This window comes from Acinetobacter sp. UBA2581 (genome assembly GCF_002339435.1).
Taxonomy (GTDB): Bacteria; Pseudomonadota; Gammaproteobacteria; order Pseudomonadales; family Moraxellaceae; genus Acinetobacter; species Acinetobacter variabilis.
In genome coordinates this window covers 1-41363 of the sequence record NZ_DDLD01000062.1, presented here as the reverse complement: position 1 = coordinate 41363, position 41363 = coordinate 1, and the positions used below count along the sequence as shown (strand labels likewise).

The window sequence follows — 41363 nt, the reverse complement described above, 5'->3', positions numbered from 1 at the left end:
GACCTCATTCGAGTCTAGACATGAGAAGCACTGCTTCGCAAGGCTAAATGAGTTTTACTATGATCAGCTACCCCAACAAAACAAGGTGGCTTAACTAGAGCGGAATATCACTTATAAATACGCTTTTAGTTGTTCAAACAAGTGGGACCACCTCTAACCACCATTTGATATTTCTGATCTAGATATGGTTGATGTAATATGGCCATCTGGCCGTTGCTTTGAAAAGATCAGTGGACTATTAGTTGCAGATCAAGAGCATGAGCAATAAACACTCTGCGCGGTCTAACTCAGGCGTTAGATGACAGGCAGTAAACAAACCAAAATGGTAAATATATGATTTCTTTTAAACTTCTGGAGGCCGCATTACTAGCCACTAACGACGGTGTCGTCATCACAGAGTCCGGGGGAGGGGGGGCAGATAGGCCAATCATTTACGTCAATCCCGCTTTTGAGACACTAACTGGTTACACGCTCGACGAGATATTAGGTAGAGACTGTCGTTTTTTAAATATAAGCAACCATGAACAAGAGTCATTAAATACTATTCGTCAGGCACTACGAGCAAATCAATCGTGTCGTGTTGTTTTACACAATCGCAAAAAAAATGGAGAGCCCTTTTGGAACGAGCTAAGCCTCTCACCTGTTTTTGATGAAAACCATGCTGTTACTCACTTTATCGGAATTCAAAAAGATGTAACTGAACGTGTCCGTCACGAGCAACATATCGAGCGTCAGAATCAACTTCTCATAGAGAAAAATAAACAACTTGAAGAACTTATTGTTCGTGACCCACTGACACAGCTACACAACAGACGGTATTTTGAAGAGCATCTGAATCGCTCATGGTCAGTGCATGAAAGATTAAAAGCAAAAATTGCCGTCGCGTTTATTGACATCGACTGTTTCAAACTTTATAACGATCATTATGGCCATCTTGAAGGTGATACAGCATTGAGATTAGTTGCACAAAAAATTAGCAGCTTTTTCTCCCGTGATTCCGACATTGTTGCGCGTTATGGCGGAGAAGAATTTGTAATTGTATCATCTTTACAAAACGACGCGCCGCCATTTATTGAACGGGCTGAAAAAATGCGCCAAGCTATTTATGATTTGGCAATTAAACATGAGAAATCAAAAGTTTCAGAGTGTGTAACAGTTAGTCTTGGTGTTTGCACAGGCGTTCCTCCAGCACGCTCGACTCCATCTTTGTTTACTAGAAAAGCCGATGCCGCTATGTATCAGGCCAAACATCTTGGTGGCAACAATACAGTTCATACTGAGTTTTAGATGTCATCTAACAAGGCGTTGCACCGGAACTGGCTTCGCCAGTCCGGTGAACTTGAGCGTTAGGTTGCCATGAAGTTTCTTGTCGTCATCGTTATAGCAATCCTCGCTGGATGCTCACGTTATGACTCGCCATCGCCCTGCTCGCCTCCTTCCAAAAGCGAGACCGCTTTCCAATCGGCTACAAACGTCCTGGCCGAGCCATTGCCAGGGAGAAAGGTGAAGATCTCGGTCACTGCAAGGGACGAGAGTCTGTACATCGTCAACTGCAATGAACATGTCGTTGTTTCGTTGCGTGCGGTCGGCGCGCCGCACATTTCTTGGGGCGGCGTGTCGAATGGTTGCTTATCCCAAAGCATCATCATTCCAGCCAAAGCGACACTTAGCTTTGTCGTGGAACTTAGTGATGGCTCTCCGGAATTAGACACGACCGTGCGGTACACAGCACTGGTCGGAGGAGTCCATCAAAGCGCTGACATCCGCTCACCACAAGTTCCCGTAGAGCGCATGACCAGCAATTCTTTCAAGATCATTCCATGAGTGGCAACCTAACTCAGGCGTTAGGCAGCATGACGAACATCCTCGATACTCTTTACAAAATCTGCCTGCACCCCAGACCAGATGACGAGCTCATTAACCGATTTTCGAAAGTGATCGATGTCTATTCAATTGCAGAAAAATCAGAACTTGTTGACTCTCTTGCCAGGTTTATCGCGGAAAAATTCTTATCTGGTGAAGGGTCGTTCGAAGAAACAGACGTGGCTATAAACAATCTTGCTGGCTATGCAATCTGCAACAACCGAATCCCCGAGTTTATGTGGGGGGTGTACATGGCGTTTGATGATGCTGAACTTCGATCAGACGGTCAACAGCGCTTACCTTCCAATCTCCGCCATGCGCTAGGGCCTGCTGCCTAACTCAGGTGTTATGCAACCAAAGGAAACAAAAAATGGCATTTACCAGAATAGCCCCTCTTATAAGAATATTTGATGAAAACAAAGCCAAAGAATTTTATGTTGAATTTTTGGGGTTCAATATCGACTTTGAACATCGGGACTCCGATGACGCGCCTCTTTACATGCAGGTATCAAAAGGACAATGTATTTTGCTGCTAACAGAACACCATGGGGAATGTAGTCCGGGCTGTGCCATCAACATTGAAACAGATGAGCTAGAATCTTACTGCAAGGAACTAAATCAAAAGAATTATAAGTTTGCCAAGCCAGGCATCCAAGATATGCCTTGGGGCAGCAAGAATATGTCCATCGCCGATCCATTCGGTAACAATATTACTTTCACGAATGCCATCAGTACCTAACATTCGTCCCCAAAAAAAGCACCCCTTCCACTCCATTAGTACGCCACCTGAGTTAGTCGAACTCAGGTTAAATTAAGGCTTACAGGATGAATTCAGAAGGTGTGTTCAGCGGACGCTTACGATGATTCCGTGAAAAAGGTGGTATATTTAGCAATTATGGCAGCAAGCAAAAAATGGACGATGCCTATTCAGAATTGGAAAGCTGCCATGAATCGCTTTAGTATCATGTTTGAAGAGCGTGTAACCAAGTATTTTTAAAACTGTATTTACACAGAATTATTTACACCCTCTTAAGTGGTCTAATTAACAGAACCACATTAAAACCAACTTTTAGAACAAGATTTCTTTCAATATATCGGGCTGAGTTTGGAGCTCATGAATGATGGTTTCAGCAATGTATCCACCACTGTAAGGCATCTTATACCCAAACTTTTCCATCTCTTTAGAAGGATATTTTGCTTTCAGTATCTGATTAAGATTATTAAGTTCGAGCTGTAATTTTTCTATTTTTTTCGCAATTGATGCTGGCTTTCTTCGCACGCCATCAGACTGAGCTTTAGCGTACAACTGCTTACTCTCCTGTTCTAATTCACTGAGCATTTTTTGCTTAAGCACAAGTTCAGACTGAAGCCACTCAATATCGTAAACCTCAAAAGCTTTGACCAGATCATCAAGCACAAAATGAACAGCTTGATTTAGATTCTTCCATTTACCATGACGTGCCACTTGTTCCCTTAAAATACGATATATAATTTCACGTCTTGGGTATAACTGCTTGTCGTAACGAGCTTTGACTGCAATGATTGCCTTTGCACTTTTGGCAAGTGTACTGTTCTGAATAAACTCCACCCCACCAAGCATTTGCACATAAGCAATTAAAATATCTGAATAATGCCTTTGGAAAATTTTGGCAGGCAAGTTATTCACCTCAGGTCTTAATGTATTTATCTGCATTAAAAGCTGTGCAATCTGGAATGGCTTGAAAGGGATTGAAACCACATCCCCCATCATTTCTAAATGAAAAGCTGACTGCTCACTCAATGGAAAATCATTCTGCTGCATTCTTTTTATGATTTTTTCTTTTTGATCAATATATGATTGATTCTCCGTTTCTATTAATTCATTATCCAATTCACACTGATAGTAGTAACAAAAGTTTAACCATATATCCTGCTCAAACTGCTCTAACCTTGATAATTTTTTATCAATCATAATTTATTAAAATACAGATAATTGCATAGCATAATACTACTATATTTCCAGATATGCGTACTGCTCTATTTTAAACATTTTCTAAATTTTATAGTTACCCCATCAATGAACTGATCTAATAGTTTTAACATTATAGGTTGATTTCCAGCCAATATTTAAGGTTAAAAAATTAGTTCTTTTTTCTAATTGCGATAATCACAAAAGGATCAAAGATATGGGCTACTTAACATCTAAAGAAATTCGCCACAAACTCAAAAATTGCTCTGCATCGACTTTATGGCGTTACCAACAACCTAATCAAAAAATGTTCGAGCAACCAATGCCTCAACCTATTAAGAAATGCGCTGGCTCTACTAGCCTTTGGGATGAAGAAACGTTTAACGAATGGCTAATCAAATATTTCAATAACAACCAAATGAGTAATCTGTCTATCTAGACAGATTACTTAATTTTTTCCACCATTTTTTATAAGCCTTCGACATCTCTTTTTGATAATCATAATAGTCATATGTCCCCTGTTCCCCAGGCATCACATGACCAACCATCAGTTCCGCAACATCCCTACTTGTAAACGCACTGAAATTTGTCCTTGCTGTACGCCGCAAATCATGCATAGACCAATGATCCATTTCAATTTTATAATTCTTCCTTGCAAATTGCATGAAGTTATAAGGGGTATCTGTTGGCCCACTACGCCCCATTGGCTCTTTGCCATTTTCATGTGGGAAAATGTATTCAGAATTACTCAAATCCATTGCAGACTGAAGCCACGGTTTGATCTCATCAATAATAGGTCGAACAATGTCACCTTTACTTTCTCCTGTCTTATGATTTTCATACGGTACTGTCCATGTATTTTTACTAAAATCAAAATCTGATTTCCGTGCAAGCCTCAACTCACTATATCGATTACCATAAAACAAACATAACTTGAGAAATAAAACATTCCTTAATGATGTTCTAGACTCATCACAAATTTTAAAAATTAAAGACAACTCATCATCTTGTAATACTCGAACAGTTTTATTTTTCTTAATATTTAAGTCACGCTTTCCAGTGATATGTCTTATGGGATTTCGCTCAATTAATTTTCGATTAATCCCCCAATCCAAACACTGCTTTGTATTCGTAAGAATGCGATCAGTTATCGATGGCGACTGTTTAAATTGCTCTTCTAGTAAATCTAACCACATATGTAATGTAATTTGCTCAGCAGGTATGCTACCTAACTTTGGGAAAACATAAAGTTCAAATGATCTCAAATATTGATCTGCATTTTTTTTGTTTGGAATACTATATTTCGTATGCCACTCACGAAATAACGCTTCAAAAGTTACAGCCTCTGTGATCTTGTGAAGTTCTACTTTTTTATGAATACGTGGGTCATGTCCCTTTTCTAAAATTGCTTTCATTTTCTGCAATTCAATACGAGCTTCTTTAAGGCTCATATTTGGATAGGTTCCCAAGTCTAAACGAGCTTGCTTATCGTTATATCGAAAACGCATCTGGAAAGTGAGCTTTCCTTTTTGAGAAACACGAACGCTCAATCCATCTTGATCAGGCTCCGTATGTATTGCTGAACGTTCACGATCTAGATTCTTCTTAAGCCACGTATCTGTTAAAGGCATTTTACTCCACCTGTGTACATATTTTTTTCAAATAGAAAATTCTAGAAAATATGTACACACATATGTACACAAACATACTGACTAGACTTGAAATCTATTGAACGGGGTTGAAAGACATATCAGACAAAGAATAACAATATTTTTATATTTTTACAGTACTTACAATGGTTTTATTATTATATTTGAAATAGGTTAAATGGGCTTGAAATGGTGTCAAATATTTGGGTGGGAAATAATGGCGAATGTACGTCGCTGAGCGACCTGCGCCGCTAACTCATCTTTAAAACTCATGGAAAATACCTACTGCAGAACCGCAGTGCTCAAGATCAAATACGATCAATATGAAAAAATTGACGATATTGTAGCAGATTTCTAGAGCCAATAAGCAGCCCTATAAACTGGAGAAATCGTAGTTTCCCATTCTCTTTTCCGGTTGAACTGATATTTTTTTGACTCGTTTATTTAGCAGATTGAATTCACTACTCAATCTAAAAATTATAAATCGATAACCACATAAATTTTATAATTTACAATTGATTAGTTTAATAAAAAAAAATTCTAAATAGTGATTTAATGAATTTAAGAAACAAAGGTCCTAGCTTCAAGTTGCTCAACATCCATCGGTTTACCCAGCAGATAGCCCTGCATCTGCTGACAGCCCAAACGGGTCAAAATTTCCGCTTGCTGCACAGTTTCAATTCCTTCAGCCGTTACTTTCAGGCCGAGTTTAATGGCCAGCTGAATAATACTTTCCAGAATCATTTCTTCCTTGGAACCTGCACTCAGACCCTGAATAAATTCCTTGTCAATTTTTAACTCATCGACAGGCAGGTTTTTTAAATACAGAAAGCTGGAATGCCCAGTACCAAAATCATCAATCGCTAGCTGGATGCCCATTTGACGCAACTGCTGCAAAGCCCGGATACTCGAATCAATATGATGCATGGCAGTCGATTCAGTAATCTCAATCATCAAATGTTGAGGATCAATTTTATATTGATTCAGAAGTTGCTCCAGCGTACTGATCAGATGCTTATGCTCAAACTGAATTGCAGATAAATTGACTCCGATCGGGAAAAAATCAGCATGATCAGCTTCCCAAAGCTGAATCTGTTTACAGGCCTGCTCCAAAGCCCAGTAGCCCATCGGAATAATCAGACCGGTTTTTTCTGCTCCGGGAATAAACATGTTCGGACCCAACAAACCATGCAATGGGTGCTTCCAGCGGATTAGCGCTTCTACACCACAGATCTGCTCATCATGGGTAAATTTTGGCTGATAAACCAAGATAAATTGCTGCTCTTCTACTGCTTTATACAGATCATTGATCAGTTTGCTCTGGCTTTTGCTTTCATGCTGATCGGTCGAGAAATTAAAAACAGAATAGGTATTCCGTCCCTGATACTTGGAAGTCAACATGGCAGCATCTGCATTGATCAGCAGATCCTGCAGATTCTGACCATGCTTCGGATACATGGTGATCCCGATACTGCCCGAGATATTAATGGTCTTGCCACTGATCTGGAAACTTTCCTGAATCAGTTCCAGAATCTTTTCTGATATTTTCGAGGCCTGTTCTACTGAAGTATTTTCTAGCACCAGCAGAAATTCATCACCACCGATGCACAGCAGTTTGGAATCATCTCCCAGAATTTGATGAATACGATAAGCCAGCTGAATCAGTAGCTGGTCTCCAACGTGATGGCCAAATACATCATTCACGGCTTTAAAGCGATCTAGGTCAATGTATAGAAAAGCGATTTCATGCTGGGCATCTTGCTGCCGGTCAGAAAATAGCAATTGTGCATATTTGACCAGATATAATCGGTTTGGCAGTTTGGTGAGATTATCCTGAATCGCCTGATTCGCCAGCTCTTTATTGGCCAGCATCAGCTGACGGTTACGTGATTCAAAGCGTAACTCCAGCATGGCTACACCAAATGCAGTCACCAGTACCAGACAACTAATCAGGATGACTGAAAATAACAAGTCATAATGGGAATGACTGATCTGGCTCAATGGATGGGCATCTTCATAAAAACTGAGTGCCGCCATACCCGTATAATGCATCCCGACAATGGTCAACGTAAGCATACTCGCGACCACGAGCTTCATCCGGATCGTACTTTGTACTGCCTGTCGATATTTGAATGCCACCCAGAAGCTGAGTCCCGCTCCACTCGTTGCAATCAGGATCGAACAGATCATTAATAAAGGGTGATAGGTAGTCACATGATTTTTAACATTCAGGCCCAGCATCCCCACATAGTACATTCCTGACATGCCTAGCCCCATCAGAACAGCACCTAGAATCAGACGGGCACAAGGCAAGGTTTTACGGGTGGTGAGCCAGATGGCAAAGGTTGCTCCTACAAACCCAATCATATAAGAACTTAAGGTGAGTGCAGTATCGATATCATAAGCATCAGGAAAATGAGCTGCCGTCATGCCGACATAATGCATTCCCCAGATCGCCAGTCCCAGCAAGCCACCGCTAAACAGTAAAATAAGGGTTTTCAACCTTAGCGACACATTACGAAATAGAATCTGCTCAAGCGTAAGCGTCAAATAGCAGGCAATAAATGCCACAGCCATCGATCCAATAAGCAGACTGACATCATGATGAGCATGAATCATATAAAATGTTCCATCTGGGCGATCATTTTTATTTTATTGCGCAGCTGTATTCGCACGATTCCCCGCTAAATTTACGCCCTATAAAAAATAAAATACTCTTTTCAGAGTTCATCCCGGCTGCTTCAAACTTGAAGCTATATACAAAATTTATTGCAATATTTTTATCTCTTCAGTAGCTGGAGTGGAGTTTAAAATTGCCCTGAATCGATAAAATAAAAAATTCAGCTTATATATTAGAAGTCTTTGAGATTTTATCAATTGATTAACTTTAATATTCCAGCTTTTTTATTCGACATAAATCACAAATTTTTCTTTTTTATTTAGTTACATAGCACTTTATATTTAATTGATATTGCATTTTATTTGCACAAAAAAACAGCCTATCGAGATAGGCTGTTTTTAGAAATCATATTATTTTATGTGAAAGTTACTGTTTAGACTGTGCTTGAGCATAGTCAGCCAAGACATGCGCGGCTTCCAGTACAAAAGCTTCTTCTTCCGGTAATGCTGGACGCTCTTTGGCTTTCATTTTTGCTCGAGCTTCAACCATGGCATCCAGAGAAGCCTGATAACTTTCCCAGTTCGGATAAGGTTTCAGGCCGGTTGCAGCACGGCGGGCATTTTCAGCTTCTAAAGCTTTACGCTCGATATCCAGCAACTCAGCTTTACGCTGTTCCAGATCCAGAACTACACGTTTTTGGTCTTCGACTTTTTTCATGGCCGCTGTACGCTGTTCCAGATACTTGAATTGAGGGTTCTGAGCGACACGCTGTTGAGATAACTTGGCCAGTTCCGGTACATATTTCTGTACCACACCTTCACGTTTAAATGGTGCAGTTGGAATCGTATCCCACTCTAGGGCATTTTTAGCCTTACGTTCACCAAATTCTTCGTTATAGATATCGACCAGTTTGATATCCGGAATCACGCCCTTATTTTGGGTACTACCACCGGTCACACGGTAGAATTTACGCTGAGTCAGCGTTGCTTGACCATGCGCCAAGCTATCCAGCTGAACCTGTGCAGTTCCTTTACCTGTTGTGGTACTACCAATCACGATGCCGCGTTCATAATCCTGAATTGCTGCTGAATAAATTTCACTTGCAGATGCAGAAGCCAGGTTCACCATTACTGCCAATGGGCCAGCATAGGTTTGTGCGCCGCCATCATCATCTTCAAAGACGCTGACATTACCGTTACCATCACGAATCTGAACTACAGGACCCGATTTGATGACCTGTCCCAGCATGCGTGCCACTTCTTCAAGTGAACCACCCGGGTTATTGCGTAAGTCCACAATAATACCGGCAACATTCTTCGCAGCCAGTTCTTTCAAAGCTTTATTGGTATCTTCTGATACTGAACGATAGTCGGTACCCGCACGACGGGCACGATAGTTCAGATAGAAAGATGGAATTTCAATCACACCGTACTGATATTTTTTACCATCACGCTGGATTTCAACGGTACGGGTTCTAACCCCGGCATCTTCTTCCTGAATCACATCACGTACAAGACTGACATTACGCGCCTGTCCCATGGTCGCACCCGGGCCTAATAACTTCAGCGTTACTTTGGTGCCGCGCTTACCACGAATCAGGCCAACAATTTCATTGCTCGGCCAGCCGATTACATCGACCATCTGTTCGCCGTCTTGAGCAACGCCAACAATACGGTCACCTGATTTTACCTGTCCTGATTTGCTGGCAGGCCCACCTTCTACAATGGTTTCAATCTTGGTGTAATCTTCATTACCACGTTCCGGACGAATCGACACCCCAATCCCTTCCAGCTGCAATGTAGTCTGACGGTTCAGCTCCATCGCATCTACAGGCGGGAAATAATTACTGTGCGGATCATAAGTCAGCATCATCGCGTTGAGGGTTTTGTCCAGTACATCATCGCTCTTGATCCGGCTAAGACGTTCTAACTGACGGGTATAACGCTTAGTCAGAGTTTGAGCAGGTGTTAAATCTTCCGGCCCAGTCAGATCCTGGCCATTTGCCAGTTCTGGATTGGCTTTGAGTGCATTCTGCTTAGCTTGCTCTTCTTCCTTACTGATCGTCAGGTTAATCAGCTGAGAAAGCAGCATTTTTGACCAGTGAGCACGTTGTTCAGCCTGAGTTTTAAAGAATGGCGCTTTTTCGCGATCCGTTTCGATATATACATTCTTCTGATTCAGGTTTTGCGGTTTTTTCAGTTCTTCCAGCATAAAGGTATAGAACTGGGCTAAACGCTCACGATACTGTGCATGAATTTCATAAGGGCCAGACAAATTACCAGCTTTCAGATTGGCACCGAAAGTAGCGCCATAGCGTTTTTTATAATCTTCTATTTCAGATGCCAGAAAAAGACTGTGATCTGCATCCAGACTGTCAATATAAAAATCAAAGATACGCTGTGAAGTCTGAGCATCCAGACGCATATTCAAATAATGTTGGCGATCAACGAGAGTTGCCAGTTGTCGGGATACCAATGCCTGTTCTTGAGAAGGTTGAAGCACTGCTTTGCTGACTACTTCTTTACCATCAGCTGCAATTGCATCATTCACCACATGGGTAAAAAATAATCCGCCTGTCGCAATCGCAACTGCACAAGCTATTGTTTGAAATTTCATAAATAATTCGTACTTCCTTGGCCTCAAGACCAATTTGACCGTGTTGCTTTTCGAGCAGAACTTAAAGTATTCAGCATCTTAAACAACTTAATATGTTTATGTCGTGTAGTTTTATCATATTCTGTGCTGACAAAGTGTAGCAAATCATTGCAGAATTCAGGTATTGTTTTCCCCGAAAATTCTAAAATGGATTCCGCATATGATTGGCGCATTGATGCTCGACATCGCAGGCACTACCCTTACTCAAGAAGATATTGAACTCTTGGGTGCACCACAAGTCGGTGGTGTGATTTTATTCGGTCGCAATATTGAATCTCCTGCCCAAGTCCGTGCCTTGACTGATCATATGCGCCAGGTTCGTCCAGATATTCTGATTGCAGTGGATCAGGAAGGTGGCCGTGTACAGCGCCTGAAACAGGGCTTTACCCTGCTGCCTGCTACGGGTAAATTTGGTGAGCTTTACCAGACTGATCGTGAAAAAGCACTGGAACTGGCCGAGAAATGTGGCTGGTTAATGGCCACCGAAGTACTGGCTGTCGGAATTGACTTTAGTTTTGCGCCTGTGCTGGATCTGAATTATATTAGTGATGTGATTGGCGACCGTAGCTTTGCTAAAAATATTCAGGATATTATTCCACTGGCTGGTGCTTTCCTGAAAGGTATGAAACGTGCTGGTATGGCTTCGACTGGCAAACATTTCCCGGGACATGGTTCGGTTAAGGCCGATTCGCATGTGGCCGCTGCCATTGATATGCGCAGCTATGAAGAAATCCAGCAAAAGGATATGCAGACTTTTATCCAGTTACAATCACAACTCGATGCGCTTATGCCTGCCCATGTTATCTATAGTCAGGTTGATCCAAATCCAGCCGGTTTCTCAGAATTCTGGATTCAGAAAGTGTTACGTCAAGAACTTGGCTTCGACGGCGTACTGTTCTCGGATGATTTAAGCATGCAGGCTGCCTGTGTGGCTGGCGGTGCTGATGCCCGGATTCAGGCGGCATTAAAAGCAGGTTGTGATATGGGATTGGTCTGTAATGATCGCGCAGCACAGTGTATTGCACTTGAGGGCATTCAGGATCTGCTATTGCCCAATCAGCACCGCCTGGAACGCATGCGCGGAAAAATTCCAGAGATTCGGATCGGCACTGAACTGGATCTTGGAGATGAATGGCGCCAGATCCGTGATGAAATCAGCCAGTTTAAAGATCAGGTTCTGTAATTTTTTAATGATCTGAATACGACAAAGGAACACGACAAGGTGTTCCTTTTTTATTATCATGTTGAAAAGACTGCTATATTAATGAGCAGCATTGAATTAAAACAACAATAAGGTCAGGACGACATGACAGAATCTCTTTCACAACATCGCCATATTTCTTTTACTGCACACTATACTGGCTATATCTGGTACAAAATGGGGATTTCACATCCGGTATTTGCTACCTCTAAAGGTAAATTCCTTGCCAAACTGGTTCATCCACTGGAGTCATGGGCTGAACGTCATGTAGGCGGCAGTATGCGCACCACCCTGAAACAGCGTCATCAAATGATTGACGAACACCTAGGTCAGTTAATTAGTGAATATCCTCAATTACAGGTACTGGAAATTGCCAGTGGCTTATCCCCACGCAGCTGGAATTTTAGACAGAAATTTCCCGGGATTAATTATCGGGAGCTGGATCTGCCCGATATGGCTAGGATCAAAACCAATGCTTTGCAGCAGATTGATCAGGATGCCCCGGAAGTATTGAGTGCCGATATTTTTAGTGCAGAACTGGCGAATATTTTTAAAGTCTTTGACCCGCAGCAACCTCTCGTTATTATTAGTGAAGGCCTGATCAATTACTTTGATCAAAAAATGCTGTTTACTTTACTCAAAGGCATTACCGAATATGGTCAAGACTTTAGTGAAGTGCATTATCTCAGTGATATTTATCCTGAACCGGTCAAAAATAAACTGGCGAGCTTTATCTGGGCCTGCAGCCGTCTGCTGAAATTCATGTCACGCAGTGCGTTTACCTTTCATTTTAAATCACCTCAAGAACTACAGCAGTTTTTTCAGCAAGCTGGGTTTATGCAGGTGGAGGTCGAACAACCAAAACGTTATTTTGCAGAGCCTCGACAGCAGAATCCTCATTATGAACAGGATGAACATCTAGGCGATTTGGTCTGGATGATTCATGCAGTGAAAAAAAACAGCGTTTAATTACGCTGTTTTTTTATGAATTCTATTGTTTAGATGACTGCATCGAATACTTCAGCCTGTTGAAGGGCTTTCTCTTTCTGGACAAAGCGTAGTAAACGCTCTGCCACATCAAAACTGCCATGCTTGAACAAAGCACGTAACTGAGTATCATCATGTTCGAAGATCAAACATTCGATCTTGAATTCGCCTTCTTCATCTTCCAGATACAAAGCCAGATCACGTGGATATGCGGCTGCCAGATCGGTTAATCCAGGTTCCAATTCCAGCAATACCCCAAAGAAATTCATATCAATAATTTCTGCCTTGAGTACCAGATCAGAATGACGATGACTTAAATAACGCTGTGGATCCTGAACCGTAATCCGCTCTTCACCGCGCCGTTCGATCTGCTGCATCTGTTCACGGGTGAACGGGATAATACCTTCGAGCTGATCAACCGGTTCATCACGCAAGAAAGTTGCAAACAAATGCATGGTTTCTTTACGGCGCTGTAACTGAGGCACATGATCTGCAGAAGCAATCTGCACATACTGCATGTTTGGACATTGCAGGGCAAAATTGGCATTCTCATGTGGCAAGGTAAAGCTGTCATATTGCCCACAAGCCACCAAAACTTTGCATTGAGGAATCGGTACATTGGTCAGTCTTAAAAGACGGTTACAGTTGATATCATAGCGGTCCTGCTCAGTGGCAGTAAACTCGGACATCTGCTTAAAGAACAACCGTTTTGCTGTTGGCGACATACGGGTTTCTTTTAAACGTGCATGATTGACCAGATACAGAATCACCGCTTGGCCGAATTCATCCATGCGCTGTTCTTTCATTAAATGCAGAGATTCTTCCAGCAGCATGCGCCAGCTTTTACGGGTCTTTTGCATCACACCCATTAAAATCATACGGTCTACCAGTTCAGGGCGCTGATCCGCCAGACAGGAAGCCACCACTGAACCCAGAGACATTCCCAGAATAGCCACCTTAGGCAATTGCATCTGATCCAGCCATTGGCCTAGCATCGCGGCCAGATCTTCGAGTTCAAGTGTTCCTGCAGATAAGCCGGTATCAACGTTAGTAATTTGCTGGTTGGCCCCCATGGAAGGTAAATCAATTAAAATAATAGGTCCCGCATCAAATAACTGTTCTACACAATATTTGTAAGAATTAAAGTTCTGAAAAGCTCCCCCAATAATCACCATTGGGCGCATATGCAAAGTATCAGGACGCGCAATGGCCATATACTCGATTTTCCAGCCATCGATCCATGTCGTACGTGCTGGTTGCTTGAAACTGTGCTTATCATAAAGATCAAAAAAACCATAATGGCTATGTTGGTCCAATGCCTGGGCATCCATCTGGATAATGGAATTCATATTCCTTTCCTCCGTCCTTGCCTTATTTTTATTGTGCAAGTCATTATTTACAGATCTTATGCTTCAGGATTATTCCGATTATCCTGAACACGCATCCTGCGCTGTAGTAATTATATCAATGACATCTATGTCGCTACATTTCATTCTATACAGAGCGGCTTTTCACAAGCAACTGATTCGACAACCACTTATCTGCTTTTAAAGATAAAACAATTTCAAAATGTTTAGAAACAGTGAAAAGCTTATGATTTTTAAGTGATGGGCTTCATTGTCCGGCATCAGACTGTTAATATCAAAGTGAAATTTCTAAGTGATTGAACCGCTATGCAAGAGTCTATTGAACAATACATGCAAACGGTAGGACAGCAGGCACGCCAGGCTTCTCGCATTTTGGCTCGTGCGTCTACCCAAACTAAAAACAGCGCATTGTCAGCAATTTATACCGCTTTAGAAAACAGTCAGGCCGCTATTCTGGCTGCCAACCAGATTGATATGAATAAAGCTCACCAGAACAATCTGGACAGTGCCCTGCTTGATCGCTTAGAACTCAACCCCGCACGCTTTAAAGGTATGTTACAGGGCCTGAAAGATGTGATCAGCCTGAAAGATCCAATTGGTGAAATTACCGATATGGCTTACCGTCCTACAGGCATTCAGCTTGGCAAGATGCGTGTGCCTTTAGGCGTAGTGGGCATGATTTATGAATCACGTCCCAATGTAACTCTGGAAGCTGCTTCACTGGCATTGAAATCCGGAAATGCGATTATTCTGCGTGGCGGTTCAGAAGCTTTGGAATCTAACCAGGCCATTGCAACTGCCATCCAGCATGGCTTGAAAGTAGCAGGTTTGCCTGAAGCGTCAGTTCAGGTGATTAACACAACTGACCGTGCTGCGGTTGGCCAGCTGATTACCCTGACTGAATTTGTCGATGTGATTGTACCGCGTGGTGGCAAAGGCTTAATTGAGCGCATTACTGAAGAGGCACGTGTGCCTGTGATTAAACATCTGGACGGGAATTGTCATGTTTATGTTGAAGCACAGGCTGATCTGCTCAAAGCACTGCCCATTGCTTTAAATGCCAAAACCCATCGTTATGGCGTATGTAATGCCATGGAAACTTTGCTGGTTGATGAGAAAGTTGCAGAAGACTTCTTGCCTCGAATTGCTGAGCTGTATCAGGAAAAACAGGTAGAGCTTCGTGGTTGTCGTGAAACCCAGCGTATCTTGGGCAATCAGGTAGTCGCAGCAACAGAGGAAGACTGGTACACCGAATATCTAGGTCCGATTCTGGCAGTTAAAATCGTATCAGGTGTTGAGGAAGCTATTGAACATATCAATAAATATGGCTCGCATCATACCGATTCAATTATTACGGAAAATTACAGCATCGCTCGCGAATTTTTAGCTGGTGTAGATTCGAGTTCAGTCATGATCAATGCTTCTACCCGTTTTGCTGATGGTTTTGAATATGGTTTGGGTGCGGAAATCGGCATTTCGACAGATAAAATTCATGCCCGTGGCCCGGTTGGCTTAGAAGGCCTGACTTCCCAGAAATGGGTAGTCTTCGGTGATGGTCAGATTCGTCAGTAAATAGATAATAAAATCGGCCTTGTTCGCAAGGCTGATTTTTATGCATTGAGTTGATAAAAGACATGTTCAAGTAAATATGCAACCTTTATAAAATTGCATATAATTTCTTCATATCCATACCTAAAAGATAGAATAAATAAACATTATTTTTAAGAAATATAAGCTACAGTTTGATAGATCATTTTTTAACAGTATTTTATTTATAAATGAAAACTATGAACTGATAAATTTTAATTATTATTGTCGCTATGGTCGATAATGCTTAAGTCTAATCGGCTAAAGTCTATCTAGGACAGTAAAAAAACCCATGTTAAAACATGATCACAGACCTATCTTGTGTCGCTTTTGCCAGCAGACAGGTCAACGAAATGGATGAGAATTTTAATTAGAATCGGGTAAACAATCGTGTCTAAATCAGTATTAGTTATTAATTGTGGCTCTTCTTCAATCAAGTTTGCCCTATTGCTTGAAGAACAGAATTTCCGTATTCACGGCTTAGCTGAGAACTTAGGCACAGAAAATGCCCGTATTAAAGGTGTGACTGTCGGTAATGAACCCGTCGATATTCATATTCCTTTTGCAGATCATAAGAAAGCGCTAGAAGTAGGTTTAGAGCGTCTGGCGAATTACAAGCCGGATGCCATTGGTCACCGTGTGGTACATGGCGGCAGCCTGATCAAGGCAGAACTGATTACTGACGAAATTATTGAAAAAATTCGCGAAGCAACTCCACTTGCGCCTTTACACAATCCGGCTCACCTGATCGGAATCGAAGCGACTAAACGTTTATTCCCAGATTTGCCACAAGTCGCAGTATTCGACACAGCTTTCCATCAAACCATGCCGGCACATGCTTACCGTTATGCCCTGCCTAAATTCCTTTATACCGAATATGGCGTACGTCGTTATGGTTTCCATGGTACCAGCCATGCTTATGTATCAGATCGCGGTTCTGAACTTGCGGGCAGCTTCAAACAAGGTGGCTGGTTAACAGCGCATCTCGGTAATGGTAGTTCGACCTGTGCCGTATGGAATGGCCAAAGTGTAGATACCTCAATGGGTCTGACGCCACTTGAAGGTGTGGTGATGGGGACCCGTAGTGGTGATGTCGATCCAAGTTTGCATAGCTTCCTGGCTGCAAACTTAGGCTGGGATGTATATAAAATTGACAAGATGCTCAATAAAGAAAGTGGCTTGCTTGGTTTATCTGACAATCTGTCTAATGACATGCGTACTCTGATTGAAGCCTCAGAACAAGGCAATGAAGATGCGACTCTTGCGATTGAAGTATTCTGCTACCGTCTGGCGAAATCTTTAGCTGCTTTAAGCTGTGGTCTGCCACGTATTGATGGTCTGTTCTTTACCGGTGGTATTGGTGAAAACTCGGCGTATATTCGTGAAAAAACCATGGCTTATTTACCACATTTCGGTTTCAACCTGGATAAAGACGCTAATAGCAGTTTGAAGCGCGGCACTGAAGGCCGGATCGATAACGGTACAGGCCCACAAATCTGGGTAGTTCCGACTGATGAAGAAGGCCGAATCGCGAAAGAAACTCATTATGTGGTAGAGCATGAAGTGGAGCAAGCTACTGCAAAAAAGTCTGAACCTGAAGCTGCGCTTGCATAAGCAAGCCCGGTTCCCTTTTACCTAATTTCTATTATTGCGCGACTGATATTACTTATGAAAACGATTTTATTGGTGCCGACCGGGGAAGGCGTCGGCTTAACTTCAGCCTGTTTAGGTTTGGTATATGCTTTAGAATGCCAAGGGGTAAAAGCAGGTTTTGTGAAACCTTTTTCACAGGAAAAAAGTCAGGAAACAGATCGCACTACAGCACTCTATCGTCATTTATCCCAAAGTGAAACCGTTGAACCGATTACTTATGAAAGTCTGATTCAGCGCTTTAATCTGGGTGAAACAGATGAATTGCTTGAAGATGCAGTACGCCTGCATCGTGAGATTGCCAAAAATCACGACCTGATTATTGTTGAAGGTTTGGTACCAAATAGCCGCGATACCTTTGCGCCAAGCTTTAATGCAGCCTTGGCGCAGGCACTAGATGCCAAAGTCATCATTGTCAGCAATGCTGATATCAACCAGCCTGAAGTGGCAGCTGAAAAAGTTGAAAGCCAATTACGTTATTTAGGTGGGTCCTCTTCTACCCGTATGGCTGGCGTATTATTTATGCGCACCAAAGGCTTACCAGAAGATTCTGCACAGATCCCGGTGACTATTGATCCCGGTTTACGCCTGATCAGTGATACCAACAAATTTATAGCAGCTATTCAGAAAACCCATGCCCATATTGGTTCTGAAAAGCTTCCAGTCATTGGTCTGGTTCCATTCAGCAATACTTTAAGTGTGCCACGTATTTCTGACCTAGCAGCACATATTTCAGCAGACTGGGTCAATCTGGGTGAAGCAAAGCAGCGCCGTGTTTTACACAGCAGTTTAATTGCGTCCAATATTGAACATGAATTACATAAATTCGTGGCTGGCGAACTGATTATCAGTGCATCAGACCGGATTGATGTCTTGCTGGCAAGTAGCCTGGCGAGCAGCAATGGCATTCCATTGGCAGGTTTGGTGCTGACTGAACATTATGAGCCAAATTCGACTGTATTGGAGTTCTGCCAGACAGGGATTAAACATGGTCTGCCTATTCTGCATACGCCACTCAGCACTTTTGAAACTGCCCAAAGTCTAGCCAATTTAAGCAATGAAATTCCATGTGATGATACTGAACGTGCTGAACAGGTCACTCGTTTTGTGTCCAGTCATTTAAATGAAGAATGGATTGCACAGCTAATTAATGGTTCTTACAAGCCACGTCTGTCTCCTTCTGCATTCCGTCATGAGCTAGTACAAAAGTCGATTACTGCGAAAAAACGTATTGTGCTTCCGGAAGGTGATGAGCCACGTACTATTCAGGCGGCTGCGATCTGTCAATCTCGCGGGATTGCGCACTGTATCTTGCTGGCAAAACCGGAAGAAGTGGTTGAAGTTGCCAAAGCACGTAATATTGACTTACCGCACGATCTTGAAATTATTGATCCCGACCTGATTCGCGAGAATTATGTCGAAAAAATGGTTGAACTGCGTAAAGGCAAAATCAACGAATTGCAGGCACGTGAACAGCTACAGGATACTGTCGTACTCGGTACTATGATGCTGGCACTTGATCAGGTGGATGGTCTGGTTTCTGGTGCAGTACATACCACAGCAAATACCGTTCGTCCTGCTTTCCAGTTGATCAAGACAGCACCTGAATATTCATTAGTCTCTTCTGTATTCTTTATGCTGCTGCCAGATGAAGTCTATGTCTATGGTGACTGTGCGATTAATCCAGATCCGGATGCCGAACAACTGGCTGAAATTGCAATTCAGTCTGCTGACTCTGCAAAAGCCTTTGGCATTGATCCACGTATTGCTATGATTTCTTACTCTACCGGGACTTCAGGCACAGGTGCAGACGTAGAAAAAGTCGCGAAAGCGACTGAGATTGCTAAACAGCGTCGTCCTGATCTGTTGATTGATGGTCCACTGCAATACGATGCCGCTTCAGTTGAAAGTGTGGGCCGTCAGAAAGCACCTGACTCACAAGTGGCTGGTCGTGCCAATGTGTTTATCTTCCCTGACCTAAATACCGGTAACACCACTTATAAAGCAGTACAACGTGCGGCAAATGTCGTAAGTGTCGGTCCGATGCTACAGGGTTTGAACAAGCCGGTGAATGACCTGTCACGTGGTGCGCTGGTCGATGACATTGTGTTTACCATTGCTTTAACTGCGATTCAGGCAGATCAGCAAGCTAATTAATTTTCTTTAACACTCACAACCATCCGGTCAAAAGATCGGGTGGTTTTTTAGTGATCTATTTAACAAACTTTCTCAATAATCATTGAAGGAGCTATAATCTACAGATTGTCTAGCTCAAAAAATTATGCAAGTTCGTAATCTGCTCTATGAGTAAATAAAATTAAAATAAAAATATTGATGACACAAAAGAAATGCCAGCCGATCGGGCTGGCATTTACCACTTTAACAGATCAGATTTGCCTATTTTAAACTTACATCCAGTTTGAGTATTTAAGCCAAACCAGAATAAGTCAGGCAACGATCATACTTATACCGTGGTCCATTCTTTGTGCACATCTTCTGCTGTTTTATTCAAGATCACGCTGTCATCTTTCACTTCGCTTACCCAGCTAATCGGAATCAAATGATGCTCATTATTCTCGTCATCACTTCTTGTCAATTTAATCTTGTCCTGACCTTCTAAATGATCCACTTTACCAACTTGAGTACCATCTGAAGCAATTACTGAAGCATGTTCTTTGATGTCATTTGTATTAAAGTTACTCATTCCAATTGCCCTATTTATAGAAGTTGAGAGACCTCAGTTTAAGCCCTAAAAAATTGGCTGTGTGTAAGGGTTTTCAGGCTTTGGGTTTTTCTAGGTTAATAATGTAATGAAGAAAAATAACTGTGTCACAGGCATGTTGTGGCAAGACCAAGATGATTGAAATATTGTTTTTTTTATTAAGGTAATTTGAAGATTTGAAGATTTGNNAAGATTTGAAGATTTGAAGATAGGCTAATTTTTTAGCTCTTAAAATGTAAAAAAGAAGATAAAGCTTAAGCTTGATCTTCTTTCTGGCCGTAGAACCAAGTAGCAGCGATATAAAGACTAAAAGCAATTACCATCAATACACTAGTCAGGGTCATAAAGAAAACTCATCATTCATTTGATAAGCGCATTATGTAAAAGTTTTATGACAGTTATATGACAATGATGAAATTTCCATAATTTTAATTAATTAATAAAAATCATATATTTATAATAAATTTAATTATATTCAAATAAACTTTAAGCTGAAATATGACAGTAAATATGACAAAAACCGGTCATTTTTAACCAATCTTTCAGCCAAAGTAATATGCCTTATTGCTTAAACTATAAACTTTTGGCCAATGTCCCTGCAAAACGCCCACAACCAGATTCATTTGTCTTATAATTTAGCCCGCTAGCTAACAGCCCGCTCAAGAGATATTTGTATGACAACTATTATCAAGCAAGATGACTTGATCACATCGGTTAAAGATGCGCTTCAGTTCATTTCTTACTATCATCCACAAGACTTCATCCAAGCGATGAGCCGTGCGTACGACCGTGAAGAGAACAAAGCTGCGAAAGATGCGATCGCGCAAATCTTAATTAACTCACGCATGTGTGCAGAAGGCCACCGCCCTATCTGCCAGGATACTGGTATCGTCAACGTATTTGTTGAAGTGGGCATGGATGTTAAATTTGATTTAACCATGAGCCTGGACGATGCGATCAACGAAGGTGTACGTCAAGGTTATCTTGAAAACTCTAACGTGCTTCGTGCATCTGTACTGGCTGACCCTGCTTTTGGCCGTAAGAACACCAAAGACAACACGCCTGCTGTGATCTATCACAAACTTGTTCCAGGTAACAAAGTAGACATCACTGTTGCTGCTAAGGGTGGCGGTTCAGAAAATAAATCTAAACTGGCAATGTTGAACCCGTCTGACTCAATCGTAGATTGGGTACTGAAAACTGTTCCAACTATGGGTGCAGGCTGGTGTCCTCCTGGTATGCTGGGTATCGGTATTGGTGGTACTGCTGAAAAAGCCATGATGCTTGCAAAAGAAGCATTGATGGAAGAGATCAACATGGACGAATTGCTGCGTCGTGGTCCACAAAACAAACTTGAAGAACTTCGTATCGAAATCTTCGAGAAAGTAAACGCATTGGGCATTGGTGCTCAAGGTCTTGGCGGTTTAACCACTGTTCTAGACATCAAGATCAAAGATTATCCTTGTCACGCTGCGGGCAAACCAGTCGGCATGATCCCGAACTGTGCTGCAACCCGTCACGCACATTTCACGCTTGATGGTTCAGGTGTTGCGCATATTCAAGCACCAAGCCTTGAAGACTACCCATCAGTCACTTGGGATTCCTCATCTTCTAAACGTGTTGACCTAGACAACATTACCCAAGAAGAAATGAACTCTTGGAAACCAGGTGATACATTACTTCTTAACGGTACGATCTATACTGGCCGTGATGCTGCACACAAACGTATGGTAGACATGCTGAACAACGGTGAAGAACTTCCTGTTGATCTGAAAGGCAAATTTATCTACTACGTAGGCCCTGTTGATCCAGTAGGTGACGAAGTTGTAGGCCCTGCAGGTCCAACAACTGCGACTCGTATGGATAAATTCACTCGTCAGGTATTAGAAGCAACTGGTCTTTACGGCATGATCGGTAAAGCGGACCGTGGTCCTGCTGCTGTTGAAGCAATTAAAGACAACAAAGCAACTTACCTCATGGCGGTTGGTGGTGCTGCATACCTCGTATCTAAAGCAATCCGTGAAGCTGAAGTGGTTGCATTTGCTGATCTGGGTATGGAAGCGATCTACAAGTTCGTAGTGAAAGATATGCCTGTTTCTGTTGCAGTTGACGTAAATGGTACATCTGTACACGCGACTGCTCCAAAAATCTGGCAAGCGAAAATTGGCAAGATTCCAGTAGTTGACGCTGCTGCAGGCTAATTTAAGCTGCATGAAAAAAGCACCCTTAATGGGTGCTTTTTTATTGGAATTTTAAAATTAATTACCAGGTTCTTGGATCCCAGAGTTTAAACGGTGTGGTTAACTGTACATCTGTAGATGGATCATATTCAGTCGCCTTAATTTTCTGGGCTTTCTTGCGGATTTTCCCAGTTTCCTGATCCTGTGCAAAAAAGTTAAAACTGTCCGATTTTAACTGGGTAAAAGCAATTTCATTGAGTCCCATACTGCTTGGCATTAGCATCAGAGGTCCCGGAACACTACGACGGGTGCTTAAATTTTCTTCATCATACTTAATAAAATAGGATTGACCCGCTTCTACTGTAAAGTCCAAATACTTAGGTTTTTGGAAGTGCAACGCACCTAAAGGGCGACTGGTACTCAAGCGATAAGTACCTGCAGGCAACTCAATCCAGTAATGATGATTATGCAATAAACTCGGAATACGATGCTGATTGATAAATAGGCTGGCAGCGACAATTTCCTGACGGTTCCATTTGGAATCCGGGCGGTATAAATAAACGATTGCAGCATCCTCATGCTGAGGTTTAACTGCCTGAAAATGATTACCCTGTTTCTGGTTGACCCAGCCACCAATCGTAAACATCCCCACCCGATGCTGTTCGACGAAGCCCGGTTTTTTTTCAAGATCAATATTTTTTAAAGTGCTGAGTGGCTGTGTAGGCTCAACTACGGCTTTTTTACCGTGACAACCCATCAGCGCCAAACTGCCGATGAGCACCATTGCGACTCCACGCATGCTTATCCCTCACTGCGTCTTTATTCTTGTATGTAAGTACTTTGCGATATATTTTTATAGCTTTCGGCGTCCACGCCTAGATGTTGAGATTAGCATCTGCTTTTATCTTTTGGAAATAAAAAACGTGCGAAAACACGGGGTTTTCACACGTTTCTGACGAATAGCAATCAAGCAGATTTGCTATTCACCACCTTTAAATCAACTTTTACCGCTGTTTCTGGTTCATCATGTGGTTGACGTTCAGCAAGAAATTCTGGTGCAGCTTCACCATTAATGACTGCTTCATTGACTACCACAGTGCCTACATCGCTACGACTCGGCAAGTCATACATGGTTTCTAACAATGAATTTTCCAGAATCGAGCGCAGGCCACGCGCACCTGTATTATGTTCCAATGCTTTTTTCGCAACCGCACGTAGTGCTGAATCTTCAAAGATTAAGTCCACATTTTCCATCTCAAACAGATGTTTATATTGACGGGTTAATGCATTCTTCGGCTCAGTCAGAATCTGCATTAAAGCTTCTTCATCCAGCTCATCTAAAGTCGCAATCACTGGTAAACGACCAATGAATTCTGGAATCAGACCAAATTTCACTAAGTCAGTCGCTTCGACCTGACGGAACAATTCAGACAGCTTTTTGCTTTCGTCTTTATTACGGACTTCTGCAGTAAAGCCAATACCACCTTTCTCCTGACGCTGCTGTACGATTTTCTCAAGACCTGAGAATGCACCGCCACAGATGAACAGGATATTCGAGGTATCAATCTGAATGAATTCCTGCTGCGGATGCTTACGACCACCTTGTGGTGGAATTGAAGCAACCGTACCTTCGATCATTTTCAGCAAGGCTTGCTGTACGCCTTCACCTGATACATCACGTGTGATGGATGGGTTTTCAGATTTACGGGTAATCTTATCGATTTCATCGATATAGATAATGCCCTTTTGCGCTTTTTCGACATCGTAATCAGCTTTTTGCAAAAGCTTTTGTACAATGTTTTCAACATCTTCACCCACATAACCCGCTTCAGTTAGGGTTGTTGCATCTGCCATGGCAAATGGAACGTCCAGAAGACGGGCAAGGGTTTGTGCCAGCAAGGTTTTACCTGAACCGGTCGGACCCACCAGCAGGATATTACTTTTGGCAATTTCAACGGAATCATCTGCTTTCTTACCATTGGTCTGTACTTTCAGACGTTTGTAATGGTTGTATACGGCCACAGATAATGTCTTTTTCGCTACGTCCTGACCAATCACATATTGATCGAGCGCCGCACGGATTTCATGCGGTTTCGGCAAAGGACGGTTCGCCCAGTCATTGGTTTCGACCTGTTGACTGGTTTGAACCAAATCTAAGCATACGTCCACACATTCATTACAAATGTATGCGTCCTCGCCTGCAATCAGCTTTCCGACTTCAGACTGCGTTTTACCGCAAAATGAACAATGCTTTTGTCCTTGAGGATGTTCGGACATATTTACTCCAATATCTCAATCTCTAAAACTTATGGACGTTTCGTTAGAACTTCATCCACAAGACCGTATTCTTTCGCTTGCTGAGCAGTCATGAAGTTGTCACGGTCTGTATCGCGTGCCACTTTTTCATAGTCCTGACCGCTATGTTCAGCCATTAAACGGTTTAAACGTTCTTTAATGAACAGAATTTCACGTGCGTGAATTTCAATATCTGATGCCTGACCTTTGAAACCACCCAAAGGCTGGTGAATCATGACACGTGCATTTTCAAGGCAATAACGTTTGCCTTTAGTTCCTGCATTAAGCAGGAATGCGCCCATTGATGCTGCCTGACCCATACAGTAAGTCACAACATCCGGTTTAATAAACTGCATGGTATCGTAGATCGCCATGCCAGCAGTCACCGAACCACCCGGTGAGTTGATATATAAATGAATATCTTTATCTGGGTTCTCAGCTTCTAAAAACAACATTTGCGCAACGATCAGGTTGGCCATATTGTCTTCAACTTCACCTGTCAGAAAAATTACCCGCTCACGTAAAAGGCGTGAATAAATATCAAAAGAACGCTCACCACGAGAGGATTGTTCTACCACCATTGGCACTAAAGCGTTTTCAATCGTTGGAACATACATAGGTTTATTTATTCCTAAATTTTTGTGACTTAATCCATAATCACAATATGAGGGATAATCAATGAAATTGCAAAATAATCGCGAATAATTCCATCATATTTTTTGCATTAGTTTTGTGAAAATCAGATATGTCAAGAAATTACTAATATGAAAAAAGGCGCACGAAGCGCCTTTTTAGGGAAAGCTTGAATTAGCCTTGTTGACGAGCTTGTTGCTCTTTCAATAAGTCTTCATAGCTTACAGTTGCATCAGTCACTTTAGCAGATGCTAGGATGTGATCAACAACTTGGTCTTCAAGTACAACTGCTTCGATTTGAGCACGTTGTTGCTTGTCATTTTTGAAGTATTCGATCACTTCATTTGGATCTTCGTAAGAAGAAGCCATATCTTCGATATAAGCTTCAACGCGCGCTTGATCTACTTCGATTTTCGCATCAGCAAGAATGCGGCTTACCAATACGCCAAGTTTAACTGATTTCTCAGCTTGTTCTTTGAACAGGTCATCTGGAAGCATGCTTGAATCAAATGCTTTCGCGCCTTGAGCACCGAACTGTTGAGTGAACTGCTGGATCATTTGTTGACGTTGACGGTCAATTTCTTGAGCAACCATTGCAGATGGAAGTTCAACTTCGTTTGCAGCTACAAGTGCATCGAAAGTTGCGCCTTTAACCTGGTTACGCAGGCCGTTTTTCACTTCACGTTCCATGTTTTTACGAACGTCAGCTTTCAGTTTTTCAACGCCATCTTCTTCAGAAATACCGAAGATTTTCAGGAATTCAGCATCAATTTCTGGAAGTTTTTGTTTTTCAACAAGTTTTACATTGATTTTGAATTGAGCTTGTTTACCAGCAAGGTTTTCAGCTTGGTAATCTTCAGGGAAAGTAACATCGATCACTTTCTCTTCGCCTTTCTTCATACCGATGATACCATCTTCGAAGCCAGGGATCATACGGCCAGAACCTAAAACAAGTTTAAAGTCTTGCGCAGCGCCGCCTTCAAATTTTTCGCCATCAACAGTACCTTCGAAGTCGAAAGTCACTTGCATGTCTTTTTTCGCCATGCCTTTAGTTTCAGCCCAAGACGCGCGTTGTTTTTGAAGATTTTCAATCATCTTCTCAACGTCTTTGTCATTTACTTCAGACGCTTTACGTTCAACTTCCAGACCTTCGAATTTCACTTCAACTTCTGGATAAACTTCAACAGTCGCTTCATAAACTAAAGCGTCGTCTTTCATTTCAGTTTTTTCGATATTTGGCATACCAACAGCGTTAATTTTTTCTTGTTGGATTGCTTCGAAAACAGTATCACGAATGATGTCGTTGACAACTTCTTGGTAGATACCAGCGCCGTATTCACGACGAACTACGTTTACAGGTACTTTACCTGGACGGAAGCCGTTGATCTTCGCAGTTTTAGCAGTGCGTTTTAAACGAGCTTCAAATTGCTCATTAATACGGCTCGTCGGTACAGAAACATTTAAACGACGGGCAACGCCCGAAACCGCTTCAGAAGTTACTTGCATGGCTTCCTCTATATATTTGGTAATAACAGGTTTATAAAAATGTGCCACATTATATGACAACATTTGCAGATATACAAAACACAATACTTGAATCGTCTTTATTAATGCTGTAATAATCAAATTTATTCAGTCAAATTCATTTTTCTTTGATTAAATATCCCTTTCCTCAAATAAGAATAGATATATTGATTACTGAAACTGGACAGATCATCTCTTTAATCTGCATTTATGGATTTTTATAGTGCTTTTAGTAAACTTTTCTTTATCTTTTCTTCAATTTTTATAAACTCTAATAATCTCAATAAAAGTAAAGATAATAATCTATTAATCAGATTTAGTTTAAATACATTAACTTAGAAACATTTTGATACACTATAACATCGCTAAAGGCAATTAATATAATTTTTAAAATCGTCATTTCCTATCTAAAAGTAATTCTTAATTTAAATAAGAATTATTATTATTCGCATACATAAATTTTATGCTTTTTTCGGGTTCCCACATGTCGTTTATCAAATCACGTAAAAAACTCGTTTCATCGGCGATTGCCTCTTCCCTCTCGATCGTAACTGTAAATGCTGTGGCTGATGAAAATGTGGTCAAGCTCGAAACTATTCATCAAGAAGTTAAAGCTGAACAGACACCAAGTTTAAAAGTAGATAATTCCGCAAATAAGAAATTTGTTGCACCCTTACTGAATACACCTAAATCTGTATCAGTCATTTCTAAACAACTGATTGAAGACACTCAAGTCACTACACTTTCTGATGCTTTACGTACTGTACCGGGTATTACCTTGGGTGCGGGTGAAGGCGGCAACCCGAATGGCGACCGTCCATTTATCCGTGGCTATAGCTCTGAAAGCTCAATGTATTTAGATGGTATTCGTAATTCAACCTCACAAAACCGTGAAATGTTTGCCATAGAACAAGTTGAAGTCACCAAAGGTTCTGCTTCTGCTATGGGTGGTGCAGGTACTGTTGGCGGTAGCATCAACATGATTTCTAAAGTGGCCAAAAAAGGTGACTTTTTAGAAGGTACTATTGCTGGCGGTACAGATGCTTACGCACGTGTGACGCTTGATGGCAACAAAGATTTTGGCAATGGGATTGCTACACGTGTTGCCGTTATGGGCCACATGAATGAGAAAGCAGGTCAATCTGATGGTGCTGAATATAAACGTGCTGGTATTGCCCCTAGTATTACTTTCGGCTTAGACACCCCTACTCGTGCAACTTTAAGTTATTACTATTTAAAATCGGATGATACTCCCGATTCAGGTATACCATATTGGGATGCTGGTTTAGGTAAACCACAAGGTAAACCTGCGGAAGTAAAACAAGGCGTTTATTATGGTTGGAAAGATCGTGACTTCCAAAAACAAGAGAACCAAGCAGGGACAATCAAGTTAGAACATGATTTAACTGACAATCTAACCGTTACAAACACTGCAATGTACAGCAAATCTAAAAATGATTATGTCTGGACAAACCCTGATGATTCTAAAGGCAATGTAGCTAATGGCCAAGTATGGCATCGTCAAAACTCTGCCATCACAGATAGCGATACCTTTACAAATCAATTAGCATTGATAGGTAAATTTGCTACAGGTGCCATTAATCATAGCTTTAATGTTGGTGCTGAATACAGCAAGCAAGAAACTGACAAAGGTGGTTATAACATCATTAACAGTAAAGATGGCAAAGTTTCCTCAACTGGGTTTTACAGCGACTGTAAAGACCTTTCAAGCAATTGGTGTACTTCTCTAAACAATCCAACTCAAAAACCATTTTTAGATCGTCTAGAAGCCCGCCAAGACTTTGATGCCACGGTTGAAAGCACTTCTGTATATTTATTAGATAGTATTGAAATCACACCACAATGGTTACTTGATCTTGGTGTGCGCTGGGACAAGTTTGAAGCTGCACAAAACTTTCGTGCTACATCTTCAGCTGCTGCATATACAGCTAACAATGATTCAGACTTTTTTACATATCAATCAGGTATAACCTTTAAACCTGTTGAAAATGGTTCAATTTATGCAAGTTATGCTACCTCTGCCAGTCCTGTTGGCTTAAATGCTGGTTGGGGAGATAACAGCGAAACCATAAATGCTAATAACCAAATGATCGATCCAGAAGAAGCACAAACTTACGAGTTAGGTACTAAGTGGGACTTGTTAAATGATCGTTTGAATTTAACAGCAGCGATCTTCCGTACTGAAAAACAAAATACTCGTGTACAACTTGACCCAACAACTTATGCGAATGTAGGTGAAAGTAAAGTTGATGGTGTTGAATTAGGATTAAATGGTCAAATTACCGATAAATGGGATATTTCGGCAGGTTATACTTATCTTAATAGTGAATTAACAAAAAATGGTAAATCATGCCGTGGTTCAGGTTCAACAGCAACTTGTACAGATAATGCCATTTATAATGGCAACCAAATGCCTAATGTACCTAAACAAGCAGCAACATTATGGACTACCTATAAGATATTGCCGCAATTAACTTTGGGTGGTGGTGCAGTATATTCAGACAAAGTTTATGGTGATGTTGCAAACATCAAATGGGCTCCATCTTATGTACGCTACGATGCTATGGCGCGTTATAACGTTAACAAAAATGTGGATTTACAGTTGAATGTAAATAACCTTTCTGACAAACGTTACTTCACTAAAGCCTATGCTTCTCACTATGCTACTGAAGCAGAAGGACGTAGTGCAGTGTTAGCAGTCAACTTTAAATATTAATTCAATGCAACCGCATAGCCTCCTGATGGGGGCTATGTTATTTTTAAAAGACGATTATTCAGGGGTTTCTCGTGCTGCATCATATTCCAAATGTACTGAGCAAAGAACAGGTGCAATATTTCCGTGAGGAGATGAATAAGATTGAGTGGGTCAATGGCAAGGTTACCGCGGGTACGCTCTCTGCCACCGTGAAACAGAATCAGCAATTACCTGAAGATCATTCACTCACTCATCATCTCAGCAATATTATTCTGGAATCGCTGGGACAGCATGCTCTGTTTTTATCGGCGGCGATTCCACTGGATATTATTCCCCCGCTTTTTAACCGCTATGAAAATAATGAATCTTTCGGCTTTCATGTCGACAATTCAATTCGTCGTATTCGCGGCAGCAGTGAACGCCTCAGAACGGATTTATCCTGTACGGTTTTTTTAAGCGAGCCGGACGAATATGTCGGTGGTGAACTGGTAGTCGAAGACACTTACGGTTATCACGAAGTAAAATTGCCTGCCGGCGATATGATTCTTTATCCATCCACCAGCCTGCATGAAGTTACGCCAATCAGTTCCGGTTGTCGAATTGCTTCATTTTTTTGGGTACAAAGCATGATCAGGGATGATGCAGAGCGGCATATGTTGTTTAATCTGGATCAGAGTATTCAAAACTTGAGAATGCAGCTGGGTGATCAGCATGCAGAAGTTATGAAACTGACCAACCTGTATCATAATTTAATGCGTAAATGGGCTGAACTTTAAAAGAGGCTCTGTCTTCAATGATCTTTAAAAACAACTGGATCTATTGTTTATTAAAATATACTGAGTTGTGGCACAATTGAACGTAATAAATAACGCTTTATGTCCAAATTAAGAAAATATAAAATACAATATTTAGAATAAGTGAAAATATTTTTCAATTCTTAAAGTTTATAAGAAAATCTTTATTAACATACGACTAAAATCCATAGAAAAAGCAAAAACTTTTCACGTTTTCTGGACTAAAATTAATCTTATAGGTTCACCATGCAGGTGTCTGGTCGATCCTGATGATCAAGACTTTAAAAAATACAGGATTGATCTTATTTACCCACACCTGCCTGTAAACGAATATATAGACAAAATCTATACTGTAGACCGAGCAACTGCTGCACCAAGCGAATTTGCCAGGCTACCTAAGGAGCTCTCTCATGATGTTGGCTGATCCAAGTAAAAAATACCGTCGCATGTATCAACGTGTGGACTTACCAGACCGTCAATGGCCGAACAATGAAATCACTAAAGCGCCAATCTGGATGAGTACTGACCTGCGTGATGGTAACCAGGCGATCTTCGAGCCAATGAACATCGAGCAGAAGTTCAAAATGTTCCAGATGTTGGTAAAAATCGGTTTCAAACATATTGAAATCGGCTTCCCTTCTGCATCTCAAATTGATTTCGACTTCACCCGTAAATTGATTGAAGAAGGTCATATTCCGGCTGATGTTTACATTGAAGTACTGGTTCAGGCACGTGACCATTTGATCGCACGTACTTTTGAATCTTTACAAGGTGCGAAACGCGCAATCGTGCATATCTACAACTCTAACTCTCCAACCTTCCGTCAAAAAGTGTTGAACGTAGATGTTGAAGGTGCAAAACAGTTAGCGATTAATGCAGCGCAAAAAGTGAAAGAATACGCAGCAAAACAGCCTGAAACTGAATTTGTTTTCCAGTACAGCCCTGAATGTTTCTCTGCAACTGAATTGGAAGTGGCGAAAGACGTTTGCGACGCTGTGACTGAAATCTGGGAAGCATCTCCAGAAAACAAAGTGATCTTGAACTTGCCAGCCACTGTCGAAGTCTCTACACCAAACGTGTATGCCGACCAAGTGGAATGGATGCACCGTAACATCGAGCGTCGTGACGGCGTGATCATTTCAGTTCACTGTCACAATGACCGTGGCTGTGGGATCGCAGCGTCTGAATTGGCGATCATGGCCGGTGCTGACCGTGTCGAAGGTTGTGTATTCGGTAATGGTGAGCGTACCGGTAACGTGGACGTGGCAGCAATTGCCTTAAACATGTACACCCAGGGTGTTGCACCAAACTTGGATTTCTCAAACATCAACGAAATCATTGCGACTGTTGAAGAATGTACTGGCTTGCCAGTCCACCCACGTCATCCATATGCGGGTGACTTGGTCTTCACTGCATTCTCTGGTTCACACCAGGATGCAATCAAAAAAGGTTTTGAATTCCAGAAAAACGAAGAAATCTGGGATATGCCGTACTTGCCAATCGATCCGAAAGACCTGGGCCGTGACTATGACGCCGTGATTCGCGTGAACTCACAGTCAGGTAAAGGTGGTATCGCTTACTTGTTAGAATCGAACTATAACGTGACTTTACCACGTCGTTTACAGATCGAATTCTCGCAAATCGTACAGCAAAAAACCGATGAAGATGGTACTGAGATTTCAGCACAAGCGATCTGGACATTGTTTAAAGACACGTATGTTGATGCTAAAGATGCACATTACGCTGCCAAGAACTATAAATTGTCAGATGAAAATGGCAACCAGGTGATTGAGCTAGATGTTGAAGTCAATGGTGAAACTCAGCGCTTACGTGGTGAAGGTAACGGTCCAATCTCTGCGATTTTGGATGCATTACAATTGCCAATTGACGTCTTGAACTATGAAGAACGTAGCATCAGCTCAGGTGCACATGCCAAAGCATTGGCATTGGTTGAACTTCAAGTGAAAGGTACCGGTAAATCCGCCTTTGGTGCTGGTGTCCACGATAACATTGTGACCTCTTCAATTGAAGCGATTATTGCATGTACCAACCGCCTGATCGACCAGGATGTGTTAAGCACTGAACAGATGATTGCTGCTGCCGTCTAAACCCGGTATTTGAATTAGCGATAATTCATAGCAGTAAAAAGACTTTAGAAGGATACCTGCAAATGGTATCCTTTTATTTATTCATACTAAAGATTTAAGGCGAATCATTCCCGTGTCTTTTCCAGCTGACTCAGTGGGCCTTGTTGTCCCACAAAAGTTCCAATTCGAACAGCCGTTAGAGCTTGAATGCGGTCGCATCCTCCCACGTTTTGAACTGATGGTAGAAACTTATGGCGAACTGAATGCCGATAAGTCCAATGCCATTTTGATCTGTCATGCCCTGTCTGGCCATCATCATGCTGCAGGTTATCATCATGAAGATGATAAAAAACCAGGCTGGTGGGATGCCTGTATTGGCCCGGGTAAGGCAATCGATACCAATAAATTCTTTGTGGTGGCGCTAAATAATATCGGCGGTTGTAATGGTTCTACTGGTCCTACCTCTCCTAATCCCGAAAATGATAACCGCCCATATGGTCCAGACTTTCCGCTAGTCACTGTGCGTGACTGGGTGAAAACTCAGGCGATGCTGTCTGACCGTCTGGGGATTGATGTGTGGTATTCCATCATTGGCGGCTCACTCGGGGGCATGCAGGCCTTGCAATGGTCGGTAGATTATCCGGACCGTCTGCAAAAATGCGTGATTATTGCCAGTGCACCGAAACTGTCTGCACAAAATATTGCCTTTAACGAAGTCGCGCGTCAGTCGATTCTGTCTGATCCGGACTTCCATCATGGCCGTTATCTAGAAAATGACAGCTATCCAAAACGAGGCCTGATTCTGGCACGGATGGTCGGTCATATTACCTATCTGTCTGAGGAAGCCATGAAGCAGAAATTTGGCCGTGATTTAAAATCTGGCAAATTCATGTATGGCTTCGATGTGGAATTCCAGGTCGAAAGCTACCTGCGTTATCAGGGTGAACAGTTTAGCCGTAACTTTGATGCCAATACTTATCTGATCATGACCAAAGCACTAGACTACTTTGATCCTTCACGTGAATATCAGCAGTCACTGGTCAAAGCGATGGCGCAAACCAAATGTAAGTTCCTGGTGGTTTCATTTACCACAGACTGGCGGTTCTCACCTTCACGTTCTGTTGAAATCGTAGACGCCTTAATTACCAATAATAAGCCTGTCAGCTATCTGGATATTGATGCTGAGCAAGGCCATGACTCCTTCCTGTTCCCGATTCCTCTGTATGTAAAATCCTTGCGCGCCTTCCTGGGCGGTGAAGAACATCTGCGATCAACACCGAAGGAGGCTGTGTAATGCGTATTGACCAACAACTTGCTGAAAAATGGATCAAGCCCGGTTCACGTATCCTCGACCTCGGTTGTGGTGATGGCGAACTGCTGGCCCATATGAGCAAAAAGCACAATATTCGTGCATATGGATTAGAAATTGATCAAGAAAAGATTGCAATTGCGATCAGTCGCGGGTTAAATATCATCCAGCAGGACTTAAACCTCGGTTTAAGCCGTTTTGCTGACCAGTCTTTTGACTATGTGGTGATGGCACAGGCTTTGCAAGCTGTAGATGCACCAGACGTATTATTGCGTGACATGGTGCGTGTAGGGAAACAGGCCATTATTACCTTTCCAAACTTTGCGCACTGGAAGACTCGTTCTTTCTTGGCATTAAAAGGGAAAATGCCGGTTTCGGAAGCCTTACCCTATATGTGGTATAACACCCCGAACATTCACCTATGTACTTTCCGTGACTTTGAAGCATTATGCGCGGAAAACAACATAAAAATTATTAATCGACTCGCTGTGAATGGGAATCAAGAAGATAGTTTGCTTAGCAAACATCTCCCAAATCTGTTTGGTGAAGTCGCAATTTATCGAGTGAGCGCTCTATGAAAAAATTATTATTAAGTACGACGCTACTGGCTGGACTTTTTGGCATGCAGGCCCATGCCGATTACGTTGCACCAACGCCTTCTGTGGCCAGCCAAGCAGCGCAATATTCAGTAATGGACATTCATAGTCTGACTAAAGCAGCTAAAGCGGGTCAGCCTGGTGCACAATTTTATTTAGCAACCAAATATCAATATGGCAAAGACGTCCAGAAAGATGAACGTCAGGCCTTTGCATGGTACAAAGCTGCTGCCGACCAAGGTCTGGCAGTGGCTCAACTGAATGTTGGCCGTATGCTGGCAGATGGTATTGGTACCAAAAAAGATGAAACACTGGCTCGCCAGTACTTCGAAAAAGCAGCTAGCCGTGGTGATAACCGTGCCAGCTTCAATCTGGCCATGATGGAAGAAAAGAAGAAAAACTACATGGGTGCTTACCAGTGGTATGAACTCTCTACCCGCGATGGCATGCTGGACAATAAAGTGATTACTTTATCTGAAGGTAAGAAAACTGCATTGGCAGCTAACTTAACCCAAGAACAGATCCGTCAGGCACGTGACCGTGCAGACAAATGGATTCAGGCACAATAAGCTAAAATTTTTAAAGAGCACCTTCGGGTGCTTTTTTTATACTTTAAAAAAACTGTAACATATTAAAAATAATAAACTATTTCTAAAGCCTATAAAGGGAATTTACATGAAAAAATTTAAGGGATATGCATCATTGCTGTTATTTTTTCCATTAGTCGCATGTACAGTCTCAACAACTTCTTACAACACTTGGAATAAGCCTGGCATAACTAGATATGAAGTAGATAATGCTCTCGCAAAATGTAAATATGATTTAGGCTTAGCCAAAATTGATGCAATGGATAGAGAAGATATGGTTAATAACTGTATGAAGGCTCAAGGTTTTAGAAATAGATAAAATTAAAAGCACCTTCGGGTGCTTTTTTATTACCGGTTTATTTCACGTAAATTGGCAAGCAAGGTTAAAATAGTCCCTCCCTTAAAGTTCAACAACGAGATTCAACATGACTTCAACTGACTGGTTATCCCAAGGCACACTGGTATTAGCAAGTAATAACAAAGGCAAAATTGCAGAATTCGAAAAGATGTTTGCCGAGCTTAAACTACCGGTTGAAGTGATTCCTCAAGGCAAGCTAAATATCGGAGATGCGATTGAAGACGGTTTAAGCTTCGTAGAAAATGCCATTATCAAGGCGCGTCATGCGTCCAAAATTTCGGGTAAACCAGCCATTGCCGATGACTCAGGAATTTGTGTGCCCGTACTCGGTGGTATGCCAGGAATTTATTCAGCCCGTTTTGCCGGTGAACATGGCAATGATGCAGCCAATAATGAAAAGCTTTTAAACAGACTAAAACCGTTACGCAAAGATGGTGAAGCGATTGAAGGTATGTTTGTGTGTGTACTGGCCTTAGTCCAGCATGCTGAAGATCCACTGCCACAAATTTTCCAGGGCATCTGGAAAGGTGAAATTCTGGAAGCACCACGCGGTGAAAATGGTTTTGGTTATGATCCATTATTCTGGTTACCAGAACTAGGAACTTCTAGTGCGGAACTGAGCAAAGAAGAAAAAAATAAAATTAGCCATCGTGGTCAGGCGATGAAACTGTTTAAGGCGAGTTTGGAAAAATAAATCTAATTCCTAAAAGGAGTCCTCCCTCCTTTTAGGAGGGAGTTAGAGGTCATTCCCTCACCCTTGGGGAGAAGGAGCCCTCCCTTTTTCAAAGGGAGGTTGGGAGGGATTCTTCCATCTCACCCCTTACTTTTTATTCTCATTCATTTCTACAAAGAACTTAATCCTCCTCAATCCCTTCCCTAATAAAGGAAGGACTTTCAAAAACTTTATACCCTCTCTCTAACTCTCTCCCAGAGGGAGAGAGAACTTTTAAATTTATAAACCCGGTACCAACATATGCACCACCACCCCATATACTCCAATCAAAATTGAACTCGCAATCGTTCCTGAAGCGATATATTTGGCTGAATAACCTGTGCCCTGATAATGGGTCTCCAGTGCCACAATATTCGCGGCGGGTGGAAGCAGGAAATACATCATCATCACAGCATAAATCAGGGCTTGATGTGGAATCGGTAACAAGAAATAAGCCCCTGCCGCCAGACCTAGAGCCAGCACAAAACGACCGCTGATCAAGATCAAACTACGTTTTAAATCACTCAGTTGAATCCTGACTTTACTCAGCCACATTCCCAGAATACACATACCGGCAAAAGTCACTAGAAGCTTGTTGGCTGCATAGCCCCATTGAATCAGCGGATGCGCTTCATAGGCACTAAAATCCCAGAAGGACAGAATCGCTGCAATAGAAAGCGCAATCACTGGCGGGGATTTCAGCATATTTTTAATAATGAATTGGGGAGCCTGTTTTTCAGCACTGACTGCCACTACTGCACTGACATTGCCAAATAAGGAACCACCAATATAAAGAGCAACAATAGTATTTAAGGCATCCGGACCAAATACAGCTAAGGCAAAAGGAAAGCCAAGCCAGACCCCATTTAAATAACTAAAACATAATGCCCGCAATTTATCTTTGGAGAAAAGAAAGAACAGGCCAAATAGAAACAGTGAGCTAAAGATACTAAAACCGATCAGCCACAAACTGCCCGGCTTATAAAACACCATGTTGTAAATGACAATCAAGGGAATCAAAAGACGTGCCAGCAAGGCCGCCATGAATGGACGGATCGACTTTAAATAATGAACGCCCCAGAATCCAATCAGAAATGAAATAAGCGGAAGGAGCAATGCCATAGGAAAGCTGAAAATGCGTAGATAGATGGGCTTTATCCTAGCATACCTATCTGTTTTCAGAGTTCACTGTTTAAACTGATCTTTTTATAAATATCATCACCAATACTGTTATTTAGCTAATAATCGGAATAACTTGTTCAACGATCTGTCCTGCTGTTTCACCCTGCTGGGATTTTTCCAGCCACTGCCACTCATCGGTTTTCATTCTCAGGAAATTGGAACAGCGCGTGCCATAAGCCGGACTTTGAATAAAGGTTGAAGACAACAACTGTTCCAGTTCATGTGAAATCCCGGTCTTCGGCAACAACTCCGGAATGATCTTGCGTTCATCTTCCAGAATATCCCAAACGGCATAATAAAGATCAGATTCAGGCATATTTGGATACTGCAGCATGGGCAGAAATTCCTGGGTAAAACGCTTGCGCAGGTGTCGAGTCTTTTCCCAATGTTCCGTGAGCAAGCCATTGGACACTACATACACGCCATGTGCTAGTACTTGTGGTGCCTCACCACGGTTACTCATATAGACTGCCTGCTCTCGATCGCCGACAAACAGGTTAAAGCCCGCATAATCACATTGACATTTTTCCAGTTCTTGAGCAAACCGGATAGGTGTCAATTCGGATTCCAGAAAATGCTGAATGATATGTCCACGTGAAGTTGGGTAGTTATTCTTGTCATTACCATCTCTGAAATTGGTAATCACTGCCCATCGTCCTGAAACCGTTATACCCATCCAGGTACCACCAGACTGAAGATCCTGCCCGGCAATAATCGGACTGTTCTCCCATTCATGTAATGCCTGGGTTGGACGTTGATAGAACTCATCACGATTTGAAATCAGACATAATGGCGTTTCATCCAGAACCCGCCAAGCCAGTGCCACAATACACATAATTGATGCTCTCGATCTTTACACATTGAATGTACAACATTTTTCTTCGCTTTCAGCTAAAATCTGTGCAAAACAGAATCACAAGGAACAGGAATGCTCACCTATCCAAACATAGATCCCGTTGCAATTTCGCTCGGACCTTTGCAAGTCCACTGGTATGGACTGATGTATCTCTTGGCTTTTTTATTTGCCTGGGGACTGGCGACTTATCGCTCTAAACAACGCGGCTGGACACCAGATATGGTCTCGGATCTGATTTTCTTTGGGGCGCTAGGTGTGATCATCGGCGGCCGGGTTGGTTATGTTTTATTCTACGGTTTTTCTCAGTTTTTGGAAAACCCACTCTGGCTGTTCCAGATCTGGACCGGTGGCATGAGTTTCCACGGCGGTTTCCTCGGCGTAATCCTGGCAATGTTATGGTGGTGCAAGAAATACAAAATGGCCTGGTTCCAGACGCTAGACTTTATTGCACCCTGCGTTCCGACAGGTCTGATGTTTGGCCGGATCGGTAACTTTATTGGTGGTGAACTCTATGGCCGTCAAGTGACTGATCCAAACTTTGCCTTGGGCATGATTTTCCCAACTGATCCATTACAACTGGTACGTCATCCCTCACAACTGTATCAGGCGCTCTGTGAAGGCCTGATTCTGTTTATTGTACTGTGGTGGTTCAGTAGCAATCCACGTCCACGTATGGCGGTTTCTGCGGTATTCCTGACCGGCTATGGTCTGGCCCGTTTTATCGTCGAGTTCTTCCGTGAACCGGATAATGGTCAGCTCTTTATTGGCTGGATGAGTAAAGGACAATTCCTGAGCCTGCCAATGATCCTGATTGGTCTGTGGATGCTATGGTACGCCTATCAGAAGAAAGTTTATGACTGGGGTCCACAGAAAAATAACGTATAATTTTTATAAATATTGCGAGGCCTCTGCCTCGCTTTTTTATATTTAAAATATGCTAAAGTGCTTTTTATCTTTTCTGTTCATACATCATCATGCTTGAGTTCTGGTTCAATCCGCAGGTGTCAATCCTAAAAAAACTGCTGTTCTTTGTTGTGATTGCTGCAATTGCCGTAGGTCTGTACTGGATGGAACCTTTGCCTTTAGATGCCATCCTGATGTTTGCCGGTACCGGAATTATTTTCCTGATTTGTCGTTACTGTAAAATTCATTTCGCAGCAAAAAATCCGACTGGCCCGTTCTATCGTGTCCTGACCTGGATTCCGATTGCCTTATTAATCAGCCTGATTTTTATGAACATGAAACAGGGTGAAATCTTGCTGCCAGGCGCTCAGGGAATTGCCTTTATGGCTTTGGCAATCTGCCTGTTTTCGCCTCTGTCTTTGCTTAATCAGAACAAGCCGGATTCAGGTTCACCACATGCTTGAATTCTGGTATTCCGAACACTGCAATCGTCAGCTCAAGCTCATCATTATTATTGCGGTATGTATCGTAATTTACATAGCATCGACTGTAACGAAACTGGGTTCGATATTTGTTGGAATCAGTCTGGCGATTGGAATGCTGATGCACGTCTTGCGTGAATTCAGATTAAAGCTTTCTCCTGAAAATCCTTATGCTGAAGGTTTTCGTGCTTTAACGATGGCGATTCCGATTGTGGCAGTAATTAGCCTGATCGGTTATTTACCCAAAACAGGTGAGATCGGAGAAACTGTAGCGCTAGGTCTACAATGCTTAGGCTTTGTGGCGATTGGACTGTTTATCGTGTCGATTTATAATCAACGTGCGAAACGCTTCGAAGATTGAACCATTTCGCGACTTTCATTTTTAAGTTCTGAAATTTTCAGCGTCGGATTTAAAGATAGGAATCCAGACGGTAATACGTATATTTCACATTGGAATTACGATAGACCGCATAGCCATTCTGTTTAAAATCAGAAACCCAGGCTGAACCAGAATACGCTGCAATATGACCATACTGATGCTGTGAAGTCCGGTCGATAATATAGATATCACCTTTTTTCGGACGGTCAAAAGACAGGTTGATTTTTCGATAGCCCAATTGCTGCAGGGTGTTACCCCAGTCAGCTGCGGCAACAGGATGATTCACAATTTTTGCACCTGAAGACTGCAATCCGACGCGAATACTGCGTGCACATTTCTGTGTACTGGTACTGCGGGTAATGCCTTGCAGGTAGCTGGTGAATTTTTCAATATCGAAACGCTGGCCGTTCATTGCACCGAAAGTCTTGCGAGATTCAGAGTTTTTGTTACGAGCTGACGCAGAGGTATAGCGCTGAGGCTGACGTTTGGAATTTTGTCCCGATTGGGAACGAATTATGACGTTCGCTTGAACAGGAGCATGCACTTCGCTCATATTCACTTGATGATCATAAATCATATTGGACCAAGTACTCCTCGCCTGTAAGTTTGGCTTTCAAATCTTCAACACGCGGTGAATACTAGACGGTTAAATGTTACTTTTCACGTTAAAAATGTAAATATATTTTTCCGCATTTATTTAATTTTACTTAACTTGTTATTTCTTTTAGATTTAAAAAATTTACAATTTTCACAAAAAAGTTATAAATTCGCTACTTTTCAAATTAGGGCGTGTCCTCATTTGAAGAATTGGTTTTAAATACTTAAAATCCTCCTTTGAGTTATTTTTATTTCTATATTTTCAATGGCACGTACTCTTCTTACCGATGATATCTGGCAGCAAATTCAAGATACTATGCGATTACATGGTTGCTACCGTTCAAAGAATAGTAGAAATATCATGGAAGCGATCTTATGGAAACTGCGTACAGGCGCCACATGGCGTGATATTCCTCAAGAATTTTGTCCTTGGCAAACTGCTTATAATCGTTTTAATCGTTGGGCAAGCAAGGGATTGTGGAATAAATTTTTTTTAGATTACGAGGCGTCTTGGATCAAGAATGGGTATTCATTGACGGAAGCTACATACGCGTGCATCAACATGCAAGTGGAGCTCGGCATGGTTTCGAAAGAGCAATTGGACAATCACGCGGTGGACGAACAACAAAAATACATCTTGCAACCGACGCGAATGGATTACCGATTGATTTTAAAATCACTGGGGGTGGCGTCCACGACAGTCAAGTTGCAAAACAACTGATTGATACTGTAGGCGAGGCAACTTATCTCATTGCTGATAAGGGGTATGATGCTGAGCACATTAGAATATATGCCCAGAACAAGGATATGATTCCCATCATTCCAATGAGATCAAATAGTAAAAGATCGAATAAGGAGTTTGATAAATATCTATATAAATTAAGACATTTAGTTGAAAATGTGTTTGCGAGATTGAAGCATTTC

The 41363-nt window shown here is 42.0% G+C and carries 35 protein-coding genes and 3 pseudogenes; 24 read left to right on the top strand and 14 right to left on the bottom strand.

The genetic code is table 11. The features are described from left to right. The first annotated feature begins 333 nt into the window (after positions 1-333). The 5 genes and pseudogenes from B3Q46_RS07535 to B3Q46_RS07515 form a co-directional block, all read left to right on the top strand. Positions 334-1287 (top strand): GGDEF domain-containing protein, encoded by a 954-nt coding sequence (locus tag B3Q46_RS07535; protein ID WP_125278752.1) that lies wholly within the window; start codon positions 334-336, stop codon positions 1285-1287. Positions 1288-1614: 327 nt separating this feature from the next. Further along, a complete protein-coding gene (locus B3Q46_RS07530) occupies positions 1615-1824 on the top strand; it encodes a hypothetical protein (RefSeq protein WP_228203547.1) in 210 nt (69 codons plus the stop codon). Further along, positions 1821-2201 (top strand): hypothetical protein, encoded by a 381-nt coding sequence (locus tag B3Q46_RS07525; protein WP_195726407.1) that lies wholly within the window; start codon positions 1821-1823, stop codon positions 2199-2201. Before B3Q46_RS07530 ends, B3Q46_RS07525 begins: the two co-directional genes overlap by 4 nt. A gap of 32 nt (positions 2202-2233) precedes the next feature. Then, entirely contained in the window at positions 2234-2602 is a 369-nt protein-coding gene (locus B3Q46_RS07520; protein WP_104426623.1) for a glyoxalase superfamily protein, read from the top strand. A 120-nt stretch (positions 2603-2722) separates the two neighbouring features. After that, positions 2723-2860 (top strand): annotated as a pseudogene (locus tag B3Q46_RS07515) (IS256 family transposase); the annotation flags it as partial. A gap of 72 nt (positions 2861-2932) precedes the next feature. Here B3Q46_RS07515 and B3Q46_RS07510 read toward each other — a convergent pair. Next, entirely contained in the window at positions 2933-3814 is an 882-nt protein-coding gene (locus B3Q46_RS07510) for a hypothetical protein (protein WP_104426624.1), read from the bottom strand. 214 nt (positions 3815-4028) lie between these two features. On the opposite strand from B3Q46_RS07510, the gene B3Q46_RS07505 reads away from it, so the two are divergent. Continuing rightward, a complete protein-coding gene (locus tag B3Q46_RS07505; protein WP_005232189.1) occupies positions 4029-4250 on the top strand; it encodes a hypothetical protein in 222 nt (73 codons plus the stop codon). On the opposite strand, the gene B3Q46_RS07500 is transcribed toward B3Q46_RS07505, so the two are convergent. The 4 genes and pseudogenes from B3Q46_RS07500 to B3Q46_RS07490 form a co-directional block, all read right to left on the bottom strand. Continuing rightward, the gene (locus tag B3Q46_RS07500; RefSeq protein ID WP_104426625.1) at positions 4243-5442 is read right to left on the bottom strand and encodes a tyrosine-type recombinase/integrase; all 1200 of its coding nucleotides are present in this window, start codon (positions 5440-5442) and stop codon (positions 4243-4245) included. The genes B3Q46_RS07505 and B3Q46_RS07500 overlap by 8 nt on opposite strands. A 219-nt stretch (positions 5443-5661) precedes the next feature. Then, positions 5662-5733: pseudogene (locus B3Q46_RS16420) on the bottom strand (hypothetical protein); the annotation flags it as partial. A 288-nt stretch (positions 5734-6021) separates the two neighbouring features. Continuing rightward, entirely contained in the window at positions 6022-8079 is a 2058-nt protein-coding gene (locus B3Q46_RS07495) for a bifunctional diguanylate cyclase/phosphodiesterase (RefSeq protein ID WP_104426626.1), read from the bottom strand. A 427-nt stretch (positions 8080-8506) separates the two neighbouring features. Further along, positions 8507-10696: a carboxy terminal-processing peptidase gene (locus B3Q46_RS07490; RefSeq protein WP_005232197.1), complete on the bottom strand. Its 2190-nt coding sequence runs from the start codon at positions 10694-10696 to the stop codon at positions 8507-8509. 199 nt (positions 10697-10895) lie between these two features. On the opposite strand from B3Q46_RS07490, the gene nagZ reads away from it, so the two are divergent. After that, complete coding sequence (gene nagZ / locus B3Q46_RS07485; RefSeq protein WP_005232199.1) at positions 10896-11918, top strand: beta-N-acetylhexosaminidase; 1023 nt, start codon at positions 10896-10898, stop codon at positions 11916-11918. A gap of 123 nt (positions 11919-12041) precedes the next feature. Beyond that, positions 12042-12905, top strand: a complete 864-nt coding sequence (locus B3Q46_RS07480) for a class I SAM-dependent methyltransferase (RefSeq protein ID WP_005232201.1) — start codon at positions 12042-12044, stop codon at positions 12903-12905. Positions 12906-12934: 29 nt separating this feature from the next. Here B3Q46_RS07480 and B3Q46_RS07475 read toward each other — a convergent pair whose 3' ends face one another. Next, complete coding sequence (locus tag B3Q46_RS07475) at positions 12935-14272, bottom strand: alpha/beta fold hydrolase (protein ID WP_034169889.1); 1338 nt, start codon at positions 14270-14272, stop codon at positions 12935-12937. A 324-nt stretch (positions 14273-14596) separates the two neighbouring features. Between B3Q46_RS07475 and B3Q46_RS07470 the strand changes: the two genes are divergently transcribed. The 3 genes from B3Q46_RS07470 (at position 14597) to pta (ending at position 19684) form a co-directional block, all read left to right on the top strand. Beyond that, positions 14597-15862 carry a glutamate-5-semialdehyde dehydrogenase gene (locus B3Q46_RS07470; protein WP_005232205.1) on the top strand — a complete coding sequence of 422 codons (1266 nt, stop codon included), beginning with the start codon at positions 14597-14599 and terminating at the stop codon, positions 15860-15862. A 405-nt stretch (positions 15863-16267) separates the two neighbouring features. After that, positions 16268-17491 carry an acetate/propionate family kinase gene (locus tag B3Q46_RS07465; protein WP_104426627.1) on the top strand — a complete coding sequence of 408 codons (1224 nt, stop codon included), beginning with the start codon at positions 16268-16270 and terminating at the stop codon, positions 17489-17491. 54 nt (positions 17492-17545) lie between these two features. Beyond that, positions 17546-19684 carry a phosphate acetyltransferase gene (pta, locus tag B3Q46_RS07460; protein ID WP_104426628.1) on the top strand — a complete coding sequence of 713 codons (2139 nt, stop codon included), beginning with the start codon at positions 17546-17548 and terminating at the stop codon, positions 19682-19684. A 307-nt stretch (positions 19685-19991) separates the two neighbouring features. Here the strand turns inward: pta and B3Q46_RS07455 are convergent, their stop codons facing one another. Beyond that, the gene (locus B3Q46_RS07455) at positions 19992-20231 is read right to left on the bottom strand and encodes a DUF2171 domain-containing protein (protein WP_004781996.1); all 240 of its coding nucleotides are present in this window, start codon (positions 20229-20231) and stop codon (positions 19992-19994) included. A 692-nt stretch (positions 20232-20923) separates the two neighbouring features. Between B3Q46_RS07455 and B3Q46_RS07450 the strand changes: the two genes are divergently transcribed. Further along, a complete protein-coding gene (locus B3Q46_RS07450) occupies positions 20924-22450 on the top strand; it encodes a fumarate hydratase (RefSeq protein WP_005232211.1) in 1527 nt (508 codons plus the stop codon). A gap of 61 nt (positions 22451-22511) precedes the next feature. On the opposite strand, the gene B3Q46_RS07445 is transcribed toward B3Q46_RS07450, so the two are convergent. From B3Q46_RS07445 to tig, 4 genes are all read right to left on the bottom strand, one after another. Next, a complete protein-coding gene (locus B3Q46_RS07445) occupies positions 22512-23228 on the bottom strand; it encodes a DUF2846 domain-containing protein (protein ID WP_005232213.1) in 717 nt (238 codons plus the stop codon). A gap of 167 nt (positions 23229-23395) precedes the next feature. After that, positions 23396-24706, bottom strand: coding sequence for an ATP-dependent protease ATP-binding subunit ClpX (gene clpX, locus B3Q46_RS07440; RefSeq protein ID WP_005232215.1), 1311 nt, complete (start codon positions 24704-24706; stop codon positions 23396-23398). Between the two features lie 29 nt (positions 24707-24735). Beyond that, entirely contained in the window at positions 24736-25341 is a 606-nt protein-coding gene (gene clpP / locus B3Q46_RS07435) for an ATP-dependent Clp endopeptidase proteolytic subunit ClpP (protein WP_004781985.1), read from the bottom strand. A 190-nt stretch (positions 25342-25531) separates the two neighbouring features. Next, a complete protein-coding gene (gene tig / locus B3Q46_RS07430; RefSeq protein WP_005232218.1) occupies positions 25532-26863 on the bottom strand; it encodes a trigger factor in 1332 nt (443 codons plus the stop codon). A gap of 502 nt (positions 26864-27365) precedes the next feature. Here tig and B3Q46_RS07425 point away from each other — a divergent pair. The 8 genes from B3Q46_RS07425 to rdgB all read left to right on the top strand — a co-directional run bounded on the left by B3Q46_RS07425 (position 27366) and on the right by rdgB (position 36022). Continuing rightward, on the top strand, positions 27366-29618 hold the full coding sequence (locus B3Q46_RS07425; protein WP_104426629.1) for a TonB-dependent receptor: 2253 nt from the start codon (positions 27366-27368) through the stop codon (positions 29616-29618). A 71-nt stretch (positions 29619-29689) separates the two neighbouring features. Next, a complete protein-coding gene (locus B3Q46_RS07420) occupies positions 29690-30373 on the top strand; it encodes a Fe2+-dependent dioxygenase (RefSeq protein WP_004781981.1) in 684 nt (227 codons plus the stop codon). A gap of 428 nt (positions 30374-30801) precedes the next feature. Further along, complete coding sequence (gene leuA / locus B3Q46_RS07415) at positions 30802-32499, top strand: 2-isopropylmalate synthase (protein WP_286714063.1); 1698 nt, start codon at positions 30802-30804, stop codon at positions 32497-32499. Between the two features lie 112 nt (positions 32500-32611). Next, the gene (gene metX, locus B3Q46_RS07410; protein WP_004781977.1) at positions 32612-33772 is read left to right on the top strand and encodes a homoserine O-succinyltransferase MetX; all 1161 of its coding nucleotides are present in this window, start codon (positions 32612-32614) and stop codon (positions 33770-33772) included. Then, entirely contained in the window at positions 33772-34365 is a 594-nt protein-coding gene (gene metW, locus B3Q46_RS07405) for a methionine biosynthesis protein MetW (protein WP_004781976.1), read from the top strand. The genes metX and metW overlap by 1 nt, the downstream gene beginning before the upstream one ends. Beyond that, positions 34362-34952, top strand: coding sequence for a tetratricopeptide repeat protein (locus B3Q46_RS07400; RefSeq protein ID WP_004781974.1), 591 nt, complete (start codon positions 34362-34364; stop codon positions 34950-34952). The genes metW and B3Q46_RS07400 overlap by 4 nt, the downstream gene beginning before the upstream one ends. A gap of 106 nt (positions 34953-35058) precedes the next feature. Next, positions 35059-35289, top strand: a complete 231-nt coding sequence (locus tag B3Q46_RS07395) for a hypothetical protein (protein ID WP_286714062.1) — start codon at positions 35059-35061, stop codon at positions 35287-35289. Positions 35290-35395: 106 nt separating this feature from the next. Then, on the top strand, positions 35396-36022 hold the full coding sequence (gene rdgB, locus B3Q46_RS07390) for an RdgB/HAM1 family non-canonical purine NTP pyrophosphatase (protein WP_004781971.1): 627 nt from the start codon (positions 35396-35398) through the stop codon (positions 36020-36022). A gap of 258 nt (positions 36023-36280) precedes the next feature. On the opposite strand, the gene B3Q46_RS07385 is transcribed toward rdgB, so the two are convergent. Beyond that, entirely contained in the window at positions 36281-37162 is an 882-nt protein-coding gene (locus tag B3Q46_RS07385; RefSeq protein WP_004781969.1) for a hypothetical protein, read from the bottom strand. Between the two features lie 112 nt (positions 37163-37274). Further along, complete coding sequence (locus tag B3Q46_RS07380; protein ID WP_004781968.1) at positions 37275-38057, bottom strand: NRDE family protein; 783 nt, start codon at positions 38055-38057, stop codon at positions 37275-37277. Between the two features lie 93 nt (positions 38058-38150). Here B3Q46_RS07380 and lgt point away from each other — a divergent pair, with 93 nt between their 5' ends. The 3 genes from lgt to B3Q46_RS07365 all read left to right on the top strand — a co-directional run bounded on the left by lgt (position 38151) and on the right by B3Q46_RS07365 (position 39824). Next, positions 38151-38963, top strand: coding sequence for a prolipoprotein diacylglyceryl transferase (lgt, locus tag B3Q46_RS07375; protein WP_004781966.1), 813 nt, complete (start codon positions 38151-38153; stop codon positions 38961-38963). 89 nt (positions 38964-39052) lie between these two features. Further along, positions 39053-39445 carry a hypothetical protein gene (locus B3Q46_RS07370; protein WP_004781964.1) on the top strand — a complete coding sequence of 131 codons (393 nt, stop codon included), beginning with the start codon at positions 39053-39055 and terminating at the stop codon, positions 39443-39445. Then, entirely contained in the window at positions 39438-39824 is a 387-nt protein-coding gene (locus B3Q46_RS07365) for a hypothetical protein (protein WP_004781963.1), read from the top strand. Before B3Q46_RS07370 ends, B3Q46_RS07365 begins: the two co-directional genes overlap by 8 nt. A gap of 49 nt (positions 39825-39873) precedes the next feature. Here B3Q46_RS07365 and B3Q46_RS07360 read toward each other — a convergent pair whose 3' ends face one another. After that, positions 39874-40419: a CHAP domain-containing protein gene (locus B3Q46_RS07360; protein ID WP_004781961.1), complete on the bottom strand. Its 546-nt coding sequence runs from the start codon at positions 40417-40419 to the stop codon at positions 39874-39876. Between the two features lie 285 nt (positions 40420-40704). Between B3Q46_RS07360 and B3Q46_RS07355 the strand changes: the two are divergent. Continuing rightward, positions 40705-41363 (top strand): annotated as a pseudogene (locus B3Q46_RS07355) (IS5 family transposase); the annotation flags it as partial.

Coding starts and splice junctions, on each gene's coding strand:
- B3Q46_RS07535 (WP_125278752.1), top strand. CDS start 334: ATGATTTCTTTTAAACTTCTGGAGGCCGCATTACTAGCCACTAACGAC.
- B3Q46_RS07525 (WP_195726407.1), top strand. CDS start 1,821: ATGAGTGGCAACCTAACTCAGGCGTTAGGCAGCATGACGAACATCCTC.
- B3Q46_RS07520 (WP_104426623.1), top strand. CDS start 2,234: ATGGCATTTACCAGAATAGCCCCTCTTATAAGAATATTTGATGAAAAC.
- B3Q46_RS07510 (WP_104426624.1), bottom strand. CDS start 3,814: ATGATTGATAAAAAATTATCAAGGTTAGAGCAGTTTGAGCAGGATATA.
- B3Q46_RS07505 (WP_005232189.1), top strand. CDS start 4,029: ATGGGCTACTTAACATCTAAAGAAATTCGCCACAAACTCAAAAATTGC.
- B3Q46_RS07500 (WP_104426625.1), bottom strand. CDS start 5,442: ATGCCTTTAACAGATACGTGGCTTAAGAAGAATCTAGATCGTGAACGT.
- B3Q46_RS07495 (WP_104426626.1), bottom strand. CDS start 8,079: ATGATTCATGCTCATCATGATGTCAGTCTGCTTATTGGATCGATGGCT.
- B3Q46_RS07490 (WP_005232197.1), bottom strand. CDS start 10,696: ATGAAATTTCAAACAATAGCTTGTGCAGTTGCGATTGCGACAGGCGGA.
- nagZ (WP_005232199.1), top strand. CDS start 10,896: ATGATTGGCGCATTGATGCTCGACATCGCAGGCACTACCCTTACTCAA.
- B3Q46_RS07480 (WP_005232201.1), top strand. CDS start 12,042: ATGACAGAATCTCTTTCACAACATCGCCATATTTCTTTTACTGCACAC.
- B3Q46_RS07475 (WP_034169889.1), bottom strand. CDS start 14,272: ATGAATTCCATTATCCAGATGGATGCCCAGGCATTGGACCAACATAGC.
- B3Q46_RS07470 (WP_005232205.1), top strand. CDS start 14,597: ATGCAAGAGTCTATTGAACAATACATGCAAACGGTAGGACAGCAGGCA.
- pta (WP_104426628.1), top strand. CDS start 17,546: ATGAAAACGATTTTATTGGTGCCGACCGGGGAAGGCGTCGGCTTAACT.
- B3Q46_RS07455 (WP_004781996.1), bottom strand. CDS start 20,231: ATGAGTAACTTTAATACAAATGACATCAAAGAACATGCTTCAGTAATT.
- B3Q46_RS07450 (WP_005232211.1), top strand. CDS start 20,924: ATGACAACTATTATCAAGCAAGATGACTTGATCACATCGGTTAAAGAT.
- B3Q46_RS07445 (WP_005232213.1), bottom strand. CDS start 23,228: ATGCGTGGAGTCGCAATGGTGCTCATCGGCAGTTTGGCGCTGATGGGT.
- clpX (WP_005232215.1), bottom strand. CDS start 24,706: ATGTCCGAACATCCTCAAGGACAAAAGCATTGTTCATTTTGCGGTAAA.
- clpP (WP_004781985.1), bottom strand. CDS start 25,341: ATGTATGTTCCAACGATTGAAAACGCTTTAGTGCCAATGGTGGTAGAA.
- tig (WP_005232218.1), bottom strand. CDS start 26,863: ATGCAAGTAACTTCTGAAGCGGTTTCGGGCGTTGCCCGTCGTTTAAAT.
- B3Q46_RS07425 (WP_104426629.1), top strand. CDS start 27,366: ATGTCGTTTATCAAATCACGTAAAAAACTCGTTTCATCGGCGATTGCC.
- leuA (WP_286714063.1), top strand. CDS start 30,802: ATGATGTTGGCTGATCCAAGTAAAAAATACCGTCGCATGTATCAACGT.
- metW (WP_004781976.1), top strand. CDS start 33,772: ATGCGTATTGACCAACAACTTGCTGAAAAATGGATCAAGCCCGGTTCA.
- B3Q46_RS07400 (WP_004781974.1), top strand. CDS start 34,362: ATGAAAAAATTATTATTAAGTACGACGCTACTGGCTGGACTTTTTGGC.
- B3Q46_RS07395 (WP_286714062.1), top strand. CDS start 35,059: ATGAAAAAATTTAAGGGATATGCATCATTGCTGTTATTTTTTCCATTA.
- rdgB (WP_004781971.1), top strand. CDS start 35,396: ATGACTTCAACTGACTGGTTATCCCAAGGCACACTGGTATTAGCAAGT.
- B3Q46_RS07385 (WP_004781969.1), bottom strand. CDS start 37,162: ATGGCATTGCTCCTTCCGCTTATTTCATTTCTGATTGGATTCTGGGGC.
- B3Q46_RS07380 (WP_004781968.1), bottom strand. CDS start 38,057: ATGTGTATTGTGGCACTGGCTTGGCGGGTTCTGGATGAAACGCCATTA.
- lgt (WP_004781966.1), top strand. CDS start 38,151: ATGCTCACCTATCCAAACATAGATCCCGTTGCAATTTCGCTCGGACCT.
- B3Q46_RS07370 (WP_004781964.1), top strand. CDS start 39,053: ATGCTTGAGTTCTGGTTCAATCCGCAGGTGTCAATCCTAAAAAAACTG.
- B3Q46_RS07365 (WP_004781963.1), top strand. CDS start 39,438: ATGCTTGAATTCTGGTATTCCGAACACTGCAATCGTCAGCTCAAGCTC.
- B3Q46_RS07360 (WP_004781961.1), bottom strand. CDS start 40,419: ATGATTTATGATCATCAAGTGAATATGAGCGAAGTGCATGCTCCTGTT.